The sequence below is a fragment of the Sphingobacterium sp. MYb388 genome (assembly GCF_037479535.1).
Lineage (GTDB): Bacteria > Bacteroidota > Bacteroidia > Sphingobacteriales > Sphingobacteriaceae > Sphingobacterium > Sphingobacterium anhuiense.
This window is the reverse complement of the sequence record NZ_JBBGYV010000002.1, coordinates 346,029-403,699: the sequence shown is the minus strand read 5'-3', so window position 1 is coordinate 403,699 and position 57,671 is coordinate 346,029. Positions and strand designations below refer to the sequence as shown.

The 57,671-nt window shown below is 37.5% G+C and carries 47 protein-coding genes and 1 pseudogene (2 of these 48 cut by a window edge); 14 read left to right on the top strand and 34 right to left on the bottom strand.

From position 1 onward, the window contains the following. The 3 genes in view from WH188_RS07710 to WH188_RS07700 are tightly spaced (at most 25 nt apart) and all read right to left on the bottom strand, a layout consistent with a single transcriptional unit that may run on beyond the window. Positions 1–302, bottom strand: partial view of a Glu/Leu/Phe/Val dehydrogenase dimerization domain-containing protein gene (locus WH188_RS07710; protein WP_260292304.1) — the start only. It extends 934 nt beyond the left edge of the window; the window shows 302 of its 1,236 coding nt (coding positions 1–302); it begins with the start codon at positions 300–302; its stop codon lies beyond the left edge, outside the window. An 18-nt stretch (positions 303–320) separates the two neighbouring features. Next, the gene (hppD, locus tag WH188_RS07705) at positions 321–1,448 is read right to left on the bottom strand and encodes a 4-hydroxyphenylpyruvate dioxygenase (protein ID WP_132845091.1); all 1,128 of its coding nucleotides are present in this window, start codon (positions 1,446–1,448) and stop codon (positions 321–323) included. Between the two features lie 25 nt (positions 1,449–1,473). After that, positions 1,474–2,631 (bottom strand): homogentisate 1,2-dioxygenase, encoded by a 1,158-nt coding sequence (locus WH188_RS07700; protein WP_339423695.1) that lies wholly within the window; start codon positions 2,629–2,631, stop codon positions 1,474–1,476. 385 nt (positions 2,632–3,016) lie between these two features. On the opposite strand from WH188_RS07700, the gene WH188_RS07695 reads away from it, so the two are divergent. After that, positions 3,017–3,991, top strand: a complete 975-nt coding sequence (locus WH188_RS07695; protein ID WP_339423694.1) for a fumarylacetoacetate hydrolase family protein — start codon at positions 3,017–3,019, stop codon at positions 3,989–3,991. Positions 3,992–4,022: 31 nt separating this feature from the next. Next, on the top strand, positions 4,023–4,928 hold the full coding sequence (locus tag WH188_RS07690; RefSeq protein WP_339423693.1) for a flavin reductase family protein: 906 nt from the start codon (positions 4,023–4,025) through the stop codon (positions 4,926–4,928). A 144-nt stretch (positions 4,929–5,072) separates the two neighbouring features. On the opposite strand, the gene WH188_RS07685 is transcribed toward WH188_RS07690, so the two are convergent. Next, a complete protein-coding gene (locus tag WH188_RS07685) occupies positions 5,073–6,842 on the bottom strand; it encodes an aromatic amino acid hydroxylase (RefSeq protein ID WP_339423692.1) in 1,770 nt (589 codons plus the stop codon). Between the two features lie 291 nt (positions 6,843–7,133). Then, positions 7,134–7,670: a GNAT family N-acetyltransferase gene (locus tag WH188_RS07680; RefSeq protein WP_339423691.1), complete on the bottom strand. Its 537-nt coding sequence runs from the start codon at positions 7,668–7,670 to the stop codon at positions 7,134–7,136. A 538-nt stretch (positions 7,671–8,208) separates the two neighbouring features. On the opposite strand from WH188_RS07680, the gene WH188_RS07675 reads away from it, so the two are divergent. Then, entirely contained in the window at positions 8,209–9,207 is a 999-nt protein-coding gene (locus WH188_RS07675; protein WP_132770764.1) for a beta-ketoacyl-ACP synthase III, read from the top strand. A 94-nt stretch (positions 9,208–9,301) separates the two neighbouring features. Here the strand turns inward: WH188_RS07675 and WH188_RS07670 are convergent, their stop codons facing one another. The 5 genes from WH188_RS07670 to WH188_RS07650 form a co-directional block, all read right to left on the bottom strand. Then, positions 9,302–10,984, bottom strand: a complete 1,683-nt coding sequence (locus tag WH188_RS07670; RefSeq protein ID WP_339423690.1) for a sodium/sugar symporter — start codon at positions 10,982–10,984, stop codon at positions 9,302–9,304. A gap of 38 nt (positions 10,985–11,022) precedes the next feature. Next, entirely contained in the window at positions 11,023–12,351 is a 1,329-nt protein-coding gene (xylA, locus tag WH188_RS07665; protein ID WP_339423689.1) for a xylose isomerase, read from the bottom strand. 11 nt (positions 12,352–12,362) lie between these two features. Continuing rightward, complete coding sequence (locus WH188_RS07660; RefSeq protein ID WP_339423688.1) at positions 12,363–13,838, bottom strand: xylulokinase; 1,476 nt, start codon at positions 13,836–13,838, stop codon at positions 12,363–12,365. Positions 13,839–14,352: 514 nt separating this feature from the next. Continuing rightward, positions 14,353–16,740: a glycoside hydrolase family 95 protein gene (locus WH188_RS07655; protein WP_339423687.1), complete on the bottom strand. Its 2,388-nt coding sequence runs from the start codon at positions 16,738–16,740 to the stop codon at positions 14,353–14,355. 17 nt (positions 16,741–16,757) lie between these two features. Further along, the gene (locus WH188_RS07650; protein WP_339423686.1) at positions 16,758–17,600 is read right to left on the bottom strand and encodes a sugar phosphate isomerase/epimerase family protein; all 843 of its coding nucleotides are present in this window, start codon (positions 17,598–17,600) and stop codon (positions 16,758–16,760) included. A 357-nt stretch (positions 17,601–17,957) separates the two neighbouring features. Between WH188_RS07650 and WH188_RS07645 the strand changes: the two genes are divergently transcribed. From WH188_RS07645 to WH188_RS07635, 3 genes are all read left to right on the top strand, one after another. Continuing rightward, positions 17,958–18,239, top strand: coding sequence for a hypothetical protein (locus WH188_RS07645; RefSeq protein ID WP_132770774.1), 282 nt, complete (start codon positions 17,958–17,960; stop codon positions 18,237–18,239). Positions 18,240–18,518: 279 nt separating this feature from the next. Then, on the top strand, positions 18,519–19,103 hold the full coding sequence (locus tag WH188_RS07640) for a zeta toxin family protein (protein ID WP_339423685.1): 585 nt from the start codon (positions 18,519–18,521) through the stop codon (positions 19,101–19,103). Beyond that, complete coding sequence (locus WH188_RS07635; protein WP_339423684.1) at positions 19,090–19,266, top strand: hypothetical protein; 177 nt, start codon at positions 19,090–19,092, stop codon at positions 19,264–19,266. Before WH188_RS07640 ends, WH188_RS07635 begins: the two co-directional genes overlap by 14 nt. 81 nt (positions 19,267–19,347) lie before the next feature. Here the strand turns inward: WH188_RS07635 and WH188_RS07630 are convergent, their stop codons facing one another. From WH188_RS07630 to WH188_RS07600, 7 genes are all read right to left on the bottom strand, one after another. Further along, positions 19,348–19,515: a hypothetical protein gene (locus WH188_RS07630; protein ID WP_339423683.1), complete on the bottom strand. Its 168-nt coding sequence runs from the start codon at positions 19,513–19,515 to the stop codon at positions 19,348–19,350. Beyond that, positions 19,502–19,726, bottom strand: coding sequence for a hypothetical protein (locus WH188_RS07625; protein ID WP_339423682.1), 225 nt, complete (start codon positions 19,724–19,726; stop codon positions 19,502–19,504). The genes WH188_RS07630 and WH188_RS07625 overlap by 14 nt, the downstream gene beginning before the upstream one ends. Positions 19,727–19,909: 183 nt before the next feature. Then, on the bottom strand, positions 19,910–20,410 hold the full coding sequence (locus tag WH188_RS07620; RefSeq protein WP_339423681.1) for a DUF5675 family protein: 501 nt from the start codon (positions 20,408–20,410) through the stop codon (positions 19,910–19,912). Beyond that, positions 20,358–20,909 carry a DUF6266 family protein gene (locus WH188_RS07615; RefSeq protein WP_183916842.1) on the bottom strand — a complete coding sequence of 184 codons (552 nt, stop codon included), beginning with the start codon at positions 20,907–20,909 and terminating at the stop codon, positions 20,358–20,360. Before WH188_RS07615 ends, WH188_RS07620 begins: the two co-directional genes overlap by 53 nt. Positions 20,910–20,983: 74 nt before the next feature. Next, positions 20,984–21,628, bottom strand: a complete 645-nt coding sequence (locus WH188_RS07610; protein WP_339423680.1) for a DUF6266 family protein — start codon at positions 21,626–21,628, stop codon at positions 20,984–20,986. A 446-nt stretch (positions 21,629–22,074) separates the two neighbouring features. Continuing rightward, entirely contained in the window at positions 22,075–22,497 is a 423-nt protein-coding gene (locus WH188_RS07605) for a hypothetical protein (RefSeq protein ID WP_339423679.1), read from the bottom strand. Positions 22,498–22,567: 70 nt separating this feature from the next. Next, on the bottom strand, positions 22,568–23,854 hold the full coding sequence (locus tag WH188_RS07600) for a hypothetical protein (protein ID WP_339423678.1): 1,287 nt from the start codon (positions 23,852–23,854) through the stop codon (positions 22,568–22,570). Positions 23,855–24,130: 276 nt separating this feature from the next. Here WH188_RS07600 and WH188_RS07595 point away from each other — a divergent pair, with 276 nt between their 5' ends. The 3 genes from WH188_RS07595 (at position 24,131) to WH188_RS07585 (ending at position 25,959) form a co-directional block, all read left to right on the top strand. Then, on the top strand, positions 24,131–24,520 hold the full coding sequence (locus WH188_RS07595) for a hypothetical protein (protein ID WP_183916849.1): 390 nt from the start codon (positions 24,131–24,133) through the stop codon (positions 24,518–24,520). Between the two features lie 174 nt (positions 24,521–24,694). Continuing rightward, on the top strand, positions 24,695–25,273 hold the full coding sequence (locus tag WH188_RS07590; RefSeq protein ID WP_339423677.1) for a Crp/Fnr family transcriptional regulator: 579 nt from the start codon (positions 24,695–24,697) through the stop codon (positions 25,271–25,273). Between the two features lie 458 nt (positions 25,274–25,731). After that, the gene (locus WH188_RS07585) at positions 25,732–25,959 is read left to right on the top strand and encodes a hypothetical protein (RefSeq protein WP_183916853.1); all 228 of its coding nucleotides are present in this window, start codon (positions 25,732–25,734) and stop codon (positions 25,957–25,959) included. A 72-nt stretch (positions 25,960–26,031) separates the two neighbouring features. Here WH188_RS07585 and WH188_RS07580 read toward each other — a convergent pair whose 3' ends face one another. The 3 genes from WH188_RS07580 to WH188_RS07570 are packed head-to-tail and all read right to left on the bottom strand — an operon-like array spanning position 26,032 to position 32,224. Further along, a complete protein-coding gene (locus tag WH188_RS07580; RefSeq protein ID WP_339423676.1) occupies positions 26,032–27,285 on the bottom strand; it encodes a TlpA family protein disulfide reductase in 1,254 nt (417 codons plus the stop codon). A gap of 17 nt (positions 27,286–27,302) precedes the next feature. Beyond that, positions 27,303–28,661 carry a RagB/SusD family nutrient uptake outer membrane protein gene (locus tag WH188_RS07575; protein ID WP_183916857.1) on the bottom strand — a complete coding sequence of 453 codons (1,359 nt, stop codon included), beginning with the start codon at positions 28,659–28,661 and terminating at the stop codon, positions 27,303–27,305. 11 nt (positions 28,662–28,672) lie between these two features. Then, positions 28,673–32,224 carry a SusC/RagA family TonB-linked outer membrane protein gene (locus tag WH188_RS07570; protein WP_339423675.1) on the bottom strand — a complete coding sequence of 1,184 codons (3,552 nt, stop codon included), beginning with the start codon at positions 32,222–32,224 and terminating at the stop codon, positions 28,673–28,675. A gap of 880 nt (positions 32,225–33,104) precedes the next feature. Between WH188_RS07570 and WH188_RS07565 the strand changes: the two genes are divergently transcribed. Then, complete coding sequence (locus tag WH188_RS07565; protein WP_339423674.1) at positions 33,105–33,668, top strand: hypothetical protein; 564 nt, start codon at positions 33,105–33,107, stop codon at positions 33,666–33,668. A gap of 399 nt (positions 33,669–34,067) precedes the next feature. On the opposite strand, the gene WH188_RS07560 is transcribed toward WH188_RS07565, so the two are convergent. The 10 genes and pseudogenes from WH188_RS07560 to WH188_RS07520 all read right to left on the bottom strand — a co-directional run bounded on the left by WH188_RS07560 (position 34,068) and on the right by WH188_RS07520 (position 47,952). After that, complete coding sequence (locus WH188_RS07560; RefSeq protein ID WP_339423673.1) at positions 34,068–34,799, bottom strand: hypothetical protein; 732 nt, start codon at positions 34,797–34,799, stop codon at positions 34,068–34,070. Between the two features lie 186 nt (positions 34,800–34,985). Continuing rightward, positions 34,986–35,288 carry a transposase gene (locus tag WH188_RS07555; protein WP_339423907.1) on the bottom strand — a complete coding sequence of 101 codons (303 nt, stop codon included), beginning with the start codon at positions 35,286–35,288 and terminating at the stop codon, positions 34,986–34,988. Between the two features lie 148 nt (positions 35,289–35,436). Next, positions 35,437–35,889 (bottom strand): annotated as a pseudogene (locus tag WH188_RS26300) (Crp/Fnr family transcriptional regulator); the annotation flags it as partial. Between the two features lie 712 nt (positions 35,890–36,601). Next, positions 36,602–38,671, bottom strand: coding sequence for an alpha-L-fucosidase (locus tag WH188_RS07550; RefSeq protein ID WP_339423672.1), 2,070 nt, complete (start codon positions 38,669–38,671; stop codon positions 36,602–36,604). A 27-nt stretch (positions 38,672–38,698) separates the two neighbouring features. Then, on the bottom strand, positions 38,699–40,408 hold the full coding sequence (locus WH188_RS07545; protein ID WP_339423671.1) for a RagB/SusD family nutrient uptake outer membrane protein: 1,710 nt from the start codon (positions 40,406–40,408) through the stop codon (positions 38,699–38,701). Positions 40,409–40,410: 2 nt separating this feature from the next. After that, entirely contained in the window at positions 40,411–43,854 is a 3,444-nt protein-coding gene (locus tag WH188_RS07540) for a TonB-dependent receptor (protein WP_339423670.1), read from the bottom strand. A 219-nt stretch (positions 43,855–44,073) separates the two neighbouring features. Then, positions 44,074–45,231, bottom strand: a complete 1,158-nt coding sequence (locus tag WH188_RS07535; protein ID WP_339423669.1) for a FecR family protein — start codon at positions 45,229–45,231, stop codon at positions 44,074–44,076. Between the two features lie 67 nt (positions 45,232–45,298). Further along, positions 45,299–45,844: an RNA polymerase sigma-70 factor gene (locus WH188_RS07530; RefSeq protein ID WP_339423668.1), complete on the bottom strand. Its 546-nt coding sequence runs from the start codon at positions 45,842–45,844 to the stop codon at positions 45,299–45,301. A 624-nt stretch (positions 45,845–46,468) separates the two neighbouring features. Beyond that, entirely contained in the window at positions 46,469–47,224 is a 756-nt protein-coding gene (locus WH188_RS07525; RefSeq protein WP_339423667.1) for an MgtC/SapB family protein, read from the bottom strand. Between the two features lie 305 nt (positions 47,225–47,529). Next, positions 47,530–47,952 (bottom strand): lipocalin family protein, encoded by a 423-nt coding sequence (locus WH188_RS07520; protein ID WP_339423666.1) that lies wholly within the window; start codon positions 47,950–47,952, stop codon positions 47,530–47,532. Between the two features lie 439 nt (positions 47,953–48,391). Between WH188_RS07520 and WH188_RS07515 the strand changes: the two genes are divergently transcribed. After that, complete coding sequence (locus tag WH188_RS07515; protein WP_339423665.1) at positions 48,392–48,673, top strand: hypothetical protein; 282 nt, start codon at positions 48,392–48,394, stop codon at positions 48,671–48,673. Positions 48,674–48,765: 92 nt separating this feature from the next. On the opposite strand, the gene WH188_RS07510 is transcribed toward WH188_RS07515, so the two are convergent. Both WH188_RS07510 and WH188_RS07505 read right to left on the bottom strand, forming a co-directional pair. Continuing rightward, positions 48,766–49,545, bottom strand: a complete 780-nt coding sequence (locus tag WH188_RS07510) for a hypothetical protein (RefSeq protein ID WP_339423664.1) — start codon at positions 49,543–49,545, stop codon at positions 48,766–48,768. A gap of 35 nt (positions 49,546–49,580) precedes the next feature. After that, a complete protein-coding gene (locus tag WH188_RS07505) occupies positions 49,581–50,099 on the bottom strand; it encodes a hypothetical protein (protein ID WP_339423663.1) in 519 nt (172 codons plus the stop codon). Between the two features lie 866 nt (positions 50,100–50,965). On the opposite strand from WH188_RS07505, the gene WH188_RS07500 reads away from it, so the two are divergent. Continuing rightward, entirely contained in the window at positions 50,966–51,634 is a 669-nt protein-coding gene (locus tag WH188_RS07500; protein ID WP_339423662.1) for an HAD family hydrolase, read from the top strand. Between the two features lie 173 nt (positions 51,635–51,807). On the opposite strand, the gene WH188_RS07495 is transcribed toward WH188_RS07500, so the two are convergent. Continuing rightward, entirely contained in the window at positions 51,808–52,239 is a 432-nt protein-coding gene (locus WH188_RS07495) for a hypothetical protein (RefSeq protein WP_339423661.1), read from the bottom strand. A gap of 285 nt (positions 52,240–52,524) precedes the next feature. Here WH188_RS07495 and WH188_RS07490 point away from each other — a divergent pair, with 285 nt between their 5' ends. Together WH188_RS07490 and WH188_RS07485 are read left to right on the top strand one after the other, a co-directional pair. Further along, positions 52,525–54,933, top strand: a complete 2,409-nt coding sequence (locus WH188_RS07490; RefSeq protein ID WP_339423660.1) for a TonB-dependent receptor — start codon at positions 52,525–52,527, stop codon at positions 54,931–54,933. A gap of 23 nt (positions 54,934–54,956) precedes the next feature. Then, positions 54,957–56,156, top strand: a complete 1,200-nt coding sequence (locus WH188_RS07485) for a hypothetical protein (RefSeq protein ID WP_339423659.1) — start codon at positions 54,957–54,959, stop codon at positions 56,154–56,156. Positions 56,157–56,326: 170 nt separating this feature from the next. On the opposite strand, the gene WH188_RS07480 is transcribed toward WH188_RS07485, so the two are convergent. Beyond that, positions 56,327–57,671, bottom strand: partial view of a DUF5703 domain-containing protein gene (locus tag WH188_RS07480; protein ID WP_339423658.1) — the 3' portion only. 905 nt of this gene lie beyond the right edge of the window; only the last 1,345 of its 2,250 coding nucleotides appear in the window; its start codon lies off the right edge, out of view — the gene reads right to left on this strand; the stop codon is at positions 56,327–56,329.

The following is a 57,671-nucleotide window of genomic DNA, read 5'->3' as shown; positions in this document are numbered from 1 at the left end:
TTAAACCATCTATCCAGTACTCCTTTTTTTCGTGGATCGGAAGGATCAAAGTTAATTCCAGATTTAGCCCCACCGATTGGAGGTCCAGAAACTGTAAATTTAACCTCCATGGTTTTAGCCAATGATTCAACTTCATTTTTATCTAACCCCTTTCTCATGCGTGTCCCTCCTCCTGCGGCACCTCCACGCAAAGAATTGATAACGACCCAGCCTTCAGCCTCTGTTTCCGTATCTTTCCATTCAAATACAATCTCAGGTCTTTTACGCTCAAACGCCTGCAGCAGATCTTTCATGTTTTCCATATTCTCGCTAATCTATGATTATAAATTTCCTCGCTTTGCCTGTTCACGTTCTATTGCTTCAAACAAAGCTTTAAAATTTCCAGCACCAAAACTCTGAGCACCTTTACGTTGTATGATTTCAAAAAACAAAGTTGGTCGATCTTCTACTGGCTTAGTAAAAATCTGTAAGAGATAACCTTCATCATCACGATCAACAAGTATTCCGAGGTCTTGAATAATTTTTATTTCTTCATCAATTTGACCGACACGATCGGGTAACATATCATAATACGCTTCTGGTGGCGCTCCTAAGAATTCAACACCTCGCGCTTTCAGCTCTTTTACTGTTTTGACAATATCTTTCGTCGCTAATGCGGCATGCTGTACTCCTTCACCTTCATAAAACTCCAGATACTCTTCAATCTGCGATTTCTTTTGTCCCTCTGCAGGCTCATTAATCGGAAATTTCACATATCCATTGCCATTACTCATCACTTTGCTCATCAATGCAGAATATTCGGTATTGATCTGCTTATCATCAAAAGAAAGTACATTAACGAAGCCCATAACCTGCTGATACCACTCGACCGTTTCATTCATCTTGTTCCAACCGACATTCCCCACACAATGGTCAATATATAGCAAGCCTACTTCTTCTGGCTGATAATCACTTTCCCAGACTTGATAACCTGGTAAAAATACACCGTTATAATTTTTACGTTCTACAAACAGATGAACCGTTTCTCCGTAAGTATATATACCTGAGGTAACTGCCTCTCCATATTCATCAGATAATACCTGTGGCTCCTGATACACTTGAGCACCTCGCTTAGTTGTTTCTTCAAAAGCTTTTGTAGCATCATCTACCCAGAGGGCAAGAATCTTAACGCCATCACCATGCTTTTTAACATGTTCTGAAATGAGGTGGTCTGATCGTAATGCGGTAGTCAACACCAGACGAATCTTACCTTGTCTTAAAACATAGGATGCACGGTCCCGTACCCCCGTTTCTGGACCTGCATATGCTTCGGACTGAAATCCAAAAGCCGTCTTGTAAAAATGTGCGGCCTGCTTCGCATTGCCCACATAAAATTCAATATAGTCAGTACCGTTAATGGGCAAAAAATCTTGCGCCAAAGCTATTTTTTCAGCAAAAGTCTGTTTCATTTTAGATTTCTTTTATAATTTATTATTAACTCAACCAGGATTTAAAATATTCTTGATCTTCAATTTCCAAAGCTTCTTCTGTCAGCATTAATGGTCTAAAAGGGTCGATCATAACCGCTAATTCATCGGTCTGTTTCTGACCGATACTTTTCTCCACTGTTCCAGGATGCGGACCGTGAGGAATTCCTCCAGGATGTAGCGTAATTTGACCACGCTCTACACTTTTACGGCTCATAAAATCGCCATCTACATAATATAGAACCTCGTCGGAATCCACATTGCTGTGGCTATAAGGAGCTGGAATCGAGTCCGGATGATAATCATATAGACGTGGACAGAAACTGCAAATAACAAAACTGTCGGTTTCAAAGGTCTGATGTACCGGTGGCGGTTGATGCAATTTCCCCGTAATAGGCATAAAATCATGGATTGAAAACGCCCAAGGATAGTGATAACCATCCCAGCCAATGAAATCAAAAGGATGACTACCATATATATACGGATATATTAATCCCTGTTTTTTAATTTTCACTTCAAAGTCACCTAATGAATCATTAGTCTCTAATTGTGACGGTTTTCTAATATCCCGTTCATAAAATGGTGCATGTTCCATCAATTGGCCAAATTCATTTCGATAACGCTTTGGTGTATGGATCGGCGAAAAGGATTCGATAATAAATAATCGATTTTCAGATTGATCAAAATGAATCTGATAAATCACACCGCGAGGAATAACAATATAGTCACCATATGAAAATGGAATCTGACCATAACCTGTTTTAACGACACCTGATCCCTGATGAATAAAAATAATTTCATCTGCTTGACTATTTTTATAAAAATAATCCGTCATAGATTGTCTAGGAGCTGCTAAGGATATATGCAAATCATCATTGACCAGAACCGGTACCCGACTTTCCAGATAATCGTCTTTCGACTTTATAGCAAATCCTTTTAGACTCGTGTGTTTCAAATGCTTTCGCCGTGCTATTTTAGGAGACACATCATAGGGTTCTCCAATCTGTTTAACTAATGTTGGCGGATGACAGTGATAAACCAACGAATATGTGCTTGAGAATCCGTGTGTAGAAACCAGTTCTTCGGAATACAAAGCACCATTAGGTTTCCGAAATACGGTATGCCTTTTAGAAGGAACTTTCCCCAATTGATGATAAATTGGCATAAGTAAATAAGTTTTAAAAAGTGAAATGATATATATAGTGAAGCATGGATCAAACGAATGAAACAAGCACAGATAAATAAGAAAAGAGGAAAAATTTAATACTGCGCAAACACCACAGCAGCGATCAAGGCCTTCAAGAAAGCACTCATTCCGAAAATGACTCTTACATATGTGAGTCTGCTGGTGTTCATAATTGGATTTTTGTTTATATCAAATATAATATTTTAATTTTTAATAATTCATAAAAAACAAAGAAAGTTAACCCCGAACTTCCTATATTTAACCAAATTACATCAAACACGGTGTACAAAAATTCTTTTTTAACGTTGAAAACGTACATATAAATAAAAGAGAAAACCGATTTCAATACTATATTCATGACATTATGAAACTTGTTACCTGTATTCTGGAAGATAGTGAACACCTTGCTTTTTTAATTGGTACATCTATATATCCTTGTGGGAATGTTGATTCTAAATTTCCAGATTCTATGGATAAATATCTCCATGCAGCTTTAAGTATCAAAGCCGCCATGAAGGATGCCTATCAAAAGCTTTTTAGTTCAAAAAATGAAGAAACACACCATACACTTGCTAACACAATTTTAGAAGCTCCCATACCCCGTCCAGGTTCTTTACGCGATGCTTATGCATTTCGTCAGCATGTAGCAACCTCCCGTAGAAACCGTGGTTTAGAGATGATTCCTGAATTTGATCAATTTCCTGTCTTCTATTTTTCAAACCACCGTGCTATCTACGGTCCAGGCGCTGTTTCCTGCATGCCCAAACATTTAGACAAACTTGATTTTGAATTGGAAGTTGCTATTGTTATTGATAAACAGGGTAAAAATATACCTGCATCAGAAGCGGACTCTTATATTGGTGGCTTCATGATCATGAATGATATCAGTGCCCGAACATTACAGATGGAAGAAATGAAACTTAACTTGGGGCCTGCTAAAGGAAAAGATTTTGCGACGGTGATAGGCCCCTGTCTAGTTACAGCAGATGAATTGGAAAAATATCGTGTTGATCCGCCCATGGGCCATATTGGCGTCTGTTATGATCTTGAAATGACCTGCTCAGTTAATGGAAAATTAGTATCCAAAGGAAACCTGCGCGATATGAACTGGACGTTTGCTGAAATCATAGAACGTGTATCCTATGGTGTTGAAGTATTTCCAGGAGATGTCATCGGCTCAGGTACTGTTGGTACTGGTTGTTTTCTGGAGCTTAATGGGACTGCGAAGCTGCATGATCCATCTCATAAAGAACAATGGTTACAGATCGGCGATCAAATCGTAATGGAAGTTACCGGTTTAGGTCGATTACAAAATCACATCATCGTCGCAAATAATTAAGAACACTAAAATTAAATAAGCTACTCAACATATGACTACAGAAAAAACAACAGTAATAGATCCAGTTGAACAACAAGCAATATTTGATAATCTTATCAAATATGCGGTAGCTCCGCGTCCTATCTGTTTTGCAAGTACAATTGATGCGGCAGGAAATGTCAACCTGAGCCCTTTTAGCTATTTTAATTTTATGTCTCAGCAACCCCCTATCTGTGTTTTTTCACCATTGCGACGAATGCGCGACGGTTCTACTAAACATACCTTGGACAACATGCTAGAAGTACCAGAGGTTGTTATTAATATTGTGAATTATTCCATGGTGCAGCAACAGTCTCTCGCAAGCACCGAATATGGAAAGGGAATTAATGAATTTGATAAATCAGGTTTTACAGCTATTGCTTCAGATCTGATCAACCCTCCACGTGTGGCAGAATCACCAGTTCAATTGGAATGTAAAGTTCATGAAATTATCAATCTCGGTGATGGTCCGGGAGCAGGAAATCTCGTTATTGCAGAAATAGTCCGGATGCATATTCATGAAAACTTACTAAATGATAAAAATGAAGTCTCACAGGAATCACTTGATCTCGTTGCCCGTTTAGGCGGGAATTGGTACAGTCGCGTAACAAAAGAATCACTCTTCGAAGTCCCAAAGCCACTCCGCAATTTAGGTATAGGAGTTGACGCACTTCCCGAACATATCCGTTATTCGGATATTCTTACGGGAAATCAATTGGGTCGATTGGCAAATATAGAGCAATTACCTGTATTGAATGACGAGAAGACTTTATTAGTAAATCATGAAATTATAGCAATCTGGGAACAATCTCACGAAGATCTTGCCCTAAGACGTAAGCTGCTCCAGATGCATGCCGCAAAACTGTTAGACCAAGGTGAATTAATTTCAGCTTGGCAAATTCTTTTATTAGGAGTCTAATATTAAAATACGGTTTAAAATACATACTGCCATGAGATATCAAACCAATAGCTCATGGCAGTTCTTTATTACTTAGCAGTCCTGAAAAGATTTATTAGTATCCCTGGATACATTTTTAAATCTCGTTCTAATCGTAGATATGCATTACTTAGGTCCTAAAAGCAATGCTATTTGGTCGTTTTTAGCTAAGTTAATGCCATCCAAAATCAATTTACTCCAATGTTGATGATCTTGAATAATTTCCAGCAATCGATTTTCAATTTGAGTTGCTAACAAATGATCTCCATCATGAATAGCCAATTCCAGTGTTTCAATATAAGCAAGCCAATCTTCGGGATAGTTATGTGTTATATTCTGATAAATCTCACTAAGTGAAACATCCGGTTCTTGACCTGTTCTTCGGTCACGAATAACTTTATAAAGCTTATTTTTTGATTTTTCGACCTCGTTTTGCTGATGCACGATTGTTTTAGTTTCCGACACAAAGGCTCCTTGCTCATAAGCTTCTTTATCTGCTGCTCCACAAAAAACCGATACAATCTGTTTCCCTACAGCCATGTCATAAGTTCCCCATTCTGGATCAAATAGAATCTGACAGGATCTACTATCGACAACCTGACATGGAGAAAAGGTAATCAATTGATTTTTTTTATCCCGCTGTTCTATAGACTGAACAACTCCTCTTACCTCAATTCCAGAAGTAAAGATAAGTGTGGTGTGCTGCCCTATTTCAATGCCATATTCTTTTAGATCAGCAGTATCAAAATCTTCCAGTGCTTTGACTGCTCCTAACAGATACCCAACAGGAGACCCAAATCCATCAGCGTGATACGTCTTTCCATGACCAGAAAGCTGTCTATCTGCATAAGCTAATGCCGTTGGACCAACAGTCTTGATATATTCTATTTCACTCCCAGCAATACCTGTCTGAAAAAGTCCAGAGACCTGCAATCCGGAGCTATACACAATCGTACATAGGTTCTTACAAGCAATAGCCTTTTCCAAACCAACTTTTCCCCCTATCCGAAATGACATGGTATTGGCAAATTGATCTAAAACCTCTCGCAACTGATTAAAATCTTCCGTAACAAACAATTGAGGTTGTGGCTTCGTAATATCGTATGTATATGCTAATGCTTTTAATGAATAAGGTAATTTTGGGACTTCTTTACGCATACAGGACGCACTTTCTCCAATTGATGACAAAAGCCCTGCCCCATAAATTTTGGGATCATCTACTGTTCCAATTAGTCCATACTCAACCGTCCACCAATGCAATCTACTCAATAATGCCATTTCGGAAGGTTCACCCATATTTTCTTGTATCGCAATAAGCTTTGCTTCTGCACTTGACAGCTGCTCTTCGGTTGCACTACTACTTTCTTTAAGGATAGAAAGGTTTCGAATTGCCTCGTACAGTTCAAAATCTTTCTCTGAAAACATTGCCTTTGTACCAATCTCCCCAAAATATTGCAAATATGCCGCATACTCAGGCTCTCCAATGATCGGAGCATGTCCAGATGATTCATGAATAATATCTGGTGCAGGAGTATATTCAATATGTTCAATCTGACGTATATCTGCTGCTACCACGAGTACCCGATAAGCTTGAAACTCCATAAAAGCTGCAGGAGGAATAAAACCGTCCACTGTAGCCGCTCCCCAACCCATATGTTTAAGACTGTCGTTCATCGTTTGCAGATTTGGGATTTCTTCAATCGTTAATCCTGCTTTATGAAGTCCTGGAATATAGGGATAATATGCAATATTACGAAGATATGCATAGTTCTGTCGCATGATATAGCGCCACACAGCCTGATCAATTGCCGTATAACGATCATATTGTTGCGGTACAATAAAACGTTTCAGATGTTGGGGTAAGCGATTTAATACTGGGTTGCCGTAAGTTTCCATTTATAATTGAGCTATAAACAAATTTAACTTATTTTCTTGAAGATAAACGATAGCATATGAAACAGTTAGGTGTAGAAAAACCTATTTACACAAGCAAAAATGACAAGATTAGCAATGAAATCTTGTTCTTTTTACAATCTTCTTTGCACTAAGTTGAAATCATCTAACTAAAAGTCCGAGTTAACTCAAATTTTCGCAAAAATTAATGATTCTAATATCTCCTAAACATATGCGCTTGCCCGTGTGCAGCATGCTATATTTTAAAATGCAAAAAGCTCATATTAGATCCCATCATACTTTGTAATAGTCATCTTTTCTAATAGCATACAGAACGTTGATACGGTTAGGTTCACCATGATAAGCCACTTCTTCCAAAGCTATTTTTTGTGCCCCTAATCTCTCCATTGCTTTTTTTGATCTTTCATTATTATTCCCAACATGAAAATATACAGTATCCACATGATCAAATATATAGTCGAGCATCATTTTTTTTACTTGAGGATTTACACCCGTGCCCCATGTCTTTGGACCATAAAAAGTGTAACCGATGAAAATACTGTTATCATCGGAACTATAATTGTAAAAACGTGTACTTCCTAAAATTTCATCGGACAGTTTATCCTGGATTAGGTAGGCACCTTTGCTGATTACCGCACCTTCAAAGAAATTTTCAAACACAGGTCTTTTATACCGATCTTTATTAGGGTGTTGCTCCCATACTTTAGGATCATTAGCGACAGCGAAAAGCCTTTCGAAGTCATTATCCTGTAGTGGAACTAGTCTGATCTTATTATTTTCGAGTGGTGCTTGAATAGAAAATGGAATCATTGCATATATATTTTAATAATAGAAATTCAATTGAGTAAGCTTTGTCTCTATAAAAAATGAGCTCCCGAACAACAAATTAAGAAAACCATTCGTTAATTCAACAGGGATCTATGAAATATTTCTGGAAATTTATTATTTTCGTTTTTTTTCCGGCAGGTTATGGTTAAATAATAAAAGAAGTGCTAATAGTTTAAATAACGAACTGTTTTTTAACGTGTTTTAATTGCATTACAATAATTTCACATATTTTGTCAACAGCAACTTTATCAAAATTATATTCTAAACAATAAAACTAAAACGGTATCATAACTAGACCGTTTTGCAAAACGGTTCAAAAAAAGTGATTCATGGTAATCATTTTGTCACAATCTTAATATTTTTCATAGTGTTGTAGAAATTATCCTATTTTTACACCTCCTTTACAACTCTTTTTGGAATAAGGGAAAAAGACAAAATAAATAAACATACTCATTAGAGATAATAAAATTAAACTAAATACCAAAAGGCGGATCATACTTGAATATGATAACCATAATATATGAATACAACTCTCCCGAATAAACTTTACGCTGCAATTACCGCAATCGGAGGTTATATCCCTCAAAATAAACGAACAAATTCTGACTTAGAAAAATTATGTGATACGAATGATGAGTGGATCATCAAAAGAACTGGTATCAAAGAACGCCGCATCTTAGAAGAAGAATTGGCGACTTCTGACATGGCCGTTCGTGCAATTCAGGATCTCGTAGCAAAGTATGGAAAAGATTTAGCTGAAGTAGATGCAATTTTAGTAGCAACTTCAACTCCTGACATGCCCATGCCTGCGACTGCGAACATCATCGCTGAAAAACTAGGTCTTACAAATGTTTGGGCTTTTGATATAAACGCTGCTTGTTCTGGTTTTCTATATGCGTTGGATATGGGTGCTTCACTTGTTGAGACAGGACGATACAAAAATGTACTTATCGTAGGAGCCGATAATATCAGCACTTATGTCGATATTCATGACCGTTCAACCAACATCCTATTCGGAGATGGTGCTGGAGTTGTATTATTGCAACCTTCGACAGAAGGAGGTGTTATGGACGCATACTTGAGAAGTAACGGAGATGGTCGCGCTTTCCTAAATATTGAAGCTGGTGGAACTCAATATCCAATAAGCTTATCGGATAATGATACACAAAAAAGATACTTACGTCAAGACGGTAAAACCGTATTTAAACAAGCGGTACAATCAATGAGTGATGCCTGCACGCAGGTCATGCAGCGCAACAACTTAACCGTTGAGGATATCAACTGGGTGGTACCACATCAAGCAAACCAACGTATTATCGATGCTGTAGGTCGCTCATTAAATATTCCTGAAGGCCGTACCTTAAGTAATATTGAGTACCTTGGGAATACAATCGCAGCGACAATTCCATTATGTATCTGGGAAAATGTAAAACAGATGAAGACTGGAGATCTTGTTATGTTAACAGCTTTTGGGGCTGGTTTCTCTTGGGGCGCAAGCTTATTCCGTTGGATGATATAATAAACTCACATTAGTAAGAAATGATATATAAAATAGGTCCGCTAACTGTAGCAGACCTATTTTTTTGTTTTATTTTTAATATTTATAGTTAACTCTACCAATAAATCATATATAGCGCAGTCGTTAACAGAATGATCAACAATGCACCAATGACGAAACCTGTATGTGGCTTGAACATTGTTCGGTCCACTTCCAATCCTTTTGATACAACACCATTTCGCTGATCGATTAAACTAATGATCAACATACCCATAATACAGATGACAAATACAAAACCCATGCGGTCTAAAAATGGAATTTCGTACAGTCCTGACGCTTTATTTAAAACAGAAAAACCAGTCGAACTTAAAAACGACAGATCTGCTATATGCGGTAAAAATTTAAATAGAACAGATAAAAGAAAACCACCTATTGTAGCAAATAGCGCCGCATTTGAAGTTGTTTTCTTCCAGAAAAATCCCAAAATGAACATCGCAAAAATACCCGGAGAAACAAATCCCGTATATTCTTGAATATATTGAAAGCCACCTTTACTATCTATCCCTAAATGAGGTGCTATGATCACCGCAAGTACCATCGAAAATATAATGGTTATTTTACCGACATTGACCAATTGCTTTTCACTTGCTTTTTTATTGAATACCTTCTGGTAAATGTCCAATGAAAAGATAGTTGCAATACTATTCGATTTACCAGCTAATGAAGCAACTACTGCTGCAGTCAAAGCGGCAAATGATAGACCTTTTAAGCCCGAAGGAAGCAAGTTTAATAATACTGGATATGCACGATCTGGATTTACCTCACCATTCTGAAGCATTTCAGGTTGAAATAACCCATCCTTCCATAACACATACGCAGCTATTCCCGGTAAAACAACAATAATCGGCATCAAAAGCTTGAGGAATGCTGCAAACAAAATTCCGTTTCTAGCCGTTTTAAGATCTGCACCTAAAGCTCGTTGCGTAATGTATTGATTACAGCCCCAATAATTCAGGTTTACTATCCACATCCCCCCAATAAGAACAGTAAGCCCTGGTAAATCCAAATAATTCTCATTATCCTGATGTAGGATCATATGAAAATGATCCGTGGCTTTAGTAGCCATAATCTGATATCCTTCTAGCACCCCTTCTCCACCGTAATTTTCTGCCACTAATTTCAGCGCCAAATACGTGGTTGCCAGACCTCCTAGAATCAAGAAAAAAACCTGAATCACATCTGTAAACCCAATAACCCGCATTCCTCCTAATGTAATAATAACAGCAAAGCAAGCGATAGCATACATACACACCTCTAAATCGAAACCCGAAATGCTACTAACTGCGAGTGCTCCCAAATACAAAATTGAGGTTAGATTGACTACTACGTACAACATCAACCAAAATACAGCCATAATCATAGCAACGGTGCCGTTGTAGCGTTGATGCAAAAATTGAGGCATGGTAAATATCTTATTTTTAAGATATACCGGAATAAAAAACACCGCAACAATAATCAATGTCACAGCTGCCATCCATTCATAAGTAGCAATAGCAAGACCCATCTTAAAGCCCGAGCCACTCATACCGATAAACTGTTCGGCAGAGATGTTAGATGCAATCAAAGAAGCGCCGATGGCCCACCAAGTTAGTGAGCCTTCTGCTAAAAAATAATCTTTAGAATCGGTACCATTGAGTTTGGTCTTCTTTTGCCGATAGACCCAAATACCGTACCCCGATACGATGATAAAGTAGATGAAAAAAACCAAATAATCTTTGGTCGCCAAGATATTATTCATACAATTAGAAGTAGGTTTATAATAAAATGAATAATATCTTAAATATAACGGTTGATCAAATTCTCCATAAACTCCTGTTGACCACTGATCAACTTAGGTTCTCCCTCATTGATAGCATGAGCACGAAGATCTTCAAGAGACAGTTTACCTTGCTCAAAATCTGCTCCAGCACCTGTATCAAAACTGCTATAACGCTCTTTTCTCAATTCTCTATAAGGGGAATTTTGAAGTAAATTATCTGCAGTAACCAATGCGCGTGCAAAATTGTCCATACCACCAATATGTGCATAGAATAAATCCAAAGGATCTGTAGAATTACGTCTCACTTTAGCATCAAAATTGACACCTCCACCTTGTAAGCCTCCTGCTTCAAGAATAATCATCAGTGATTCTGTCAATTCGGTTAAGTCCGTTGGAAATTGATCGGTATCCCATCCATTCTGATAATCACCACGGTTTGCATCAATTGATCCCAATAAACCAGCATCGGCAGCTACCTGTAATTCATGCTGGAAGGTATGACCTGCTAATGTTGCATGATTAACTTCAAGATTAAGTTTAAAATCATCCATTAGATCAAATTCACGAAGAAATCCAATCACTGTTGCGGCATCATAGTCATATTGGTGTTTTGTAGGTTCACATGGCTTTGGTTCGATGAAAAATGTACCTTTAAACCCATTATTACGTGCATAATCCTTTGACATATGTAGAAATTCCGCTAAATGCTCTTTCTCTCTTTTCATATTTGTATTAAGCAGGGACATATACCCTTCACGACCACCCCAGAATACATAATTCTCACCGCCCAATGCAATCGTTGCATCAATTGCCGCTTTAACCTGAGCACCTGCATGGGCCAAAACATGAAAATCAGGATTGGTAGAAGCACCATTCATGTAGCGATGGTGACTGAATAAATTCGCTGTCCCCCAAAGCAATTTCACACCGCTCTGTTGCTGTTTCTCTTTTGCATAAGCAACGATCTCATCGAGATGGCGTTCATTTTCATGAATATCATCGGTATAATCCACTAAATCAACATCATGAAAACAGTAATATGGCAACTGCATTTTCGTCATAAATTCAAAAGCAGCATCCATTTTATCTTTTGCACGCTCCATGATTGTTGCTTTCTTATCCCATGGAAAAAAATGCGTTTGACCACCAAATGGATCTGCCCCATTACCATTAAAAGAATGCCAATAGGCACAGGCAAATTTAAAATGCTCTGCCATGGTTCTACCTGCTATAACACGTGTTGGATCATACCAGCGGAAAGCCAACGGATTGTCTGAATTTACACCCTCAAATTGAACTTGTTCTACATGTTTAAAGAACACATGATTTCCTGTCAAAATTTTCATCTTATCTTAATTTATAGTTTGTCTTCTAATAATTGTTTCCATTTACCATATACTTCCTCATATTGCGAAGTATGTTCTGGTTCGATTGTTTTGTATTTTCGAAGCCCCTTAAAAGCTTCTTGTCGATCCGCAAATATGCCTATACCCAAACCGGCCCCTAAAGCAGCTCCAACACTACCATCATTATCATATAGCTCTACGGGTGTGTTTGTTACCCCTGCAAATGCTTCTTGAAAAACAGGACTCAAAAACATATTGGCATGACCGGCTTTAATGACTTGCGGTGTGATCCCATTTTCCCTTAAGAGATCTAATCCATAGCGGAAGGAAAATGCTATTCCTTCTTGTGATGCCCTCCAAAGATGAGCCGTGCCATGTCTGAGGAAATCTAAATTTTGGATATGTGCTCCTATTGTTTTGTTATTCAACATCCGCTCGGCACCATTTCCAAAAGGCAGAATATTTACCCCTTCAGATCCAATTGGTATACGTGAAGCTTTCGCATTCATACTTTCATAATCATTTCCATTACCAGTGACCTGACTGATCCAGCTATTTTGTATCCCTGTCCCATTGATGCACAATAGCACACCCAATCGTTCCATACCAGGTGCATAATTAACATGTGCAAAAGTATTTACTCGAGATTGGGGATCATGTACCCTTTGATCCGTAACGGCATAGATAACACCAGAGGTACCTGCAGTGGCAGCAACTTCTCCCGGCTCAAAAACATTCAAGGATAATGCATTGTTGGGTTGATCACCGGACTTATAACAAACCACTGCTTGCGGTGATAATCCCAGTTCATTTGCTACATCCGAACGAAGCGATCCATAATCTGAAAATACGGGCTGTACCTTAGGCACCAATTCGCGATCAATACCATAAAAAGTTAGTAATGTATCTGAAATTTGCTGTTGTTCAAAATCCCATAGAATTCCTTCTGATATCGAACTCACATTTGTATTGATTTCACCAGTTAAACGCATGCTAAGATAATCTCCAGGCAGCATAAACTTGTCTATTTTTTCATAAACCTTCGGTTCATGTTGCTTCACCCATGCTAATTTTGAAGCTGTAAAATTACCTGGTGAATTAAGATGACTGTTCAAAAAACCCTTTCCCTCTAGTGCAGAAAATGCATTTTGACCTATATTTACAGCACGACTGTCGCACCAGATAATGGCATTACGTAGGGCGCGTTGCTCTTTACCTACCACTACTAGCCCATGCATCTGATAAGCGATACCGATAGCCTTAATATCCAAAGGGTCGTATAATCCAGATGCATTTGCTTTTTTAATGGCCAATTGTGTATTTGTCCACCACAGATTAGGGTCCTGCTCTGCCCAACCACCCTGTAGGGATATAATTTCTGCTTCCGTTTCAGGAAAATGACAAGAGATAATTTTCTTATTTGTAACTGCATCAATAACAGAAACTTTGATCGAAGATGTACCTAGATCTATTCCTAATAATAACATATTTATTCAAAATTATTTTTATATACCATTTCATCTTAACCTGGTCAATTAAACATTCGTACAGAATCAAGTAAATTAATATACCTCTCCAACGCTAGTCGTTTCTTTCTATCGTATTTTTTAAATTAAATGGCCTCTTTATTAATTTATGCTACTTCTATTTGAAGATTAAATTACTGAGGATATAATTTGGATCTGGTATGTTAGTTTAGAATCGTATAATACTGTGTTTCTATCCCTTGACCAATATTATTGGTTTTCTACGTATCGCATTTATGCAACTCATTTCTAACCTATAAATTTCAACAAATCAACTTTCGTTTAGAAGCTATATATTAACTTATTCTGACGCTATTTTAGCTTCTTTCGGAAACAACTAAAAAGGATTACTACAGTTCTTACCATACGACTCTATCCCTTTCACTAAATGCATTAAAGTTTCATCTTGTCTAATCATAAGTCAAATCTGTTAATATATCAAAAGGTTTTCCACAATCGGTAAAACCGGTTTAAATTACAATTGAACAATCAGCGGTTTATTCGCAGTTACTTTCATTGTTTTTACTTTATTATTGTAGCGTACTGTTACCTTTTTAGTCTCTTTGGCATATATGGTAGCTGAGGTCACTCCATTTTCCCACTTCATATCCACCACCAGTCCGTTACGTGCCTGCAATCCTTTCATTTCACCAGTTGTCCAAGTCGGTGGCAATGCCGGCAATAGATGAATCTCCTGATTATGGCTCTGAATTAGCATCTCTGCTATACCCGCAGTACCTCCAAAATTACCGTCTATCTGAAACGGAGGATGCGTGTTGAACAGATTATTTAATGTTGTTTTAGCTAGGAGCTCCTGCACATTTTTTCCAGCCTCATCCCCATCCAGTAAACGTGCGTAAAAATTGATCATCCAAGCTCGACTCCATCCCGTATAGCTTCCCATACGGTTGCCTTCATTCTCATTATAAAAACGACGACGGGCTATCGTTCTGCGTGCAGCTTCAAAAATTTCAGGGTCATTTGCATTAATTGATTTCCCGGGATATAAACCAAAAAGATGCGAAATATGTCGGTGCCCCGGTTCAACCTCTTCATAGTCCTCTATCCATTCCTGAATCGTGTTATAGCGTGGACTAATTTTAACCGGAGGTAGTTTTTTCATTGCAGCTTTCAAGCGATCAGAAAAATCAGATTTTTGACCTAAAATTGTTTCTGCTTCCACACATGCTTGAAATAATTCATTGATGATCTGTACATCCATGGTGGCACCATACGTTAACATAAACTGCTTTCCATCAGCCATGCGATATTGATTTTCAGGGGAATTCGAAGGAGCTGTCACCAAATTCCCATTTTTATCTACTACCAGGTAGTCCAACATAAACTGCGCTGCTTCCTGCATTGACGGGTAAGCCTCTTTCTTCAAGTATTCTTTATCCTTTGTAAACAAATAATGATCCCATTGATGTAGTACCAGCCATGAAGCTGCGATAGGAAAAGTACCCCATCCAACACCATCCGTTATCGCGGTACGTCCGAATAAATCCGTGAGGTGGTTCATTGTCCATCCCGAAGCATTGTATGTTTTCCGGGCGGTTACACGGCCGGGTTCACGTAAAGCCGAAATAAAGTTTGAAAAAGGCACCACCGTTTCCGAAAGGTTGCACACCTCTGCTGGCCAATAATTCATCTGGATATTGATATTGGTATGAAAATCAGAACTCCATGGCGCATTCATATCCTTATTCCAGATACCCTGCAGATTAGCAGGAAGTACACCTGGCGCACGGGATGACCCCATCAATAGATAGCGTCCATATTGAAAATATAGACTAATCAGAGACAAATCCAGTTGACCGTCTTTCACCATTTTTAGACGTTCATTGGTGGGCAACAGAGAGGGGGTACCCATATTAAAAACCACGCGGTCAAATAATTTACGATGATCCATTACATGACGTTTCTCAGCCTCGTCAAAGGGTAAATTTTTAACCTTATCGATGATTTCCTGACAACGTAAAAATGGATCGATCGTACGGTCATAATTTAATATCGAGAAATTATAGTCGGTCGCAGCGGTAAAATAGAACAACACCTCATCGGCATCTTTCACAAAAAATGAATTGGCTGTCGCCGCTAGGCTACCTCCTTTGTTTACGCCTCGCATCAAACCTGCAAACTTCATATGTAGACCTGGTTCACTCGCATCTTTCTGTGGCAGATCTGCAATCTGTCCCTGTATGCGCAGTTCCTTTTCACTCTGTGGCATCGCAGTAGCATCCTGCTCCCTGCCGTACGATAAACGGAAAGTAAGTTTACCCGGTTTATCTGCCGTCAAGCGGATGACGATCACATTGTCAGGAGCCGATACAAAAACTTCTCTTTTATACTGTACCCCATTCAATTGATAGTGGACAGTTGCAATACCACTTTGAATATCCAATTCACGTCGATAACCAGTAATCTGTTCAGGTTTAGACCGTTCGTTCGCAAAATCAATCTGTAATTCTCCAAAAGACTGGTAAGAGCGTATTCTTAACGGGTCACTTTTTAGGTATTTTTCGGATAGCGCAGCAGCTTTTTCAATTTCACCAGCGATCAATAACGCTTGTATTTCTGGCAATTTTGCAGCAGCATCCGCATTTGCATCTTGTTTGGTACCTGCCCATAAACTTTCCTCATTAAGCTGTATCGTCTCTTTATTATAATCTCCAAATACCATAGCACCCAAACGGCCATTTCCGACAGGCAATGCTTCATTCCAGTTTTTAGCAGGTTCTTTATACCATAAAACATGATCCTGATGTTGCGCCCTTACATCCACAACAATCATAAAGAAAAGCAAGAAGGATAGCCATACTTTCACTGATGTAAAATATGGGATTAACTTAGTTGAAAACATATAATTTATTCTAAAGATCAAACAGCACAAACACCTCTAAAATATCCCGTTGACTCGGCCAAACCTGCCAAAGGATTCTCCATATCTTTTTCATGTTCCAAGCTACACTTACCGCTATAGTTCACCTTACGCAATGCTTTTATAAATAAAGGAATATGAATGACTCCACGACCAAGCTCACAGGTAGTCCCTTCCGCAGTTGCTGAAGTGATATTTTTGAGGTGTATATCAAATATTCTTTTGTGATATTGTTGTAAATCTTTGATCGCATCCTGTCCATCCCGCGTATCATGTCCCATATCAAAACACATCCCCAGGTTAGCATCTAAATCTTTGATCAGATTATAAATCACCGTAGCATTCGGATACAATTTATCTTCAGGACCATGATTATGAATCGCAAATCGGATCCCTGTTTCCTTTGTCTTATTGGATAGATAGGTCAAATCTTCTTTATTCGGAATACCGATGATTAAATTAACTCCTACACGTTTAGCATAATCGAAAGCATCGTCGATTGCTTTTACCGAAGTGGTGTAAATCGGACCTACAGCATAACCCTTAACACCAGATTTGTTTAGCTTTTCATGAAAATTACTAATTTCGGCTGCTGTACTCTTAAAAGGAAGATGAAAATCTTTGATGCATAGGTATTTAATATCCATCCGCTTCATCATACTTAAAGACTCGTCTAACTTAAAATTGACAAAACTATAACCTGCAACTCCCAAATGGAAGCCATCTTCTTTTCCTTTTTTTACTAAAGTAGTTGCTTGTGCCTCCAATTGAAATGTACTGGCTAAGGCTAATCCAGATATTCCCAAAAATCCCTTTTGGAGAAATGCTCTTCTTGCGTTCATAATAATCTCGGTATTACTCGAATGGTTTAATTGATAGTGGTCATACCTGCTGTCGACCTAGTTTTAAAGATATTAATTTAACGCTAAATAACCGATAAATCACAATAATTTTACGCTCCAAAAAAGTATAATAGCGTTACAACGTTTCATATAACACTTACCTAACATTTGCTTATTTAACTTAATTTCAGTATCTTACATAAATGTGATTAAAAACTGAGATTACGCTACGTCCTCGTTCATTGATAACGACATCTCTCCTTCTATCTTTCTGGCTTTAGGCAGATCGTCTGCACTTAGCGATTCCTGCTCTTCGTAGTGAGCGGCATCAACTATTTTTTCATTTTTATATTCAGTATGAAACAAAACATTATGGTCATCTATCCGAAGAAGACCTCTACTCCGGTCCATGTTCATTATAGCATTACGCAACAAGGAAATTTTAAAACTATCACTTGCGCAGTACCCGGTATCGAGGAGATTCCAACCTGGCTGGAACTACGCAAATTTGAACTTGTTGCAATGAAATATAACGGCAATTTTGAACTTCTATTTGAACATAGGAAGTATGAAAAAAATATGGATACTGTACTCTTTATGGACAAAGTATTTGAAAGCATCATCGCTGTTTCAAACTAACTTTGGATATCAAAACTTTTCTTATGCACAAAAAAAGAAATAACCTCGAGTAGGTTACTTCTTTTTTTTACGTAAAAACTGCTACAAAATAATCATGTCCAACAAAGAAATATTATTCGTATGATAAAAAACATCTCAATATGCTACCAAAGTGCAAAAAAACACTTAAAAGAGTGTGGCTTACCTCATACATGCAATTTAAAATGAGATTTCTGTTAAAAAATATATTCAGCTCCAGAAATTAATGTAATGATATTATAAATTTGTATTTTTGTTTAAATGCGGGATAAAAAGCTTTACATAATTGCAGGTTGTAACGGAGCTGGGAAGACTACAGCTTCTTTTACTATTTTACCTGAAATCTTAGAATGTAAAGAATTTATCAATGCTGACGAAATTGCTAAAGGTTTGTCTCCTTTTCAACCTGAAAAAGTAGCCTTTGAAGCAGATAGAATCATGTTAAAAAGAATAGACGAATTATTTTTAGAAAATGAAAACTTTGCATTTGAAACAACATTAGCGACAAAAAGTTACAGAAATAGAATAATTAAAGCAAAAGAGCAAGGGTATCGCGTTACTTTGTTATTTTTTTGGTTACAGAGTATAGATCTTGCTAAAGAACGTGTAAGAACTAGAGTTTTAGAAGGAGGTCATCATATTGATACAGATGTTATTGCCAGAAGATATATGAATGGCATTAAAAATCTTTTTAATATATACTTACCAATCGTTGACGGAGCTTTAATATTTGATAATTCGGAAGGAAAACATGAGCTATTAGCTGAAAAAAAAACTGACCAATTATTAAACATAATAAAAGAGAATAAATTTAATCTATTAAAAAGCTATTATGACAACGATTGACATTCAAGAAGAAGAGAAAATCAAAATCCTCAAAGGGCTCGAAAAAGTATATGAAAAACTGATCGAATTCAAGAAAAACAAAAATAGTGAATTAGTGGTATTACGGAAAAACAAAATCGTGAAGATTAAGCCCAGAAGGGCTAGAAAATCTGATTCTAAATAATGCAGTCTTATGTGTTTTCACATCAGGACATAAAAATGTCAGTAAAGCGGATTTCTCCGATTTACTGACACATAGGTAAAACTATTTCTTCTTCCCGATTTTTCCGATTAATCGACTAGTCACAACACTAATGATCGTTCCTAATGCCGCCATTAGCATGGTTTGGAGCACATCACCGAATGAAACAGAAGCCCAGATGGAACAAAGTGTCCCACCTAAAGCACCCAACCGGATATCATTCAATTTCATCAGGCACCTCCTTTTCTTTATGTGACACGATCTGCTCTGGTGGCGGTGACTCATCCTCTTCTTTATTATCTTTATCATCCAGTACCGTCTCCACTACACCAAGTCCAAGAGCAATGTACTTGATAATATTTAAAGCTTTTCCCGGCAATTTAATCGGTGCCAGCAGCACTACCTGGAGTGCGCGGGTTATTTTTCCAATTATTTTTTTCATTTTTTAAAAAGTTAGAAGGTTAGTAAATAATTAGAAGGTTATGCAGTTAGTAGGTTAGTAAGAAAGTTATAAGTTGAGAGCGTTAGTAGGTTAAATAGTATTCCCCGTCCCCCCATTAATTGTTACTCCGTCACTACTCTACTCATTACGTTACTCCTTTACTAGTCACTTCTTTACTTGTTACTATGTTACTTCGATAAACACTTCCCCTAATACCATTAATTCCACCAGCAAGGCATACAATTTCTTATACGCCGTAACCGACTGCACCAATCGATAATCCCCTCTTTCGAACACATAACCCGTTCCTACGAGCAGACAACCAGCCGTTTCCTTATGCGTATTACCGATATGGAGATAGACGTAGCTGAAACCTGGAATAGCCTTGATTTCGATCATACCTTTGTGCAGTTTCGGAAAACGGTCGTAATAATTACCGTTCATCCCTCCATCACGGTTGAAACCAAGCTTATATCTTCCAGCGGGAATACAGGTACTTCCTGGTATTTTCTTTTCACGGGGGATGTCCTCCAGACCATAGCAGATCAACTGATTATTCAGGTAAATTTCCGACAGGGTACTGTTCTTTCCCTGCTGGATACGGATCACTTTTAAATGCATAACCGTCAGATTAATATTTCCCCAGATACTCACTTCTTGAGACTTTCCGTTTATCCCGGTCATGCAGCATCAAGTAAAGATGCACCTGTTTTCCCTTCAAAACAGAAGGAAGCTCAAGCATCATGCACGCATCCTTTCGGATTACCTGCTGTTCATTAATCGCCGCATTGCCCGCTTCAACATCATAAGCACATAACACCAGCTCATCATCCCAGTTACTGTGATCAGGAAAAAAACGACCCGGTAAATGCCACTTCAACGTAATAAAATCACCTCCCCTTTCCACTTTGTCGAGCAGTACCTGGGCCAAAGTTCCTTCACTTATTTTTGCTTTAGCAGGATCGATCGTAATATCCGGATATTCTCCCGTGAGCGCATTGCATAGATGATGGGACATGGCTCTGCCAAGAGCAGTTTTTCCTTTTTTACGGGTTGCAAATCCAATCTGGATCAAAAGATTGAGCGGATTGAGGAAATACCGAACCACTTTAAAGCCAAGCTGGATGGATTTGATTTTATTAGGTTCGGGCTTCGTTTCTTTTTTATTTGATATTACTAACATAATGACACATTTTTTGAAGATCAGAACCAGGAGAAGCCGTCGCTTCTCCCGATCTGATAAATGAATAAAACTGATTACAATAAATCTATCTCTCCCAGATAGGTGCTACCGGAAACCTTCGTACCTTTACGATCAGCAAAAAAGATCCATACATGACCTTTCGCACCCAGCAGATGGTCCGGTATGGAGATATCAATAGCGCTATCTGCACGCAAAGGTGGTGTCGGCGCCGTCATAAATTCATTCACTGTCGGCTGGTACAGCAGGATGATGACCTGATCATCGGCCTTGGACTGGTACAAAGTACTGAGCGTCGCGTCCCAGGTTACAGACAGCAGACCCAAAGAAGCCGAGGCACCTGTCGTACCACCACCGATAAATGAACCCGCGCTGATCTTGATCTTGCTATAGTCCAGCTCAAAATTTGGATACGTTCCGATCACTGCCTGATCGATATTCTGTTTGAGTGCAACATTGGTCGGCGTCATCCTGTCGGAATTCACCAGACCGAATCCCAGACGTAGAATCGGTGCTATCGGCATTAAGAATTTTGTCATTGCATAAAAGCGTGCCTGCACGATCAATTGTTCTTCTGAGGCTGCTTTTGTCCGCTTTCTGGACAGCCCTTTTATATAGTCGATACCCTTCCAACTGCTGCCTATTATTGAGCCGGTCTTACCGCTAAAACCCCCATTTGCTCCCTGTCTAATTGTTCCCATTTTTCTAATTTTTAAAAGATTTGACCATACGTAAAAGCCTGATGCATACCGGTATATTTCGCTTTACGATGACAAACATAGCATCTAGACATAGGGCTTGTCAAGAGGCTAAGGGAGATTGTCGGTGTTTGTCGGCGTACCGGTATGATATTGTCGGTGTTATGTCGGTGTATCCCATGAGCAGGTTCCGGTCATACGCATCTTCAAAGCAAAAAAACTCAGATCTATTACTAAAAATAAGTACCTCTTACCAACCATAAGGCTACCTGCTGGTAACCTGCTTTTAACAAAAGCTACAACTGCGTCGTATGTGCACCGTCCCTGCGCCGTCCCTGCATCGGGGAAAGGACTGTGCAGGAGCTTTGCAGGAACTTTGCAACAACGATAGAACTTAAAAGCGGGTTAAAAGAAGGTCCGAACAAGGTTAAAAGAAGGTCCGAATAAGATCATGGCAGATGTGTAGGCCTATAGCCCCGATATGCGATGTAAAGCCGTACCACGTCCTGCTTTGAAAACTTGTTCTTTTTCATATTTTTAGCAATCGGACTGATCAGACCCTCCTTTACCTTGCGTTCAAAAGTGCGTTTTGAAATAGCAATAAACGCGGCAGCCTCTCGGGTATCCATCGTGCCGATGAGTCCGGCATATTCATCATTTTGCTGATCTTCCAGCAGCAGCAATACACGGTCAATTTTAGTATGCAGCAATGCTATTGCCGCATCTGGATGAGTAGGAATATTGTAAGAAAATTTTGTACCAACGCATGTTGCATTTGTTGCATAGCTGTTGTAGGACTCCTGCCACGCAGGAGTATTTTCATAAAAAAGCATAAGTAGGTTCGATAAGGGCGACCTACCGCCGAGATCCATAACCGTGCAACGCAGTAAACCTGCGCTGACCGGTCCGATCGATCTGGTTTATAATTGGTTAATTTTCAATTTATGTCAACGGAACAAAAGCGTTCCAACCTTCGTAACTAAGATCAAATCGCGATTTCAAAAACTCCTCTATATATTTATTCTTTACCTTACTTCCTTGTGCACATATTTTTAGCACTTCATTTTGGGTCAGATTTTCTCTTAAAGCCTGTAAGGTCTGGCTTTGTATCTTGATATATCCACCTGTTCTATAGTCCATAAAACACACATGCATCATATTGATATAATGCGCCTTATTGACTTTAACCAACCATTTTAGAAAACCTTTATTTTTCAGGGTACCAATAATTTTAGGACAGTCAATCCGCATTCCATCGGTCAATATGACAACAGCATGATTAGAATGAGACTCTATAGCAAAAATATGGAACAGTATGACACTTTTGAGATCGTTAAAAGATGGCTCAAGCCTAGTTGGGCTTTTAGCATATAAGCTAGCATAAAGATTCTCGAGCAGGATATTATCCAGACCATCACGCTCATTTTCCGCCTCTTCTAGTACCTCCTTAAATAACTGTTTTAAAGGTATTGTATGGAGCAGTTGCTCATCTGCAGTACTGGAAACTTGATGATCAGCAGCAAATTCCGACAGCGCATCTTTAAATAGTCCTTTTACCTGGGTATCATGCCATCTATTTTCCAGTACGGATATTATCTTATCCTCCACAACTTGCGATAGCTTTTCTACAGTATTGTCAATTTGGATATCAGGATGCATCGGTTCACGACTAGCAAGGACACCGGCACCATCAACTCTTTCTTCTATGATTACCTGAATGGGAAGTTCATGCGGAAAATACATGATCAGCAAGTTACGTTCCGGATTTGCATCCAGCCAGACCGTAAAAGATATCATGATGACCAAGTATAACAGAAACCGAGATTTCGCATGCTCCCACAAGATTGCATACATCTGTTCACCATCATACCAGATATACTTAAATACGATCAAAATGCATAGCCCTAATCCAATTGGCAGGATATAAAACAAGACTCTAGCGGTTCCATTCTTCCATACAATCTTAAAATCATTTTCTTGAATGGTACCTTTCCGTTGAATCAGAATACCTACTGCCGTTATAAAAACAATCACTAATGCAGTGAGCAGAAAAAGAGATCCAAATTTAAAAGAAAAAACCGGTAAGGCAGTCCAGGTATAATTATAGGTAATCTTATTGTACAGCAAAGGTAAACAGACAAGAATCAGATAATAAAAATAATATGACCTGAAGTGTCGATATAAGACATTAATATTTAAAATATGCTTATCAAAAAGGTTAATCATCATAACAGGAAAAACATTGTCTAATTAGGTCAACATGCAAGTTAATAAAATTTCATTATTAAACAAAGTCGTCTGTAAGTATAAAATATAGGTCAGAACCTTTTATTTAAATAAATTTCAAGCTCATTTTAGAACTTAAAGGACTTTTTTAGGGTACTTTAATCTCAAATGTCCACTTTAATGGCACGTTTAACTCTCCCTTAGCCTATAAGTAGCTAAGAGTTCTTTTCGCAAAAAGATATATTTCCCAAATTTGAAATTCAACAATTATAACAAACAATGAATATTTTAATCTTTAATCAAGCAGGAGTCAACTATCTGCAAGCGCACATCCTTGGACTTTCAATGACACTATTGCTGATTGAAATGAACGAAATCCGAACTGATTTTGATAGTTGGCTTTACAAATGGTTCAACCTTACGGTAAGTCAGCTATCACAGCTCCAAAATATGGATCCCGCGTTTAAACAAGAATTAGCAAATGCCATCGCCAACAACTATGCTGCGGGCCTAACCGTCAATTTTATTAAAGAAGATAAAGACGAGGCAGAAGTGCCAGACAAAAAAAATATGGTTGTTCATGGATTGGACGAGTGGCAAGATCCCGTAGGGAGTCATTCGACAAATATGCTTATTCTTCCACTCATGATCCGTATACAATACAGCTAAACTGAGCTAGATAAATATCACTTTGCTTGGGGCGGAACCGAGATCCCCGCCCCTCAAGCAATTCCAAAACTCCTTTATAAATTTTAATACGCAATTAACCATTACAAAATAATAAACACTGTGAAAGTAGCCGACAGTTCACAGCATTCCATTTAGACGCCAATAGTATGAATTATGGAAAGAATGAAAAATTTCTTCAGTAAATACCATGAAATGAGTACCGCATCACAAGCATTCCTCAAAGAACATGGCAAGCTCAGTTTTTATAAAAAAGGAAATTATTACAAGATAGCCGGTATTCCGATGTCGACTTGGTGTTTTATTATTGATGGTGTCGTCGCCAAAGAAGTTCTCGAGGCCGATACGACCGTTCGCATAGAACGCATCAGCGGGAAGAACGAATATTTTACGGGGACCAATCATCCCTATAGCGATACCGCAACAGCAGTAGCCATCAAATTTTTGCAACCCACGATTTTATATGAGATCAGCAATACCGATTTCAAGCATGCACTTGTTCAACATCCTGAACTGAGTGTGATCTTCCATATCCTCAAGCAACATAAGGTCAACAGATTGCAGGATATTGTTCATATTCTCAACCTTCCTCCTGCACATCGCGTACACGAGCTATACCTCAAAATGCCTCATATCATGCCTTTGCTCACGATCAAGGAGCGTCGTTCCTTTTTAAATATTTCTTGTAACCGGGATTACTACATCGCTTTACGATACCATATTAAACAAACGTAAATCTTGTAGCAATGCAACAACATCAAGATGTATATTGGTTATAACTTTAATTTAATTAGCTGAAGATAATTGTATGTGCTTCACAAGGGATAACACCTTAAACAATAAAATTTAAATAGGTAGCTATGCTACAAGACAGCGAAGATTATAGACACTAATTTTACTTTAAGAAACATAACGCAAATAATAATCTTGAAAATATAGTTTTACGATTTAAATAAAAAAGAAACATGAAACAAGTTCACAAAGGTATCCAACAATACCGACGCAAATTTACGGTCTTCCCCGCTTAGCGGTACAGACATAAAAAAACAACCAAAAAAGCCGCGTTTAGATGGCATACCGTTTGGTATTCCGCAGCAATTTTAACGTGCAAAAATTATGATAACAATCAATGCGTACTAGGTATACACATTGAAATAATACAAAAAATTTCACTTTATTTATACTTGTCAATTATGGCACTATTTAATTATACGGGCTCAGACCCATCGCAACCGAGTTCTTATACTTTAGCTTCAGGTACACCAAGCTGTCCTGGCGCAACAGAACAGATGTGTACTTTAGAAGCCGCTAATAATGGTAGCGGACAACCTGTGATCACCGATGCATTGAAAAATGAAATGATTAATTCATTACAAAATCAGGTCAATGGCACGCATGTGAAGTTGAAGGAAAGAATATAAATATTGATTTAACATCTGTATTTCCTTAACGCAGAATAGGGTATGAATTTCCATACCCTATTTTGTTTTATATTACTCCACCTCTTCAATTACCAGAACCTCCTGCTCGCCCATTCCAATTTCTGCTACGATACCATAGTTGGCAAGCTGTTCGTTCAACTCATCCAACTTGCTATATTCTCCAAGTTTTATAGTTTCCTTACTTTTAACCATGTCCAACACTGGTGGAAATTTAGCTCCCATATCTAGCATAACCGCAAGAACTGAACTCCCTTGAAATGTCAAACCATTGAGAGGTAATTTACCAGTATATGATTTTACTGGACAAGGCCTAAGTATGAGGCATTCAATATTCTTGATCGTTTTATAGGTACGAATCCCCATTAAGCTATGTAGATCATGTAGTACGATTCTTGCCTGGGCAGAATCATTTCTTGATATAGCATCCAAGCGCTCATAAGAAATTGCATGTTGCACATACCACATAGCCCCAACATTAGCAATATCCCGATAACGATTCGGATCGCCTACTTTCAAGCATAATCGCTCTGATCTGGGTATATAGTCCGATTTTTCTATCTTGGCCCAAATTGCCATAACAGTACTATAGATAGAACTATTATAAAAAGAACTTTTTTGCAAACCGGTTATGCTGTCCTGCTTTATTCTAAAGGATTCGAAAGGAACACCATTTTGATAGCCCAATAACGATACAGCCCCCTTTATTTGCATTTCATTTTGAGCTCCTCTTATAAGATTTCCTTTTCCAAAGTCATCTTTGAGGGGTAGATCAATTGTTCCATTAGCGTATAATTCCATAATATGCTCAGCAGTAATCACCTTATTACTCGCTATTGCCTGCACTTTTCCTTGATACAGGAATACGACATGAGGAACACTTTGATGAGGAAATCGCTCTTTCAAATACACATCCGAATAAATAACAGGTAAATTGACCTTATTTTCTTTGAGAAATTTATTTTTCTCAAAGAACTCCTCCAATGTCGCTTTATCCTGCCAACTAACAGTGATGATCTGCACCCTGTCCTTCAGTTTATCCTGTAGTTGCTGTAATTTAGGCATGGTCTGAATACAAGTGCCACAAAAGGTATCAAAGAAATCCAAGATCACGACCTTATCCGCTAATTTCTGTAGATCGATAACTTTTTCATTGCCGCGCATCTGTTGTACTGCGCTTGGCGCAACAAAAGTATCCCCCACTTTAAGTGCTTTACTCAAATCTATTTTTCTATCAGACTGTGCAGTGACATATAGAGCCGACATCAGTATCACGGACAGCAGTGCTATTATTCTTATATATTTCATGTTGCTTTTTTTTATGATTAGCGAATATTTTGAGGTATTTTTCCATTATTGATCACGATTTCAGGCAGTCTATAGGCATATTTTCGACTATTGGGTTCTAATTGGTAAATCACCCCATACATCTCGCGCTTCAACGTTTTCTGAAACTTCGAATCCAAGTTCAATCTTTTCAGATCAGACCAGCGACGACCGCGAAAGACCAGTTCTTTTTGTCTTTCTGTCAAGATCAGAGGTAATAATAATGTTGGATTACGTTCTGTAACGGCCATATATTTGTTCGGTTCATATCGTTTTTGACCCAAAGTATTCAATGCTGATAGAGCCTCATCAATCTTTCCGATTCGTGCAGCTGCCTCTGCCTTGATCAGATAGACTTCACTTGTAGTAAGCCCTACAAAGAGATTCGCCATCGAATTATCGTAGCTCCCTTTATAGCCATAAGAATGTAAGGGATAAATGTTATCTCGAAAGAAAATACCTTTGCGCAAATCTAACGACGAATAGCTCCGGTAAAGAGTCGAATCAACCAATCCATTATTGAGACTCATTGGCCCTGCAGTTGCCGATATTGCAGAAAAAAGCACTTCCACATTGAATCGATCAATTGGCAAATCCCTATTTTTATCAAGTTCGTTAAAGTCCATCAGTTCGGATTGCAATTGCAAGCAGGAGTCTGCATATAAATAGGCATTTTCATACTTTCCCATTACTAGATATGTCCTTGCCAAACCCGCATAGGCACTCGCACGCGAAGGTCTACCCTTTACTCCTTCTGCAATTGGCAACTTATAAGATGCCTCCTTGTAATCTGTGATGATCTGATCGTAAGTTTTCTGTAACGAAGCGCGGACAGAAGGTTCATCAATACCTGGATTCAAACGTAATGGGATACCCATTTCAGTAACAGCAGTTGCTTCTTGATATGCTGGTGCAAATACTTCTACCAATTGATGGAAAGCAAATGCCCGAAAGAAATGCGCCATCCCCAGTAGGTTCCTGGCTTTAACAGTATTCTCAGCAGTTCCACCAATATGAATGATTTCAATGATTTGATTGGCATTGTATACGGCTTTATAGGGTCTTTGCCATTGTGCGACATCGTCGTAGATGATATCCATCCAGGTGTAAGTATTGCGCTGGTCAAAATCTAACAGACCATCAAATATTTCGGATGTAACATAATATTCATCAGCAGACCATTCCCCATAAATCGGGTACCCTGTGTTCATCGCACTATAATCATTGAGCAATAGCTCGGCGTCTTCCAAACTTTTCGGAACGACCATTTTGATATCCGGCTTGACTTCTAATAAGTCATTGCAGCAACAAAATGATAACATCGCATAGATGCTACAGATATAAATGTATATTTTCATAATTTCGGAGGCTAAAGATTAAAATTAAGACCTACTGAAGACATCATCGCATCTGGTATATTGGAGCCATATTCGGTATCAATACCCAACCTATTGCCTCGCCAAATGGTACCTATATTTTGAAGGTAAGCGTATACACGACAATTTTTCAATTTAATCCTACTCGCAAAAGGCACATTCAGACTCAATTGGATATCGCGCAATTTGATCTGCCCGCCATTCTCCAACAGGGCTGATGATCGCATAAACACTTGACTACCTAAATCAGCAGGATACTTCAAAGCAGGTACATCAGTCGTTAATTCATCGCCTGGCCTCTGCCAGCGCATAGAATAATCCTTATGCCCAATATTACTGTTTATAAATAATAGGTTATCAAATGAATTTCGTAGGAATTTATGCCCCAATTGATAGGAAATATTCCAAGAAAGCTCGAAGTCCTTATAGCGAATACTATTGCGCCAGCTCCCCGAGTACAAAGGAACTGTTGATCCATAGTTTTCAAGATCGCTTACCTTCGTAGCTAATATGGCATTATAATCTTTGGAAACCTCTCCATTAAGATAAGCACGAGCTTGCCCCGTTTCAGGATCTAAGCCTGCCCATTTATACGCCAATTGGCTATAGAGATCCATGCCTGCTATTGGTGTCCTTGCATTAGATTGTGCTGAACTGATAAAGTCTTTCCCATTCTCATTTTCAATGTAAGATTGTAACACTTTCGTGTGGCCGTAGGTAAAAACCACATTACTGTTCCATGTCCAGTTTTTGCCTTGAATAGGAATCGCATTTAAAGAAATATCCCAACCTTTCGTACGAATATTACCACTATTGATCATCAAGGTCGTAAATCCCGTACTAGGGTCTACCCGATCTGGAGCAATTAGATCTTTCGCATTTTTCACATAGTACTCGATGCTCCCCGAAAGCCTATCTCCTTTTAATGCAAAATCAAGCCCAAGATTCGTAATTGCTACTCGTTCCCATCGTAAACTAGGATTAGGTGGAGTGCTAATCATCCCATAATTTTGATTAGTGATATAATGTGCCTCACCTTCAATGGAAATAATGGGATAAGCAGACACACTGTTGTTCACATTTCCATTATAGCCATAGGTACTGCGTAATTTCAAATAATCAAATGGACTGCCTTGCAGAAATGATTCCTTAGATAGTACCCAAGCTCCACCAAGGGACCAAAAAGGCTGTCCACGATCATTACTCTTGATACCAAACAGATTGGAAGCATCTTTCCGATAAGAACCACTAAACAAATAGCGCTCTAAATAGGTATAACCCGCATTGGCGAAATACGAATAAAAATTATTTTGATAAAGTTCATAACGACTTAAATCATCAATAGTCGATGTCCCCATGATTCCATTTAATAAGGGCACCTCAACACCGTATGGTACAGATTTATAGGATCCATTTTCCGGATTAAAGCCATTGTATTGACTTGAGATTACATTTTTCTGAATTTTCCTAAATTCAATTCCTGAGAACAATGACAACTCATGTTTACTGTTCCATTTTCGACTATACTCAGCTGTTCCTCGACTATGATGTGTACGACTATCCCAATTGATAACGTTTAACAAATCACCCACAGGAAGATTCCATGTAACCTTTGCATCATCCCAGCTTGCATAACGATTAATATAATCCCGCTGTATCCTCGATCCAATGCCTCTCCACATTTCTATTTCTGTTGAAGAACGCTGATAAGCATACAATAGATTCAATTTTAAACCAAAATCAAAGTAATAATTAACCTTTATAGTCGTGAAAAACTCATTGATATTCTGAGTTTCTTTTGTATCATTCAATTCTTTCAAAGGATAATAGGACCAATCCAACAAACGTCCTCCAGCTATTGTATCCTTAAAAACAGGATTATAGCCCCCAACGTTTACCTCTAAAGGATTCCTATTTTCATCAGCTAACCGCATATAAGGATAATTTTGCATACCATTTGCTAACCTATTATAGCCAACTGGCAACAACGACTCTTGAATTTTACTTTCAGTGTACATGACACCTAAATCCAGCACCATATTTTTAATGGGCTTGAACTGGCTATTCGATTTCAAATTCAACCGATGATACGCTGAAGTGATAACATCATTTAAATTCTTATCATAACCAGCTGAAAAAAGTGTATTGACCTTCTCCCCACCAGACTGCAACTGTGCATGATATTGTTGATTGACTGCATTGCGGTACATGTATTTCAAGAAATCATCGCGCATATCCATATTTTTCATTTTACCAATCTCAGCGTTAAATTCGGATTCGGATAGATCACCATTCTTTTTCTTGAACATGAGCCATACTGCTGGTTGCGGATTTCTAAATTTATTCCTAAACCAGCTATTGTATTTACCTTGATCAAATAAATATTGTTGTGCATCGATATAATCTGATGTAGCCATTTGCGGATAATAATACAAATCTGGCTTAGCTTTGACACCAACATTAGAATTGAAACTTAGCTGGGTACGTTCGTTAAATTTCCCTCTTTTCGTCGTGATGACAATTACCCCATTACCAGATTGTGCACCCCAAATAGACGATGCTGCTGCATCTTTTAATACTGTGATACTCTCGATATCATTGGGGTTGATGTTATTAAAAGTTCCTTTTCCAAAGTCAGCATTTTTATTGTCATATGGCACTCCGTCAATAACAATTAAAGGAAACATTTCAGAACGTAAAGTACTTAACCCTCGCACATTCATATTTAAATAGTCTCCTCGACTATTACCTGTCTTATTAAAGGTCAAACCCGGCACGACATCCTCTAACCTACTCACAAAGTCTGTCGAGACTTTACGATTCAGTAACTTGTTGTCTACAAACTCAAAACTACCAGTGGCGCGCTCTTTTGGGATCTTCTGGAATCCTGTCGATACGACCTCTACCTCCTCTAGTTTATTGTCTTCAGGTATCAATTTTATGGTTAACGATACTCCTGCGGTATAACTGATCTCTTGAGTTCTGTAGCCTACATAGGTAAACTTTACCATTCCTTTTCGGTGTTCTACTGGAAGACTAAATGTTCCGTCTTTCTTGGTGGAGGTTCTCTCCTTTTCGGCTTCGATTCTAACAGATACACCGTCCAATGGTCTGTTGTCGACTGCTGATACGACCGTACCGCGTAGTACATCACTATCAGCCCCTTTCACCCCGCTGTCCTTGCGGGGTGTCTGAGCTGATAAACATAAACTATGAAATACTGCGATCATCATGATAGATGAGATCGCAATAACTTTTATGGCTTTTAATAAGCATAGTACAAGATTAAAAGCTAACAGCATAATGTATGTCAACCAATTGCTGACTACTACAGTCCATAACTGTTTATAATATTTTGTGTTGAGAGGTAGACCATGACCAATAAATAATGACTTCGTCTCTCCTTTCCTAGATTGGATATAATTTTTCAATACGTTTAATTTTCGGTCCGTTTTAAAATAAAGACCAATTGATACCCCTGAAGTCGGGACAATTCTTTCCCTTGGAAATAGCGCATAGCTCTCCCTATTGCAATTTTTTTGCATTTTTCGTTAGTTAATTGAAGGTGAAACTGTAGCTAAAATCTAAGCAATTAGCTCCCTGTTCAACCGTTCAATAGTTAAAAAATAAGATGGAAAAAATGCAATATTAAATCTTCGTCAATTGGTTATAATATGGTCTTCGTCATTGCATTTCATTGTAATAAGTAAAAACCGATCACGCTTATATAGAAAAACTATACAAAATTACATTAAACTATTTGGTTATCTAATTCTTTAATGCTACTTTTAAAGTGTCTGACGCTTGAAAGAGCATTTTAAGGAATTATTAATTAAGTAAGAAATTGCAATAGTATGTATCGGTAAAAACCTCAAGTAGGGTTTTATCATTTGCACGGTTAAGCGCAATCGTAAGAACTTACTGTTCCTATACCTTTTGTGGTTTTTATTTTCTTGAATGTGATCACTCTGGCGGAGCGATGACGTTCTTTAATGGTGGTGATCTGTAAGACCTACAACCCGGATGGTTGATTGGGTAATACAGGGCTTGAATTTTGTTTTTAATCGTTCTCATAATCTTTTGGTTTTATGTGAACGAAGAAATTCAAAGAGAGCTTAGAGGTATGTAAAATCACAAAAGGATAGCCTCACAACTCAGACCCGAGGGGACCAACCCTTCTCCTTGTAAATTTCTTTTGGAAACCACATGGAGTGCCGTCTAGAGTTAACGTGAGAACTACCCTTATGCTTTTATATAAACAAAAGTACAAAACTTTTTCAAGCATAGGGCAATTCCACGACTCTCTCATAGGCATTTGGTCTTTCGGTATGAGAAAACTTCGTTCATCATGGCTAAAGCCGTGATATTAAAATTGCTATAACAAATATAGTAACACTTTATGTAATATCAAAACATAATTTTAAAATGTGTAAAGAAACTTGGAAAGAAAATTTATCCATATTAATGGATAACTCAGGATATTCTGATATTGAAATGTATGCATGGACTAATATTCCAGTGGCAACAATAAGTAATATGAGTAATAAAAAACATCAATATCTCACTTGTGAGCAATTTTTACTATTTAAATTATTATTTAAAGAAACACATGTAGGATTGCTAACAAAACTTTTTGGCAATGACTACTTCGAAGAAATAAATAAAGTTGAACCTTCAGAAAATTTAACACGGCTGGGTGGCTATTTTAGAAGTAAATACGGTTATGAAAAATTTCCAAAAAAGAAGATTGTAGATGTTACCGCTATAAAATCAAGTCGAATCGACTATATATTTGAAAATTCAGATGATAACGTTAGAATCGATGAAATAACGAGATTAGAAAAAGCATCCGGAGAAGCTATTGGTAATATTAGCAATTTTTTATTCCCAAATATCAGTTTAAATACACTAGAGGATTTTGAAAAGCTACTAAGTGATCAACGCGCAGTTAATAAACTAGCAAATACACGTCGAAGTAAAAAGAACTAAAGGGGCATGAGACGATAATTTGCAATGCAGATGAAAACACAGAAGAAAACCCAGAATTTCAAGTCTTACATGTTGGTCTAGGAAATAAATTTGTAGAAAAATTCAGTCAACTTGTAGATGCGGAAAATTATGTAGACTTGATCCTTCGACGTTACGTACAGTTTGAAGATAGAAAAGTACTTGGATATACTGTAGTAAGATACCCCTTCAAAATCGAATTAGTTTTAGGGAGGTAAGTCAACTTAAAGAAGCATCTGGTCTAGTAGACAAAGAAGAATCTATCCCATAAATCTCTCATAGAACCGATAATATAGGCACCAAATCTGAAATGTCCGCGTTACGTATAAAATAGTGGAAGTATTCATTCTTCTTCATTCGATTTATAAGTTATACGTTTGACTAGTATAATTGCCGAGCATCAACTTTTTCATACTGGTCATACGTTTTTAACATATAATCTTTTCCAAAATTCCCTTTAAACACCTTCACCTCGGCAGTCATTTCTCCCGGAAAGTTCCCTTCCCATTCCATAAAAAACAGATTCATAAACCGCGAACCCCATTCCTCATTCTCGAACTCAGCATCATTAAATGAACCACCAGGGGTCATTAAAAGGAAAGGAACTGTTACCTTAGCCTTTTCCCATTTAACAAATTGCTTAGCATTAAAAATATTACCGAGAGACAATAGCCCATTAAAATAAATAGTTGAGAGTACAAACAAAATACTTATATAGAAAAATTTAGAACTTGACTTTAGCATATTATTTTTTTGGGTCATTATTAATTTAATATTGAAAGCCGAAATTACTCCTCCGATAAAGGCTCCCCAAGGAAGAAAATACCAATCATTTTTTAAGTGGACTTCGTCAAACATCATTAATGCAAAACACAAAACACACAAAATAAGAGGAATTATTAGTTCCAAATGCATTGCCTGTTCATACTTCAGCCAAGTTCTAAAAAATAAGAACAACTGGATTCCAACCAAAATCCCATACACTAAGATGCTATATTGATTGAACAGGACAGAGCTAAGACAGTAGAAAATAATCGCTATAAAAAAGCTTAAAATCGTAAATATCACATAATTTCTGTCGGCAAACAGTTCCAGTTTTTCAAAAAAATTCATTTTGGTTATTAAAATTGATTATAACTCCAATTTAGCTAAAAATTAATTAAATAGCAAAAAAAATGCACTATTATATATTTCATCAGTATCGTCCTAAATAAATTTTAGCCCCATAAAAATCCCTATCTACGGTTGTTTCCATGCAGATTTTGTTGTTACTCTCCGAATCGCCCCCCTCTGTCTCTTTCAGAACAGGTTAAACTGTCCATTTTGATTTGGTAGTTTTCCCGAAATAAATGGGTCGTCAGCCCATTTCCACAGATCAATCTTCACGAAGATATTCAATCGTATGAAATTCACCAGATTGGACAGGTTCCAGCCATATTTCGCCCGCTTCTGAATAAATTTGAAGAGCAATATCCCGATCAGAGCTGTCCAAATATGGATGTAAACGGCATTCTCGGAGGTGCCTACAAAACTGGTGACCTTCAACCGCTGCTTGAGGTGCTTAAAAAACGTCTCGATCTCCCAGCGCTCTTTGTATATGATATTATTTTGTTCGCATGGCAGGCGATTGAATCACTTCCATCCTCAATAAATTTAGGATGGAAGTGATAAATTTTAAATCGAAAAAGCGGGCTGAGGTTCATTCACTATCTAATTTTTATCTGTGAATCCGTAAATCATCTTTAAAAATTTACATTTTTTTTGAACGGATTCGACTTAGCGTCGACTGCGTGATACCTAAATATGAGGAAATGATTCCTAATGATACTCTTTTGATAATGTCTGGATGCCTTTCTAATAGGCGATTATAACGGTTCTTAGCACTAAAGACCCTAAGCTCATTTGCCTTTTTTTCGCTCTTAATGTAATACATCTCGGTTAATATCCTGCCAATAAAATTGAATTCCGGAAATGTATTACATAGAAACTGTAAATTGTCGTGACTTAATACAAGCAAAGAGGAATCCTCTAGCGTTTCAAGTACTTCAAAAGATTTTTGTTGGCTAAAGAAACTAAATACAGAAATAGCCAAGTCCCCTTCGAATAATAGCCAAGACGTTATGTCTTTACCATTACTATCAACATAATATGATCGTACAACCCCTTTAATTATGAAAAAAAATGACTTTTGAATCTCACCAAGGTTGAGTAGAGCATGTTTTTCTTAGCTGCAACAAATAGCTGTTTTTTTAATTACAGAACTAAGTCCAAAAAGCTGAGCTAAAAAAAGCTGCCAAGACAATAGGTGAAAAATTTACATCATCCGATTTTTAAACTTCTATGCCCGCTGGAGTTACTCATGTAAAACGTATTCGTAATTTTGAAGAAACTAAGTCAAATTTTTATGTAATACACCTTGGCTTAGGAAATAAATTGGCAGCAAAATTCAAGCAATAGACACCGAAAATTATGTAGACCTGATACTACGTGGCTATGTGCAATTTGGGGATAAAGACTAGCTTGGTTCCTAAAAAGGATATCGCTCGAAATAGAATAGGTATAAAAAATAAAGCCTTGGAAACTTCTAGTCTTCCCTAAACTATATCATCGATTTATGAATAACTGTTAATGGAAGTAGTTGTAAAGGCTAGGCAGAAGAAGATCCGTATTGAGATAGAGGAATTTAAACTCGATCAAGCAAATGAAGTTTATGAGCGTATAAGAAGTGGAAAGATCAAAGGGAGAGCTGTCCTTGTGCCTTAAAGACATTTCTTATCAGATCATAATAAAAGCCAAATTTCGAATCGCATCTTAAGGAGATTTTCTTTCAATTAAACAGAACGAGCAATAAACTATCGTTTATTGCTCGCTGACAACCTTAATTAGAAAGATTGATCACATCTGCTATTTATACTTTACTTTACAATCACGCCGATTTCATTTATTTTCATTCCACTTTGATCGGCACCAATTACCGCAAGGGCTTCCAATTTAATAAAGCGAGCCTGCTTTTTATTTGGGAACATCACCTGCTGTTTTACCGGATTATTATTGATATTTCCAAATACCTTATCCGTCAGGATACGATCCCAATCTTTTCCGTTCCTACTAACGTAAAAATTGTATTTAGTAACAGTTCCGCCCGTATTACCATTGTTAGCAGGTGTATAAGTAAATCCTGCGATTTCCATTTCCTTACCAATATCAATTGCGATTTCATAAATACCCGTAGATCCAGCAGAATTAGCTTCCCAACTAGTCCTACCGTTACCATCAAATGCCCTGTTTATCTGCGATTCTTTTTTAGATTCACTTGCATGCAAGACTTTCCAATCGGCTGTCGAAAGATCAAAATCTGCGATCACCACATCGCTAAAATCTTTTCCATTATTAATAAAAGCCTTTGCCTTTACAGTTCCTCCTCTTGTCAGCTCAAAGGGTTGATTGTAACGCATACTTTTCATGTTGGGTTCACTACCGTCTAGCGTATAAGTAACAATCGGATCCGGACTATTCGTCTTAATAGATACTATTCCTTCCTTGGTTCTATTGATAACAGGTACATCAAGCATTTCTGGAGCTAAATAAACCTGAATTTCAGAAAGAACTGGCGCGGCATTAGCCTCGAGTGTAATCCGAAGTTTATTCGTCGCTATTATCGGAAAAGCAAGGATTCTTTTATAACCTATTGTGCTTTGCTTAACCAGTGCTACATATTTCTGACCGTTCCAATAGGCTACTTCAAAGGATCTTACCCGCTGTCCAAGCGGAATATACTCCTGTAGAAGTAAACGATTTAACTTTGTTTTTATTCCCAAATCAAGTGTCAAAACTGCTTTTTTAGCGTTGCCTTCAGCTCCCCAATAAGTATCATAATTACCATCTGTGAGTTGAGGTGCGCGAGTCGTATTGATCAATACAGTTTTCCCTTTAGCTAAATTTGTCTTAAAAGTAGCATCCACAACAGCTCTAAGCTCCATTAAGCGTGTCGAATCTGTCGGATGAATCTTTCCAGTACGGCTAACAGGAACATTTAGTAGCAAATTAGCATTACGCCCCACTGAAGTATAATAAATACCCAGCAATTGACTTAAGGTCTTGACTTTATCATCTGTATCCGGGCTGTAAAACCATCCAGGTCTTATGGAGACATCCACCTCACCAGGTATCCAATATTTACCGTTTTCATCACCAGAATTTAAGATCGCTTGTTTTGGCGCATCCTTTCCCATTCCAAAACCATCCGTATTGAGCGTGCTCCAGTTGGTTTCTCCTGCAAAGCCAGACTCATTGCCGATCCAGCGAGCTCCTGGGCCAATGTCGCTAAATATAACCGCATGAGGCTGATGCTTATACACCACACTACGAAACAATGGCCAATGGTAAACTTGCTTTTTACCGTTTGGTCCCTCTCCATTTGCACCATCAAACCACATCTCATAGATATCACCATAATTGGTCAACACCTCTTCCAGCGTTTTGGCAAAGATATCGTTGTATTCAGGAGTTCCATAAGAAGGATGATTTTGATCCCAAGGAGACAGATATACCCCAAACTTCAATCCGTATTCTTTACAAGCTTCAGAGAGATCTTTTAATACATCACCCTTCCCACCTTTCCATGGACTTTCACGTACCGTATGTGTACTGTATTTACTTGGCCATAAACAAAAACCATCGTGATGCTTAGCGGTTATAATAATAGCTTTCATACCCGCATCTTTAGCTGTTTTAGCCCATTGACGCGCATCGAGATCAGTTGGATTAAAAACCATAGGGCTTTCCTTGCCATCACCCCATTCCTTATCTGTAAAAGTATTCGGTCCGAAATGGATAAACATATAGTATCCTAATTTCTGCCATGAAACCTGGTCGGCACTCGGCAGCGCCCCATAGGGCGCTGGAGCAGCCTGCTGCGCATTGACATGCCATGTCGTAATAAGGGTTATTACTCCTAGTGCTAGACTTTTTTTGATATAATTCATTCCTTATTAATCTATCAGTTTATCCAATTATTCCCATCCCGGATTCTGCACATAAGCACCTGGCTTGCCCGCAGTAAGGTTAATCTGATTCAACGGTATTGGATTAAAATAGTATTTATCGTTCCATTTGCGACCATTACTGTAGTTCGTATTTACAATGATCAAAGCATTATTATCAGTCGCAATCTTACTCACATCATAACTATACTTTTTCCTCAAATCAGCATTCAGCTTCATTCCCCTCACCGTTTTTATACCTTCGATAAGTTTTCCGGCTTTCCATCTTTTAATATCATTCAATCGAAATCCCTCTCCCATGAGTTCGATACGGCGCTCTCGACGTATTTCGTACAGTAAAGGCGTCACCACATATCCATAATCAACCGCACGTGGGTCTGCTGAAACCATTGCTGTTAAATGTGGCATACCTACACGGTCACGAAGTAAATTAATACTTTTATCCAGATCAGTTTGACTTAGAGTTTTATTAATTTCATACTTCGCCTCTGCATAATTCAGCAATACCTCTGCATATCTAAAAATAAAAGCATCAATATCCGATTGATTCGCAATCTCTTGAACAGGATCACTTGACCGCCCTTTGATTAACCAATATCCACTAGAAGTCTGAGACGTTCCGATCAAAGGTAGCCCATAAGCAAGTGGTGCAACCGTACTCGTACCTATCCGATAGATAAAACCCGGGCTGGCAACCGTTTGCTTATACCGAGGATCTCTATTTTCCGCTTCTTTAGCAGGTTCGCTATCATCCGTTGGAAAAGAAGTCAAACCGCTAGGTTTTCCATCTTTGTACAAGTAAGCCTCCACCAGATCCTTACTGACACCTGTATTATTCTCATTTGCAGTACGCGTATAACCTTGCGTCAAAGTTCCAATAATATAAGCCCAATGCATAATCGACTCAGGGTTTGGTTTCAGATCAGTCTGCGTAAATAAATCTTGATAATCTTTATCCACATTTCCTGTAGTATACAAACGGTACTTTCCACCATTTATCAAAGCCTCTGAAGCCGTTAACGAAGCCTGCAGTACAGGCAGTGGATCGCCCAAGCCGTGATACTTACGAAAAGTTCCTTCCCATAAAGCGATTCGTGACAACAAAGCATTTGCAATATCCTTATTTAGGCGCCCCGTTTCTTCAGAACCTTTTTCAGGTAGATTACTCGCGGCATATGTTAAATCCAACAAAACCTGATCCATCACTTCATTACGCTTGACACGAGGTCCGTACAATTCTGGAGAGGTCTCATCCAGATCCGATAGTACCAATGGAACATCACCAAAAGCAGTTACTTTTTGCCAATAGAAGAGTGCCCGAAAAAAACGCACTTCGGCAGCATAACGCTCCTTATTGGTCGATTGTACTTGTTCATAACGCTTAAGGAAGTAATTACATCTACGAATCGGGAGCCAGTCATCAGTAGCCCAACCTCCGCCAGCAGAAGGGACTGAAACTGTACCGCCCAACAAAGCATCGGAAGTCGCTGGAAGCATATTATCCGAATTATTATCAGCCGAATAATTGTTCACAAATGGTAAATTATTATAAAATAGATTGGCAAACAATTTTAAATCGTTTTCACTTTTAAAATAAGTCACCTCACTAAATTCATTTTTAGGATAACGATCTAAAAATCCATCATCCTTACAGCTATTCAGACTAAGGAAAAGACCTGAAGCGAGCAATATATTCAAATATTTATGGTTGTATTTCATGGCTAGAATGTGATTTGAGCTCCGAAGGAGATATTTTTACTTAATGGATACGCAGTTCTGTCTAATTGCTCTGGATCAAAATTGTCAAACATCTTGGTAAAGGTGAACAAGTTTTCTCCAGAGAAGAATAAGCGGATCTTTTCAATTTTCGCTCGTTTCAAAATCAAACTTGGCACAGAATATCCGATCGTGATATTTTTGATGCGCATATAAGAAGCATCCTGCAGATAACGGGTCGAAGTCACCGTATTACCATTCCCTCCAAAACGGAGACGTGGAAAATACGCATCTTGATTTTCTGGCGTCCAGTAGTCCATTTGATTTTTAGTTGGCACATCCCATTCACCACCACCAAATGCATAAAAATAAGTACCACCTACTACAGCATCACGATGTCCTACACCTTGCAAGAATACCGATAAATCAAAGTTTTTATAATCAGCACCGAAACGCATACCATAGGAGTATCGAGCAGTTTGGTTACCGATAATACGCATATCACCCGAATTACTTAACGTATTGCTACCATTATCAATTTTTTTATCCCCATTCAAATCTTCAAAACGAACGTCACCACCAAGCCACGTTCCCGAAAAAAGTCGTTCTTTATTCAAGCCATCATTCGCTTCGGCATCACTCTGATATAATCCATTGGAAGTGTAGCCCCATATTTCATCGATTTGCTTGCCGACATAATGTGACGTTAGCTCACCCGTTGGGTTAAGGTCATATTTGGTGATCTTAGCCTTATTATCACTCATATTAAAGCTGACAAAATAGTTGAAGTCATTGATCTTATTGTTGTATTTAACTTCAAACTCCCAGCCTGTTGTTTTCAGATCCGCCGCATTTCTATTAGGAGCTCCAACACCCAGAATCGCTGGCAATGGCTGTCCACCCACCAACATATCACGGGTATCTCTGCGATATAAATCAAATGAACCACTCAATTTATTGTCCAACAGGGCGAAATCTAAACCGATATTCTTAGACGTTACTTTTTCCCAGGTAAACAACGTACTTACAAGTCCAGGAGCTGTAATATAGGATTGGTTAGCATTTCCAAATATATAATTGGTCGTACCATAAGGCATCGTCGCAATGTATGGGTATAGTGAACCATTAGTCGGATTGCTATTCAAATCAATACTTTGATTAGGTAGTGTACCATAAGAAGCCCTGATTTTTAAATCGTTGAATGTTGGTTTCAAGAAACTTAAATATTCTTCATTCGAAAGGCGCCATGCAACACTTGCCGAAGGGCTAAAGACATAGCGTTTATCTGCAGCAAAACGTGAAGAACCATCATGTCTACCATTGATTTCTATTAGATAACGATTATCATATATATAATTAACGCGAAAAAACTGTCCCAAAAGCGCCCAATCCAACGGTAGAGAGCCTACGATAGGTTTATCGTCATTATTTAAATTAAGGTATGGAAAATCTTGATTCAATAGGTTTTTAGCACGTGCACTAAAATTACTATAAATCTTTTCTTCCCTATTATACCCTGCCATAGCTTTCAGATAATGCTTTTCAGCAAAGGTATTTTCATACTCCGCATAAATATTGATCGCTGTATAACGATCCTTTGAGTTACTCTCCGAAACCCAAGGCACACGGTTATGTGGGTAAGGTCCTACCAGATAAGCATTGTCCGGATTTGTAGGATCTTGACCAGCAGGAACCGCTCCGTATTCATCATATGATTTTGTGTTGATCTTATTGTTATAATTATAGCTATTCCAAGTCAAATCCCCAACCACTTTAAAGTTTTTAAGCGGATGAATATTGAATCCCCCCGTCAACCAGATATCGTCGGATTGATAAGTATCACGTCCATTATACTCGTTCATAGCAAATGGATTGGTCGTACTACCCTGGCCCGAGTAATGACCATCTGGATGTCTAATCGGAATATTAGGTCTTAAATCTGTCGCAATACGATCTCCAAAAATACCCTCAATAGCGGCAGATCGCGCGGGCTTGTCATCCTCCTTACGATTTAAACGAACCTTAGCATTCAGATCCAACCAAGAGGTTACCTTAGTCTCCAATCCCATATTGACATTATAACGCTTGTATTTTTGATTCGCCGATTTAAACAAACCACCTTGATTTAAGTATCCCAGTGAAGTGTGGTATTTTATTTTCTCACTACCTCCAGTCAGACCCAAATTGTGTTCGCTCATAGGTGCCCATCCCGGAAACATTTCTTCCCACCAATCGGTATTGCCAACATAACGGTAGCGTGTAGGATTACTTGGATCAATATAGACCGCATTTTCAGGAATTGGATTGGCCATGTATTCCTTCATTTTTTCAATATCAGTATCTGTCCAAACTTCCGATCCACGACCACCACCAGATAGGTTACCCGTCAGATCCGCATATTTATACATATCTACATATTCTAAAGAATTAACCGTCTTTGGAATAGTGGTCGGTCTGGAAAAACCTTGATTGAAAGAATAATTGACACGTGTCCCCGAATTATAGTTTCCATTTTTGGTCGTGATCAAAACAACTCCATATGCTGCACGTGCTCCATAAATAGCAGACGCTGCTGCATCTTTTAGAACCGTTACGTTCTGCACATCTTGCGGATTGAGCTGATTGGGGTCCATTTGAACACCATCGACAAGAATAAGCGGTCCGCCACCATTCAACGAAGTATAGCCTCTTATATTAAAACTAGCACCAGCACCTGGGCGACCATTGGAAATTCCGATATTAAGGTTAGGAACTGCACCTTGTAAACCAGCACCTATGTTCGTAATCATACGATTTTCAAGTACTTCAGAACCAACAGAACTGACAGCGCCAGTTAGGTTAATTTTTTTCTGAGTACCATAACCAACCACAATCACCTCATCCAAACCACTCATAGTTTGGGTCATTGTAATGGTTAAATTTGCAGCTGTTGCACGAACTTCCTGAGTTTCATACCCCACAAATGAAACAATAAGTATCGCATTCTTATCAGCAGTACGCAGTTGAAACCGACCGCCCTCACCACTCACCACCGTTTGCGTACCACCCTTAATTTTAATCGTAGCACCCGTAATCGGCATTCCTTTGCTATCCACAACTTTACCCGATAGGTTATCCTGCACCGGTTTCTGAGTTTCTTCAACTTCTAAGGATACCGGCTTACTACTAACAATGATCGAACTATTTTTAATTTTAAAATTTAAATTCTGATGCTCAAAGATCTTAGTCAAAACTGTTGATACCTTTTCATTTTTAGCATTAATGGTAACCGGTTTAGCATTAATCAACATACTCTCAGTCACCAGAAAATCATAACCCGTCTGTTTTCTAACCTTTTCCAAGATATTTGCCAGCGGAGCATTTCGCTCCGACAATGTTACATTTTGAGCAAATGAGCTTCCATTCACCCTGAGTACCATGGCAATCATTAATACAACAATCAGTTTCATAACCAATAGGATTTTAGCTACGCCCATAGTAGAAGGCCGTAGATTTGGTCTTAAATTTTCATACATTTGTTAAGTTTGGTTATACGAATATCAATACATTGTCCAGATGGCTGATATTCGTGGTTTATAATACATTAGCAATAAATTAAATCGTCCAAACAAGACCAGGATTTTGATTAGCGTCAATCCTGGTTTTCTTTGATTACTATAGTGGTATAGCTATTCCATCACAGTAACCCTCCTTCCCTTGATCTTAAAATGCACCGCATTCGTCAATTCCAATATTTCCAATACCTGATCTATACCCTTATTTCGAGATACCGTACCATTAAATTTTTCTTTAGATATCACTCCTTGAAATGAAACATCGATATTGTACCATCGCGCAATTTTTCTCATGACACTTTCAATACTTTCATTATTGAATCTAAAATATCCCTCTTTCCAAGCCACTGCTTCATCCAGATCAACTTCCAAGACATCAATTCCATCTTTCTCTTTGTTAATGCGAGACTGCTGCCCTACATTTAAAATTGAAACTGCATCGTCATTTTTAACCTTTACACGTCCTTCCAGTAAAGTTGTTTTTATATACTTTTCATTATCGTAAGCATTGATATTAAAATGAGTCCCCAATACTTCTACAGTCTGTTTTCCGCTGACAACGCTAAAAGGGACTTTTTTATTCGACGCTACTTCAAAATAAGCTTCACCTGTCAAGGTTACCTTTCGCTCCTTTTTATCAAAAACAACAGGATATTTTAAGGATGATCCAGCATTTAACCATACCAGCGTACCATCAGGAAGGTTGATGGTATAGGTTTCTCCGTTCATAGTTGCAACGGTATTTAATTTCATTCTTCCAGTAAATGTATGGTCAACCTCGTAAATCAAATTGCCATCTGCGGCTTTAGTAATCAGAGCACCATCTGCCTTTACCGTTTGACCAGTCTTGATATCGGATAATTTTATTTCCTTGCCGTCTGATAATGTAAGCGTTGCAGATTGCGTACCTGGTAATATGACAGTATCTACAGCCGCTTGTTTAGGATCACTTCCATTTACATTTCCATTGTTTTGGAAATAAAAAAACAAACCCATAATAAGGAGAGCTGCGGCCGCAATACTCCACCATTTCTTTGGATTTTTTTTATTCTTTGGAAATTGTTCTGCAGTTATTCTATGCATAATTTTTTCATGCATACGATCGCGGATCATTTCCACATGTGGTACATAACCCTCAGGTAGTTCTAAGATATCATCCTTGTGTTCACGATACCAACGGTCAAAATAATCCTGTTCCTCAGGACTAGCTTGACCTAGTTTTAGCTTATAGGCTATCTTCAACAAAAGTTCTTTGTCGTATTCTTGAATCATAATTTGGGGTAATTTGAAGATATAGTACTGAAAAATCAGATCAACCCTTAGTCAAGATGAAAAAAAATTATTTTTCGAATAAATAGAATAACACAAGCGGAGAAATCGTGACCAGATCAGTACGCAAATCTTTTAAAGCTTTGGAGATATGTGCTTCAACTGTTTTTTCTGCAATACCTAATTCAACGGCGATCTGTTTATTAGGCATTCCTTCTTCACGGCTCAATTTGAAAACAATGCGACATTTATCTGGTAATCTATTGATAGCAGCAGAAATACGTTCAATCATTTCTTTTTCTAAAATGGATTCATCTGCCGATGGAAGATGAATCGATGAGGCATAATCGGAAATATACTTTTCTTTTCGTTCAGCCTTACGGTATTGGAGATCCAGCTGTTTAATTACCTGATATTTTACCGCTACAGAAAGATATGTCGCTAATGAGAATCGAAGAACCAATGTATGCCTACGGCTCCATAAACTACAGAATAGATCTTGTACACATTCCTCTGCTATCGTAATATCATCAAGCCGATGAGCCGCAACAACAAGCAATTTGTTCCAATAGCGGTGATAAAGCGCAGAAAGTGCCTGCTCATGATCTTTTTTCATAAGATCAAGCAGTTCAATATCTGAATATTCATCATAACGCTTCATAAGTCGATACAGATTCAATTCTTTGAAATTTGAATCAGAATTGGTTTGAATGATTTGATAAACTTACGAATATCACCGTAGATATAAAAACAATTCTGAAAGTTTACATCAGCACAAAAAATTCATTTAAAAGATAGTTTAAAATCGAAACAGGTCAACCTTCAGGAAATAATTGCAAAATAAAGCTCAATCAACGAACTTTCCGCTATCAGTAATCGAGACAACGGAGAAACAAAATCCAAGCATATCACGTAGAGATTTTATTACCATAAATATAAGAGATCGGAGGTATGACCAATACAACAAGTAATAGCAATATAAATCCAATATAAATAAGGTTCAGTGATATTACAAAGAAGTAATTGCTTTTAGCCTAAATAAAGCTAAAACTATTATGATAATGGCGAACTGATAAAGAAAGTGGAGTTTCAATCTTTGGAACTTACATAATTCCGGATAAAAAAAGATGGTTTTTGGTTATTCGAAAATACTAAAAGAGATGGATAATCTTGTCTGACTATCCATCTCTTTTACACTTTACAAAAAGAACATATGGCGATGAAAAAGTAAACCACTGCTTTAATTCTCCATAGAGTTACCTAAATAGAACCAACTTGCTTCCTGAACGTGTTTTACCTTGGTCAATTCAAAAATCAGTTCTTCAATCTTGTTGTCACTCTTACCAACTGTTGAAAGTTTTACATTTAATATAACCGTGTTTGCATTCTCTACAGACACATTGCGTAAGATAGATCGTAGCAAATATGTATGTCTGTTTTCGATCTGACCAACAATATGACTCCGGATATCGGTTTCATCTTCAACTTTACAGGCGACTTTGATTAAATAAAAGGCTTCCTGTACTTTTCTGCTTTTATACGATTTTAATGCACCTAACCAATCACTAAAAGGTCCCATTGCAATATGAGTAAACAGGATCGCACCGGTCACAATAGTAGCCTCGATATATAAGGCCATACCACATAACGTACCGACCGCAGCCGAACACCAAATCGTTGCGGCGGTATTGAGTCCACGTATCGTCAATCCATCTTTCATGATAACACCTGCGCCAAGAAATCCTATACCGGTCACAATCTGTGCTGCAATACGTCCTGGATCGCCACCATCTGCACCATATAGGTATACTGACAACAACATGTATGCGGCGGCACCAATGGACACCAGCGCATTTGTACGTAGTCCTGCACTCTTGTCCCGCCACTGACGCTCTGCTCCTATTGAAAGTCCTAAGGCAAATGCGATGGCAATTCTAGTAATAAAATCGATAGCATCTAAATAACCAGTATGTATGAGTAAAAATTGAATGTTCATGCTTATTTAAGATAACTTTTTAAAGATAGCCTTTACATCTTTAATAACACATGAGATCTTAATTTAAAAATTACACATCTGAATCTCAAATATATTTCACTAAATATTAAACACTTAAATGATGTCGCAATACAAGATATCCTATATCTTGTACAGGTATTAAAAAGCCATTTTTCGATAAATTTACAGTATCCAATGATTGTAAAAATTATTACGTAAAAAGCCGATTGGTTTCCCAATCGGCTTTATAGATTTAAAACTATTAGCTTCTATAATTCACTATGTTTAATTATAAATGATATCATTTATTTTTTATTAAAGGTTATCTGAACATTAAAATCGTCGTAATTACCACGAAGAATCATTTTTCTTGTCGTAAGAGTATGGATATTATACTCTTCATTGTCTTCGTCTTTTTGCATTATGGTAATCTTTTCACCATTAGATGAAAGCTTATATGTTCCTGATGTAGGTACTTTTCTGATAATAGGATCCTCTCCATCAAAATCGATATCGTTGGTAAAACCTGTAAATGTGCCATCGGCCTTAAAAGTAAATTCTATACCATCAGTGAAAGGAACGGTCTCTTTACTATTTAACTCCTCCATTTTCTCTAAAACCCAGCGTCCAACCACACTATCCGATTCACCGATGACATCATCATCCTTTGAACATGAACTTGCAAACACAACCATTACTAGGGTAAAAATTGTTAATAATTTTTTCATTCTAATTTATTTATAAAGTGTTATTTAAAAACAATAGGCATTATTAGTAAATCTTATCATCTTAAGGTATGTTAAAAATAAATAATAGAATAGCTAGATTCTTTAATTTACTTTTAACAAAAAAAGCATTTGATTAATTAATGACAAAAATATTAAAAAAAGTCTTTATTAAACCGCCAGTAAGTGGAAAAAATGGACAACTACAGATCTTTTCAGACTAAAAAATAGGATCAAAATTGAAATGATTTAAAAATAGCGGTTATTTATATGGAAAAACACTTCTAAAATTTATTTAGGACGGTAGTGAGAACAGATAAATATGATAGAAAAGAATGATCCTGACTAGATATTCGATGAATATAAAAATTATTTTATAGCCAGTCATAAAAATAATGTTCCGCACAAATCGATCGATAATGTAATCATTGTTTACGATAAGTTGGGTTTTCCAGATTATGGCTTTTACATCGGACTTGACGATTGGAAAGGCTCAGGCCATAGGGAAATAGATCCAGTTAATATAAACGATGCGAGAAAATATATTGATTGGCTTTCGGAAGTGGTCAATAAAAAAGGGCGAAGGCAAGATGAGAATGCGTCGGATCCAGTGATAATTAAAGAAGTTGTTGGAAAGATTCTCGCAAAAGTCACAGCGAAAACACTGGAAAATAAAAAAGAACAGTCTGCGCCAATTTGTAAGCGGACGATTAGAAGAATTTGAGGAAAAAAAATGGGTAAAATATAATTTTAGTTTTAATCTACTTTATGAAAAAAGTAGATTAAAACTAAGTATAAACAGTAATTAAATCTCGTTTATGGCAATGTTGGTTCTGTAGCTGTAAAGGTATAATTGATGGTTAACGGGCTTTGCGGTGATCCCGGTAGAAATAATTTAAAACTGCCATTAAGACCAACAGACACGGAATATGATAACCCCGCGGTGGTCGCGTAAAGCTGCGCGGCGCCAACAGCAGTACCGGCCTCGCCATTTGCGGTAAGGTTTACGTTGTAATTAGTCAATTGCATGAAGCCGGCATATGTCAGATATTGACCGTAAGCATTAGTGCTTGAAAAATAGGGATATCCAAGATACACTGGAGCGGAAGACGCGTCTTTCTTTTTCCATGGCCAGTTTACAGTTGTTGAAACTGTGTATGAAAGTGTAAAGGTGTTAGTGAGAGAAGATTTTGCGGATTTCGAGAGATAGTGGGAATAAAAGTTTTGATCAACACCTGTAATCGATTGATCATTAGTTGTTCCGTAAGTATTATTATTTTTCCCCATCAACTTCAGCTCATTTGGTGAGTTCAAATTAGAGTTAGTTTTTGATGGATAGATAACGACAGTATCATAAATAACAGTATTCTTGACCAATTCTTTTAGATACTTGTACAGCTCCTCATAAGTTGCAAAATTATGAGCTGGCTCACTTTCCTTACTAGACATTTTAGCGGAAGAAGTCGTAGAAGTTAAGTTGAATTCTTGCACTAGCTTCTTTTTGTAGTCAATTTTTGTTTCGATTTCCTCTTGTTTTTTACAACCAATGAGAAGGGATAATGACATTGCTGTCAATACCAGATTTTTAGTTTTCATAAAATTTTTAATTTAGTAAAAAAATAAATAATAGATTACCAGGTGATTGATTTTTTGATGTTTTCAGGTATTATATCGGAGAAACTATCAATTACGAAAGTCTGTATTCCCTGTGGATTATTATCAAGAGGGATTTTTATCCAAAGGATTTGATATGGAAAGTCAGGAACAAAAAGATTTAAAGGAGACTTAACACCTAGTTTTGATTTGGTATAGGCAAATTCAAAATCAGAATTTAGAACATGTGCTTTACCTATTGTACACCGCTGACCTGCTACTGTCATAGTTAGATTACTTAATGTATCGAGGTGTGTTATTTTTGGAGGCGCTACTGCACATTTATAAAACAGCTCGGATTCATAATTAGCCAAAGCCACTTCTTCTGTTTTGTTAGAATCTGTTTCACTTTTGTATCTAACAAGCTCTTTCGAGAGATTGATAAGATAAGTCGGCGTTAACTTAGTTATAGTCAAGTATCCATCGTCAGATTTGTTCGTTTCAATTAAGCTGCTATCATTTTTTAGTTCTTGTCTCAAAACTAAATTACCTTTCATGTAGTACGTGAACTTATAGTAAAGTTCTTGTTTCTCTTGATGATCAACGTGCGCGAGATAACACTTTAGGACCATTTTACCACTACCTTGATCTTTAACCATACTTTGACAAAAAATCTGGCTATTACAAACGGATAGTACCAAGGCAGCAATAAGTAAAAAAACCTTAAAGGTGGTATTTACAAAAGGTGGTGTGCAATTCATAATCTGAACAAAGGTTAAATAATGATCTATACTGTGTTAAAATTAACAACTAATAAACACTAAATATAGTTGGATATTGACCAGTAAGGATCTGTTTTTATCCATTTGATTTTGTATTCTTACGAAAAAAGAAATGCGTAAAACAGATTGTATATAGTACATTATCGCTCATTTTTATGAAAGATAATTCAATCTTAAAATGGCGTTTTAGATTTTTAATATATTATCACGTTCTTTAGATTAAATCAAAAATTATCAGCGATGGTAATGAGGATTGTTTTTATCAAAAAACACACTGACACTATTTTATATCTTTTGCAGCAACTATTTTATGTCCATGATGGCTTGTGAAATTTATTCGAACCAATTGTTATCTGATTTCTTTTTAATTTCGAACATCTATTTATCTTCAGCGGCCTATATTTAATATGGGGAATAAGTATGCTCATCTTCCATACTTATTATAAATTCGTTAAATCAAATTTATGATTTGAAAAATGATTGTATTCTACTTGATCTATTTTTCTTATAACCATGAAAATGTAACTGATAATATTTTATTTCCCTAAACAACACAAGGACGAAAGTAATGATCAATCAATAGAACTCATAAATTTGATTTTTAACAAACTTTGATAATTGTTTTTTATTAGATTTAAGGCATGAAGCTTATAATATTTGATTTGGACGGAACATTGTTAGATACTTTACAAGATTTGGGTGATAGTTGTAATCTGACACTTGAGCAATTTGGTTATCCAACTCATCCCCTTGAATCTTACAAGAAATTTGTCGGAAATGGTGTACGGATGCTAATTGAAAGAGCACTACCTACGGACGCGAGAAAAGAGGACACAATAACGCGCCTACTTGTTGCATTTAAGGAGTGTTATGAAGAAAAGACCGAGAGCTATACTCAACCATATTCTGGTATCATTCAATTATTACAAGACTTGAAATCATCGGGTAATTTGATTTCTGTTGCATCCAATAAATACCATGAGGCTGTTCTTCCATTAATAGCAAAATATTTTTCAGAGATTTCATTTGATCTGATATTGGGGCATCGAGAAGGCCATCCGGCTAAACCGGATCCTGATATTATATTTGATACGCTCAATATACTGAACGTAAAACCTGATGATTGTTTTTATGTCGGTGATTCGTCGGTTGATATGGATACTGCCAACAATGCTGGTGTGCAAGCAATCGGGGTCTCATGGGGTTTTCGCGAAGTCGAAGAATTAAAGCGACATGGAGCAACATTCATTATTGATGAACCAAAGCAACTGCTGAATATTTTGACATCATCGTCAATATCGCTGCAATAATTGAAACCATAAAAGCTACATCGCTACGTTGTATCACCAAGAGTTAGACTCTTTTTATTCACAGTCAACGCGATGTGGCTTTTCATAAGTGTATAAATAATTAGTCCTTTAAAACTATCTCTATTTATACACTATAATTCGATTTTTTCAATATTTATATCAGAGGTATCTCATTAAAAGATGATATCTTTTCTTCTACTTTCGGGCATCACTTTCAAATGTTTCATTTTCCCATTTTTATAAGTACCTTCAATAACCGTGTTTTTAAAAGCATGTACTTTAAAATTTACATCCCAGTCTTTTGGCCAAGCCGGCAGTATATAAATCTTATCTCCATCACATTGCACCAAAATTTCCTGTAAGGTATTCATCATATTGCCAACACCGTCATAATCTGACTTCCAATCGTGCGGCCTATCCCTGTATCCTTTAAATCGAAAACCTTTTAGATATGCACCGCTACGGGCTTTAATATCTTTGGCGGCTTCTGCGGCAAGACCCAAACGAGCGGCAAAAATTCCTATTTGATACCAACATACCCGGTCTGGATAATTCAATTTTTTTGCCTGCTGTATATAGCAAACACTCATTCTTAAGATCTCCATATTGCTGTTTTTCTTGGCCTTTGATTTTATTACAATGGCATTCCAAGTCAATTCGCCTATATTATTTTTCCTTTTATTGTTTGATAATAAAAAAACATGCAACTGAATTCTCTTAAAGATAAAATGTTATAAAATGTTAAATTATTATTTGTATTTAATCTAAATAAACATATATTTGTCCCGCAATGAAAAACTAAGTGTCACACTCAACTAATTAACAGGTAAATAGTTAAGCAAAAATCTAATACCATATCACTTTAAAAACAAATTCATAAAATTGATAACATGTTAAAGTCAACCTACATTTTTTTTATATCGTTATTATACTTAAGCTCGCTTGTACAAGCTCAAACATCCCTTTCTGGCTATGTTAAAGATACCTTTGGAAAAGGAATAGAAAGTGCTACGATATCTGTCATCGGAACCGATACCCGAACCTCCACAGATGTAGATGGTTTTTACAAATTGAAAATATCTTCTCAACAGAACCTTAAAATTGAGGTGACTTCTGTGGGGTATATTGCGCAAAGTATCCTATTGAAAAGTAATGAAACACACAAAGACTTTCAGTTAAAAAATGACGAACGTATGCTTGAGGCTGTCAATGTGAAGGGACAAACTGATAACCAAAAGCGGGTCAACGAAATTCAACGGTCAGGATTTAACGTAAATGTTATTGACATGAACCGATATGCCAATCAAACTGCCAATGTGAGCCAGATTCTTCGTACAGCACCCGGTGTTACCTTTCGAGAAGATGGGGGATTAGGTTCAAACTTTGTTTTCCGGATCAATGGCTTAGCAGCTAAAATCTATATCGACGGTGTACCTATGGATGATTTTGGGCCCGCCATGTCGTTGAATAATATTCCAGTAAACTTAGTTGATCGCATCGAGATCTATAAAGGTGTTGTTCCTGCTTTTTTAGGTTCAGACGCATTAGGTGGTGCAGTCAACATAATTACCAAACAACGGAATAGGCACTTTCTTGATCTAAGCTATAGTTATGGTTCCTTCAATACCCATCAGGCTTCACTAGTGGGCATGTATACCAACCCCAAAAATAAATTATCGGTTCGTACTAATGCCTTCTACAACTATTCGGATAATGACTACAAGATGTATACCGAAGAAAAATACGGTATAATTTTAGAAAAAGTGGTTGATAATAAATTCGTACCTATTGCTGAAGCGAGACGTTTCAAAGACCGCTATTATTCGAGCATGGGTCAGGTAGAAGTGGGCCTACGAGATAAAAGCTGGGCCGATCAGTTCTTTGTGGGTCTGACATATTCGGGCAACAATAAACAAAATCAGCTTGGTGCAACTATTAATAAGCCTTATGGAGGTAATTGGACCGAATCGGCTTACATTATGCCAACCATTAGCTACAAAAAGCAAAACTTTCTTGTAAACCGCCTATATGCCGATATCTATGCCAATTATGGCTTTAACATTACCCGCAACCGAGATACGGCGAAATATAACTACGAGTGGACTGGCCTTCCGATCACCAATGGCACAGGTAGTAAAGCTAACCCAGAGAAATACATAAAAGATAATACCAATAGCGTACTTGGAAGAATAAATTTGAACTACGATTTTGATGAGAGCCGTAACCAAAGTTTAAACCTCAATTATAACGTCAGCACCAATGACCGTCAAACCTATGACAAAATTTTAAATCACAATAGTTCAGGGTTGCCAAAGAATATGGTTAAACATATTGCCGGGTTAGCATGGCAAAGTCAATGGTTTGACAAACGATTGGTTGCCAACCTTGCTTTTAAATATTATGGCATCGATACATACCAGAAGATTGATGAACGGAAATATGATACTAACAATCAACTCGTGAGTGGTGACATAGTTAAGCAAACAAGATATTTGGGGTATACGGGCTATAGTGCTGCTGCACGATATCGAATATTCAAAGATGGTGGCGTGAAGTTTTCTGCCGAACACGCCTACAAATTGCCCGAGATGTCTGAAATATATGGCGATAATTTCAATATTCTTCCCAATTGGGATTTAAAACCTGAAAATAGCGATAATCTCAATACTGGTTTTTACTACAATACATTCTTTAACGAAAACCATTTTATCAATGTTGATCTTTCCGGTTTTTATCGCCTGGCAAAAGACTATCAAAATGTACGTGTTGTAGCAGATAATGGACAGGACAAATTTCAGTACTATAATATTCCGGGGGTAAAGATCTACGGTGGAAGTTTTGAATTTCGCTACGGCTATAAAGATATCATCACAGCCGCATTAAATGGAAGTTATGACAGAGCCATCGACAATCAGAAATACACCGATGAGACAAACCAGCAAGTTAACTTGACCTATGGCTACCAAATTCCTAATCGTCCTTGGGTCTATGGTAACCTTGATCTGGGTTTTGCGCAAAACGACTGGTTCAGTAAAGGCAGCCGCACACAGATCAACTGGACGACGCAGTATACCAAATGGTTTTATTTAAGCGATAGCCATCTTGGTTCACTGGCATCCAAAAACTATATTCCAACGCAGCTCGTCCACTCTTTGTTGGTCAGCTATTCGTGGAACCGCAACCGTTATAATATTTCCGGTGAGGCCCGCAATATATTTGATGAACGTGCGTATGACAACTTTCGTCTCCAAAAGCCCGGAAGAGCATTTTTTGTAAAATTTAGAGTTTCAATATTATAATTAATTAAACATCCTTAATAATCATGAAAAAAAATAGACTATTTGGCTATTGTACACTAGCTGCAGTGCTGATATCCTCATGTAAAGACAGCCCTAGTATTCCTGAAGTTACAGAAACAATACCATCCAAGTATTCGGTATGGGTTGCGACAGCAAATGGATCATATCTCCTGACAACAGATGAAATCATGAAAGACACTTTATTATCACCTGCAAATAATAAAGGGGTTGATATCACTGGTAACTTGCCTCAGGCCCGATACGCAGGTTATGCTTATGTTTTTAACGGTTCTTATTACCTATCCAATGATGGTACACGTTTTAGTAAGCATCAATTGACAGATGGCGGAGAGTTTAAAGAGGTTGATAACTACGCTTTTCCGAGCGATTTTTATCTTGGAAAAGTAGCAAGCCAATTCAGTACCACTGATGAAATCGTCTTTACATCTACAGGCGCCAGTGATGCAAATCTGGAGAAAAAAGTATTTGAAAAAGACATTTACTTTATGAATACTAAGGATATGACGCTAAATAAGACATTAAAAGCCCAGATTCCAACCTTAGATTATACGGTTTACAAACCAGATGGCAGTGTTGATCCAACCATATTGAACGTAACCAGTATGCGCATTAGTGGTGGCAAAGCATATTTCGGGTTCTTTTATTACAACGTCGATTATAAGCCTGTCAACACAAAAGCTTACGCTTATATCTGCGATTACCCGAGCATGGCAAATGGCCATATCATGAGCGACGATAGAGCGAGTTATGTTGCAGGTCACTGGCAAAGAGAAAACTATTCTTTCCTTGATGACAATAATAACCTATATCTTTTAACCAGAGGCAAGACAGATGGTACTTATGCGATTTTGCGTGTAAACAATGGCCAGACCGAATTTGACAAGAGCTATCTTTACGATCTTAAAGACTATGCTGTAAAGGGAGGCGATTTAGCTTGGTTAGGTGACGGCAAGGCTTATATCAGACCTTATGTGATAGATGTTGCCAACAAAAAGATCATCGCAAATTTAGCTGAAATGACTGGCGGAGATCCAACCACTACAATTAACCTGATCGAAAATGGCAATCTTTACACAGCCGTAAAAACGCCTGCATCAAAGTGGTTCATTTATGAGTACAATATTAAAAATAACAGTGTAAAGAAAGGTGCTGAAATAGATCCTGGCGTTACACAGGTTTATCATATCAATAAGTTGAAATAATTACAATCATAAAAGCCACATCGCTACGTTGTATCACTAAGAGTTAGACTCTTTTTATTCACAGTCAACGCGATGTGGCTTTTCATAAGTGTATAAATAATTAGTACTTTAAAACTATCTCTATTCATGCACTATGATTCGATTTTTTCAATATTTCTATAAGAGGCATCTCAGTAAAAGATGATATCTTTTCTTCTACTTTCAGGCATCACTTTCAATAATTCCATTTTCCCATTTTTATAAGTACCTTCAATAACCGTGTTTTTAAAAGCATGTACTTTAAAATTCACATCCCAGTCTTTTGGCCAAGCCGGCAACATATAAATCTTATCTCCGTCACATTGAACCAACATTTCCTGTAAGGTATTCATCATATTGCCAACACCGTCATAATCTGGTTTCCAATCGTGCGGGCTATCCATGTATCCTTTAAATCGAAAACCTTTTAGATATGCACTGCTGCGGGCTTTAATATCTTTGCCAGCTTCTGTGGCAAGACCCAAACGAGCAGCAAAAATTCCTGTTTGATACCAGCATACCCGACCTGGATTGGGCATATTGAAATAGGCTCGCTCAACTTCTTTAATATTGGGTTTATGGATCCCATAAATCCGAAATGGAAATAAACAATATAAATCCGGTGCTTCATAATTTGTTCTTTGAGGATTATAAAAAGCGGCATTGTCCACCACAACATTCCCAAGACTATCCTTTTTCTTCGGCAGATCGGGAATAGTGGACAGCATAGTAGTCCAATTCTGTTTATCTTCAGGAGTTAATGTACTTTGAGGTAGTTTTAAAAGTTCTTCTAATACATAATGTAGTCCGGCAATAGAAGGCATATCATTGACAACATCCGTCCAATATGTTTCTAATCCGTGGCTTGGAAAAATATGTAACTTGCCCTGCTCATCTTTCTTAAAACGTGTATTGTAAAACTGAAGTGCTTTTCGTGCCCAAGGCAACGCTTTTGTTTTTAAAAACGCTTCGTCACCGGTATAATGATAGTAATCGAACATCATCACTGACATCTCTAAACATTGTTGCCATATATCTTTTGTATATTCTTCAGAATATACATCGGATTCCAATCCAAAATCGCCCATTCCCGGTAAGCCGAATGTACTGATACATTCCTGCATATAGATACCCGATGCACCATAATATTTGTTTGATCTGGCTTCAAAAGTCTTCGCTTGCTTGATGTAAAAATCAAAAAACGGTTTCATCATGTCAAAATTACCCTGTGCAAACTGTGGTAGGTATAAAAAGCGCACATTCTGCCACCAGTAATTCACGCCATAAAATCGATAATCTGCCGAGTAATTCTTTTGACGTACATCAGGTCCATAATAGGCATACTTTGGATCTACATTAAAAATTCCTCCCTGAAATCGAGCAGGAAATTCATTTCGCATCTGACAGGCCATCTGATATTTAGACAGAATATAAGTCTGGGTGTACGTTGATAGACTATCAGAACCATTATTGATATCAATCCATCCTCTATTCCAA

Coding starts and splice junctions, on each gene's coding strand:
- hppD (WP_132845091.1), bottom strand. CDS start 1,448: ATGAAACAGACTTTTGCTGAAAAAATAGCTTTGGCGCAAGATTTTTTG.
- WH188_RS07700 (WP_339423695.1), bottom strand. CDS start 2,631: ATGCCAATTTATCATCAATTGGGGAAAGTTCCTTCTAAAAGGCATACC.
- WH188_RS07695 (WP_339423694.1), top strand. CDS start 3,017: ATGAAACTTGTTACCTGTATTCTGGAAGATAGTGAACACCTTGCTTTT.
- WH188_RS07690 (WP_339423693.1), top strand. CDS start 4,023: ATGACTACAGAAAAAACAACAGTAATAGATCCAGTTGAACAACAAGCA.
- WH188_RS07685 (WP_339423692.1), bottom strand. CDS start 6,842: ATGGAAACTTACGGCAACCCAGTATTAAATCGCTTACCCCAACATCTG.
- WH188_RS07680 (WP_339423691.1), bottom strand. CDS start 7,670: ATGATTCCATTTTCTATTCAAGCACCACTCGAAAATAATAAGATCAGA.
- WH188_RS07675 (WP_132770764.1), top strand. CDS start 8,209: ATGAATACAACTCTCCCGAATAAACTTTACGCTGCAATTACCGCAATC.
- WH188_RS07670 (WP_339423690.1), bottom strand. CDS start 10,984: ATGAATAATATCTTGGCGACCAAAGATTATTTGGTTTTTTTCATCTAC.
- xylA (WP_339423689.1), bottom strand. CDS start 12,351: ATGAAAATTTTGACAGGAAATCATGTGTTCTTTAAACATGTAGAACAA.
- WH188_RS07660 (WP_339423688.1), bottom strand. CDS start 13,838: ATGTTATTATTAGGAATAGATCTAGGTACATCTTCGATCAAAGTTTCT.
- WH188_RS07655 (WP_339423687.1), bottom strand. CDS start 16,740: ATGTTTTCAACTAAGTTAATCCCATATTTTACATCAGTGAAAGTATGG.
- WH188_RS07650 (WP_339423686.1), bottom strand. CDS start 17,600: ATGAACGCAAGAAGAGCATTTCTCCAAAAGGGATTTTTGGGAATATCT.
- WH188_RS07645 (WP_132770774.1), top strand. CDS start 17,958: ATGAAACAAAACATTATGGTCATCTATCCGAAGAAGACCTCTACTCCG.
- WH188_RS07640 (WP_339423685.1), top strand. CDS start 18,519: ATGCGGGATAAAAAGCTTTACATAATTGCAGGTTGTAACGGAGCTGGG.
- WH188_RS07635 (WP_339423684.1), top strand. CDS start 19,090: ATGACAACGATTGACATTCAAGAAGAAGAGAAAATCAAAATCCTCAAA.
- WH188_RS07630 (WP_339423683.1), bottom strand. CDS start 19,515: ATGAAATTGAATGATATCCGGTTGGGTGCTTTAGGTGGGACACTTTGT.
- WH188_RS07625 (WP_339423682.1), bottom strand. CDS start 19,726: ATGAAAAAAATAATTGGAAAAATAACCCGCGCACTCCAGGTAGTGCTG.
- WH188_RS07620 (WP_339423681.1), bottom strand. CDS start 20,410: ATGACCGGGATAAACGGAAAGTCTCAAGAAGTGAGTATCTGGGGAAAT.
- WH188_RS07615 (WP_183916842.1), bottom strand. CDS start 20,909: ATGTTAGTAATATCAAATAAAAAAGAAACGAAGCCCGAACCTAATAAA.
- WH188_RS07610 (WP_339423680.1), bottom strand. CDS start 21,628: ATGGGAACAATTAGACAGGGAGCAAATGGGGGTTTTAGCGGTAAGACC.
- WH188_RS07605 (WP_339423679.1), bottom strand. CDS start 22,497: ATGGATCTCGGCGGTAGGTCGCCCTTATCGAACCTACTTATGCTTTTT.
- WH188_RS07600 (WP_339423678.1), bottom strand. CDS start 23,854: ATGATGATTAACCTTTTTGATAAGCATATTTTAAATATTAATGTCTTA.
- WH188_RS07595 (WP_183916849.1), top strand. CDS start 24,131: ATGAATATTTTAATCTTTAATCAAGCAGGAGTCAACTATCTGCAAGCG.
- WH188_RS07590 (WP_339423677.1), top strand. CDS start 24,695: ATGGAAAGAATGAAAAATTTCTTCAGTAAATACCATGAAATGAGTACC.
- WH188_RS07585 (WP_183916853.1), top strand. CDS start 25,732: ATGGCACTATTTAATTATACGGGCTCAGACCCATCGCAACCGAGTTCT.
- WH188_RS07580 (WP_339423676.1), bottom strand. CDS start 27,285: ATGAAATATATAAGAATAATAGCACTGCTGTCCGTGATACTGATGTCG.
- WH188_RS07575 (WP_183916857.1), bottom strand. CDS start 28,661: ATGAAAATATACATTTATATCTGTAGCATCTATGCGATGTTATCATTT.
- WH188_RS07570 (WP_339423675.1), bottom strand. CDS start 32,224: ATGCAAAAAAATTGCAATAGGGAGAGCTATGCGCTATTTCCAAGGGAA.
- WH188_RS07565 (WP_339423674.1), top strand. CDS start 33,105: ATGTGTAAAGAAACTTGGAAAGAAAATTTATCCATATTAATGGATAAC.
- WH188_RS07560 (WP_339423673.1), bottom strand. CDS start 34,799: ATGAATTTTTTTGAAAAACTGGAACTGTTTGCCGACAGAAATTATGTG.
- WH188_RS07550 (WP_339423672.1), bottom strand. CDS start 38,671: ATGAATTATATCAAAAAAAGTCTAGCACTAGGAGTAATAACCCTTATT.
- WH188_RS07545 (WP_339423671.1), bottom strand. CDS start 40,408: ATGAAATACAACCATAAATATTTGAATATATTGCTCGCTTCAGGTCTT.
- WH188_RS07540 (WP_339423670.1), bottom strand. CDS start 43,854: ATGAAACTGATTGTTGTATTAATGATTGCCATGGTACTCAGGGTGAAT.
- WH188_RS07535 (WP_339423669.1), bottom strand. CDS start 45,231: ATGATTCAAGAATACGACAAAGAACTTTTGTTGAAGATAGCCTATAAG.
- WH188_RS07530 (WP_339423668.1), bottom strand. CDS start 45,844: ATGAAAAAAGATCATGAGCAGGCACTTTCTGCGCTTTATCACCGCTAT.
- WH188_RS07525 (WP_339423667.1), bottom strand. CDS start 47,224: ATGAACATTCAATTTTTACTCATACATACTGGTTATTTAGATGCTATC.
- WH188_RS07520 (WP_339423666.1), bottom strand. CDS start 47,952: ATGAAAAAATTATTAACAATTTTTACCCTAGTAATGGTTGTGTTTGCA.
- WH188_RS07510 (WP_339423664.1), bottom strand. CDS start 49,545: ATGAAAACTAAAAATCTGGTATTGACAGCAATGTCATTATCCCTTCTC.
- WH188_RS07505 (WP_339423663.1), bottom strand. CDS start 50,099: ATGAAAGGTAATTTAGTTTTGAGACAAGAACTAAAAAATGATAGCAGC.
- WH188_RS07500 (WP_339423662.1), top strand. CDS start 50,966: ATGAAGCTTATAATATTTGATTTGGACGGAACATTGTTAGATACTTTA.
- WH188_RS07495 (WP_339423661.1), bottom strand. CDS start 52,239: ATGGAGATCTTAAGAATGAGTGTTTGCTATATACAGCAGGCAAAAAAA.
- WH188_RS07490 (WP_339423660.1), top strand. CDS start 52,525: ATGTTAAAGTCAACCTACATTTTTTTTATATCGTTATTATACTTAAGC.
- WH188_RS07485 (WP_339423659.1), top strand. CDS start 54,957: ATGAAAAAAAATAGACTATTTGGCTATTGTACACTAGCTGCAGTGCTG.